Here is a 57,671-nt window from a genome sequence, read left to right as displayed (position 1 = left end):
GTAAAGAGTACACAAATAATGACAGATGATATATAAGCTGTATAACTCTTTTTTCCTTGATTCATATTCTTTTCCCCTCTCGTATAATCCTATCCTTATTATACGGAGATAAAGATGATAACCCAAATTAATTAGCTCTATATTTTTTTGATATTGAGAAATACAGAGCAATGAGCTCTTCTCTTTTATAGCATGCCTTGTAGTCCTATAAGTTAACTAATTTGAACCCATATATCAACAAACAAAGACTTTAGTTTTAACTATATCTCAGTAATAAGTGTTACAACCATTGGCTAAAGCTTTGCAGCATTAGCTATCGCTATGAACACTAGAAGGCAGTATTGAAAGTAAGTAAATATGTAGCAGTATAAACAGTGTGATTTCTGTTTTATTGTCTGCTTATTAAATGTTAACATGTGAAGCACATTTTTGGTTCGGTCATTGGGGTTCTCCTTTAGGAAAAACATGATAAACAAAAAACAGCAAAAATTTGACTATCTTAGTTTCTTAATAATCAGCTACTATTTAGTACAATATATATCTGAAATAAACACAGTCAAATTCTGAATGTGTTTATTTCGATTTTGTTTAACTATATCTTTTATTTTTCGATACTATTTATCCTCTTAAACTTCAACACCTTCTATCCTCCCATTCTTTTTGGATGTATCGTAACCCTAAAGCAAATCCATATAATGTGTCCGTTCCAGATGTGTGCCCAAATTGTTTCAACTTTTGAAGTTCATTACTTATTTTTTTTCGATCCTGTTCATAAAATAATTGAGCTAAATGTAAAAAATTCTCATTTATACTGCTATGAAGTAATGCATTAAAATAGGCTTCGCTAATGGCTGTCGTTTTTATTTCTTGTAAAGCACCTGATAACCTTAACTGCCAGCTATTTGCTTTTTGAAAAAGTAACCTAGCAAATGTATATCCGATTAAAATGTCATCCCCACTTGGAGTCAATCCAATCCCTCTACCAATCAGTAAACGAATGATTTTTTCATCTGTCAATTTTTTATCTTTCATATGAGGTTCAGACAATGATTGAAGACCTTCTTTTATAGTCTCATTTAACGGTAGACCTGTCTCTATAGATAAGGAAAAAAATGCTTCTTCTAGCAAGTGATACACTAAATTTCCTTTTAAGTCTTGGGCAGAGAGTCCTATTTTGGGTATAGTAAGGTCTATTACCTCAAATTGGTTCAACGCAATTTTAATAACCTCATCTTGTGTATATAAAAGTAGTTGCCCTTGTTTAAACCTTACTATATCTCCTGGTTGACTTAAAGCACGTATTCGTTGAAAATCTTTTGGTTCGATTAAACAACCAAACGGCGATAATACCATTCCTGTTTGTCCAATATGTACTAAACCAACAGGAAATTTTATGTTAAGGCTATTGCCAAAAATTGTATGCACTTTACCCAATTGTAGAGGCTCTTGTAATAAGAAAGACAAAAAGTTACTCTTTGTCTCTCTTTGATTGCGTATCATTATGCTTCCTCTATCTTAATTCCTAAAGATTCTGCGTAAGCTTCCAAAGCCTTCTCAAAACATGCCAGTGGAGCGCGTACGGTGCCAGCTCCGACTTGTCCAAGGCCAGCTTTTTTGTGTGCAATACCAGTATTGATAATTGGTGTAATTCCCGTTTCAACAACTTTTAGAATATCGATTCCTAGACATGCACCCTGAAAGTCCCATGTTGGAATGCTGTAATTAGGATTATGAGCTACACAAATTTCGCTCATTTCATTACTTACTTTTAAAGCATCTTCAAATCCTCCTGCTCCAACAAAACGCGTAACTCCTGGTGCCGCAATCATTGCCATACCACCAACTCCAATAGTTTCCGTAATAGCACTATCTCCAATATCTGGATTTCCATCTTCTTCACTAAATCCTGTGAAATAAAGACCTTTAGGTGTATTTACAGGAGCTGTAAACCATTGATCTCCTAATGAACTGATACGGATCCCAAAATCTTTACCATTACGTGTCATTGTTGTAACAATGGAACCTTCTTTTTCTTGTCGAGCACCATCAACAATTGCTTTCCCAGTTGCCATCATAATATTCAAGAAAAACTGATCCGTATTTGCTAAAAATTGAATAACTTCTAATTTTGTATCATTGTGAACATCATCCAATGACAAAATAGTTGGAGACATTTCTTTTAAAAATAATAAACTAGCGGCTATATTTCGTTGGTGGAACTCGTCTCCCATTGTAATTGCTTTAGCAATCAAGACATTCACGTTCAATCCACCATCTAATTTGCGTAACGCTTTTCCTAAGACAGGACCAAGTGTATGTTGTATCCATGTTAGGCGGTCAACCACCTCTTGCGAGTAAGCACCAAAACGTAATACTTTTCCAATGCCTTCATTTAAAATACAGTACGCTGTGTTCCCACCCAATCGATTTTCAACAACTAAGACTGGCATACTCATTGAAGTAATTCCACCCATTGGTCCTACTGCATTGACGTGATGGCATGGAATAAAGGTAAACTCGCCCTGTTTAAGCATTGTACTCGCTTCTTCTTCAGTTTCTGCCCATCCTTCGTATAGGATAGCTCCTATACAAGATCCTTGCATCGGTCCTGTCATTTCGTCATAAGAGATAGGCGGTCCAGCATGTAATAACACTTTTTCTTTCAGTTCTGGAATAACAGTATGAGCTGGTACCACATCTACTAGAAATGGCTGTGCATCTCTAAATCGACCGATAACACGTTCATTTTGTTCATTTAAATCATCAAGTTGGCTTAATTTTTTCAATATTTTAATCATTTTACGATTTCCGCCTGCCACTGGTTTCCAATTGTATTGAACAGCTTCTCCACCATGTTCCCGTACAACTTCGCTGAAGCTTTCTACACCGATGTTAATTACTGATGGTTTGCTATTTAGCAAAGTTGTGATTGCTTCGCTTGCTTTTGGTAATACCTGTTTTTCGTCAGTGTAAGGTTGAATTACCTTAGCTTCATCGGTTATATCTTTGCCCATCAAATGCAAAGCTAGACGAACAGCTTTTGCATTACTCTCTTCAACCAATACGCCCGCCTCTTCTAATGTACGTTTTGTTTGATCATAATCTTGTGGATCTTGTTTGGTTCCACAAACTGTTCCAATAAAATACAGTTCACGGTTTTCAGCTTTAGCTTTTTCAAGAGCTTCTTTGATCACTGGTTCTAAGGCTTTCGCCATATCAGGATGTGAGCCATAGCCAAGAACCACATCTAATAAGATGATGCCGGTACTTTTATCAGCCGCATATTCAAGAATCTTATTTTTGCGAACTTCTGGATCAATCATGGGATGAGGTTTTCCTTGTGTATAGATATCGTCTCCTAAATCCATAACTTCAAAACCTTTGGCTTTTAAAACATAGCCTTCTTCTTTGATTAGACCTCCTAATTCCAGTGCTTCAGATATCAACATTGCAGCTTCTGAAGCCAATGTTCCTCCAGAATAAAGCCCTTTAACTGTTTTAGAAGTATCAACCTTTTCGTTTCCTTCATATCTTGGTTTTTCTCTGTACTGGCCTTTAACTTCTTTTCCATTAGCCAAATCAACTGCCATATAAGCAGCTTCTTCCAATGTATGGGCTAAATAGACATCTCCTTCGTGGTGGTCAGGATTCTCACCTACAAAAATAGCAACTACCGGCTTAGGCAAATCGTGCAACAATTGAACCACTTCATCACGTACAGCTGGTGCAGGAGGTTTAGAAATCACCACAATGACATCTGTAGGTTCGTGTTCAGCTAGTCCAATCAAAGCGTCTTTCATTGTAATCGCCCCAACTTCTTCTGAAAGGTCACGCCCACCAGTACCGATTGCATGAATTACGCCCCCGCCTAGACGATCAATGATAGTTGTTACTTCTTGAATTCCAGTTCCAGAAGCACCTACAATACCAATATTTCCTGATTTCACAACATTCGTAAAGGCCATAGGTATATTAGAAATGATCCCTGTCCCACAGTCAGGACCCATTACCAATAATCCTTTTTCATGCGCTTTTTTCTTTAAACGAACTTCATCTGCTTTTGATACATTGTCACTAAATACAAACACATGCAGATTATTGTCCAGAGCCTTTTCAATTTCATCAGAGGCGTAAATACCAGGTACAGAAATAAGCGCAATATTCGCATCGGTTTGCACTTCCAGTGCTTCTTTCCAGTTACGCACATCCTTTACTTGACTGCTCTCTTTTTTTACTGATAAATCACTCAAAAAACTTTCTACTTCTTCCATAACTGTTGCAAGAACTTCTTCATTTTCAGAATCAACTGCTACAACCATGTCACTAGGCTGCGCTTTTTGAACTTCTTCATTATAAAGTCCTGCTTCTTTCAATATGTCTTTATTAGCATCTGTTCCCATCATAACTTGAGTTTTTTCAACTCCATCTATTGTACTAACGGCATTTGTTAATAACATTAAGTTGATAGAGTCTTGGTAACTGTTTTCTTTTATTTTTGTATAAATCATTTTTATTTTACCTCCATTCTTTATTTAGCTATTTATTATTACGTCAAATTCAAATAATAACGTATTCCTCTATGATGAAACATAAATCCCTCTAATTTTAACGATACACAACTGTTTCTTTATGATTTTCAACAGTAACTTTTCCATTTTTTATAACATAAAGTCTTTCAGGAATATCAATAATCGCATTCTCTTTGATGAGCGTATCTAATAAAACTACATCTGCGTTATTTCCTACCTTGATCCCATAATTTTTTAACCCTATTGCTTTTGCAGGATTATCCGTAATCATAGGCAACACCGTGTGTAAATCATCTGCTCCACCTAAATGAGCCACAGGGATAGCTAACATTGCTGTTTGCAAAATATCTCCATTTCCATATGGGGTGAAGGCATTCCGAATATTATTGGTTGCTATACACATATTAACTCCTGCATCCCTTAATTTACGTATAGGTGTTACAGCTCGTCTCACATTATAAGTGTCATTACGTGCTCCTAAGTGTAAATCAGTTGCTGGTAAAGCCATTACGCTGATTTGAGCTTCGACTATTAATTGAATAATGGGATCAAGTTTTTCTTTTGGTAATGCATGAAGTGCCGTCAAATGTCCTACAGCTACTCTTCCTTGATACCCTTCTTCAATCGTTTTACGACATAAATATTCAATCGAAATATTGTCTGCCTCATCACTAAAATCTTGATGCAAATCAATAGGCTTATTGTACTTTTTAGCAATTTCAAAAATTAAATCGATGTGTTCATTTGCCGGTGCATCATTGTAAGGAATACCGCCTACGACATCTGCTCCCATTTCCATGGCCTCATACATCATCTTATCCGTTCCAGGTGCTTTAAAAATTCCTTCTTGCGGAAAAGCAACCACTTGTATATCAACTAAATGCTTGTATTCTTCTTTTAATTTCAAAATAGTTTCAAATCCAGTAAATCCTTGTGCTGGATCAAATTCAGAATGTGTTCGTATAGCCGTTACGCCTCTTGGAATGATCATTTCTAAAGCTTGTTTTGCACGTTCATAAATATCTTCTTTTGAAAATGTTGGTTTCAAATCAGCTGTTACTTTAATGGCTTCTTGTAAGGTACCTGATTTGTTGGGTTTACGGTTTGCAATCAAAGCTTTATCTAAATGAATATGGCTTTCTACAAATCCGGGTACTAATACTCGTCCTTGCGCTTCAATAACTTGTTTGGCTTGTTCAGAAATCTCTTTCTCAATTGCTACAATCTTTCCACCTTTGATACCAACATCTTTTAATTCTTCTCCATCATTCAATCGAACTTGTTTTAATAAAATATCCATTCTTTTACACCCTCTCTTATAAAGTTTAAGCAAATACTAATGATATAATTAGCAATAAGATAGAAGCCATGCTAATCCATTTCACATTTCCTTTTACGACATCTAAAATAGGAACTTGGAATCCGGATGATAAAGCTTGCATAGTAATATTTACAAAACTCATTTGGCTTCCCATACCTACTCCCATCGTAACTAGACCTAAAGCTAAAGGCGAGAATCCCAATGAAATGCCTACTGGAAGCACTAACGCCAAAACTGAACCTACATAAGCTCCCGCTGGAATTCCAATCAAAATACCTGTTAAAACAGCTACAGGAACAACTAGAAAAGTTGGCGCTAAGTTAGCAACTCCCACAATCACTCCAAAAGTACCTGTTTCAGCAATAATGTTGATAAATCCTAGAAAAATCCCTACTTGGAATAGTCGTGTTAAGATGTAACTAGAGCCATCTACCATAGCCGCTACCGTTTCATTTAATTTGAACTTCGTACAAACAAAGATCAAACCTAACGTAACGAACATATAAACGATTGGTGTGAATATAGCTACACCAACTAAGTTATTGACTAAAGGTCCAAAAATAACAGCAAACAATAAGAAAATAGCTGGTAACGTATATTTAAACAGTTCTCCATTGCTCATATTTGTATATTCATTGGATGCATCTTCTTTAAAACCAATATGCCTTCTCTTTGTTCCAAAGAACGCTAATAACACTGCCAAGACAACAAATAAGATCCAGTATGGACGCATGGTGGCTACGTATTCAGCAACTTCAAAACCACCTAGTTCAGAGGTAATACTTGATTCAAGTGAAGCAGGTGATGTTGTAAAGGAAACAGCTGCTGCTAAAGACATCCCTGCAATTAATTCAGGAACAACCCCTACAGCTGCAAATGCTAAAGGAGCAATAACCATAGCACTTCCTCCACCAATACCAGACATATAGGTAGCAGCTGCTAATAGTATGACAATAAAACCAGAAACATATTCTACTTTTCCTTTAGTGACTCTGCTGGCTAATGTAAGTGCAGCTGTATAACCGCCTGACTTAAACACAGCCATTGCAATAGCTGAATTGATAATAGGAACGGTAATGCTTAACATTGTAGGAATAGCTTCTAACACTTTGGTATTGGCTTCGGCTAACCCAATACCACCAAGTATCATTGCAATAACTCCACCAACTAATCCTGCGATGATCATATCCACTTTTAAAAATAGCAATGTTAAAACAACTATTAAAGGAATCAAGGTCATGATCGCCATCCAACCAGATGGAACATTAGTGGTTTCGATGCCTGCAGCATAAACAATGGTAGGGATAGAGAAAGAAAAAATACCAAGCAATAAGAACCATAAATTTTTTATCATTTTGTTTTTCATGTGTGCTCCCCTTTTCTGTACTACTATTATTTTTTAATTCTTTACATTATTTGGCTAATTTTTTTATAAATCATCCATACCTAGCGATTAAAGATGTCATAATCCAATTCATTTTCACTTTTTGCAATAATTAATGCCGTTGTCGTATCTGAATCTACATTCAAAATTGTTCTTAGCATTCCGACAAACCAATCTACTCCCGCAAATAAGGCGATGCTTTCAATAGGCAGTCCCATACTTGGAATTACAATGGATAATGAAACAAGACCTGCACCAGGAACAACCGCATTTGCTAAGGAAGCCATTGTAGAAAGGATAACTATATAAACATAGTCATTCATTCCATATGTCACTCCATAAATTTGTGCTATTGTTACAATCGTAATCGCCATATGCATAGACGAACCATTACTATTAAGCGACATACCTAAAGGTAGAACCAATTTGGCTATACGATCACTAATACCTAATTTTTCTTTTGAGTCATGCAATGCTGTAGGCAATGTAATCGCTGATGAAGTTGTTGTTAATGCCATTAAGGACATTTGAAACATGTTTTTTGTTAACTGTATAATGGAAACTTTAAGGTAGAGTGAAGTAGCAATAAACCAGATTAATAAATAGAGTATAGTAGCAAAACCATACACAATAAGATATTTGCCCATAGGGAGAATAACACTGAGTCCCATTTTGCTAATAGTAGAAGCGATAATTGCGAATATACCAATTGGTGCTATTTTCATAATCAATCCAATCATTTTTAAGATAATAGCATTAATTTGTTTTATCCATTCTAGTATAGTGTTTTCTTTTTGTTCTACTCTTACAAAACTTAAAGCGATACCAAAAATTAATGAAAAGACAATCACTTGAACTATTGATCCTTCTGTCATTGAACTAAAAATATTTGTGGGGAAAAAACCTAAAATTAATTCTGGTATTGATCCTGTTGCTGTTGTTTCAATAGCTTCTCCTGAAACATTAAGTAAAGTTATATCTACTCTTGATCCGGGGCTAAATACAACTCCAGCTGTTACTCCAATAACTGCTGCCATTAAAGATGAGAAAATGAATAAACTAAATGTCTTTACCCCAATTTTCCCTAAACCTCTAGGATTTAAATTTCCAACAGCTTCAATAATTTGTCCCATAATCAATACCACGATTGACATTTGGATTAACCGTAAGAATATTTTACCCAACACATCTAAAAACCCTAGGTATTGTCCGAATAGAGCTCCACAGACAATTCCCAATATAGTCATAACCATAATTTGAATGGTTAAATTTGACGTTCGTAACTTATTCATTTTTCTCCCTTCTTTCTTAAGTTTCTTTCACACTATCTTTTATAAACTAAACAGTTTCTGTGATTATTTTCATTATAGTTTAATTCTTTACTCATCAGTTAATCATAAGTTACATCTATAACATTTTTTTCTTCAATCCTTTTCAAACATGGCTATCTCACTATTATTAACTACGGTTGGAAAGTTACAGTTTTAGCAACTTCTGTAATATAAAATAAGAGCATCCACCTAAATTCCTATTCAAGTGAATGGCTCTTTTTTTGGTGTATTAACTTATGAGAAAGCTTCCACCTCATTTTCCTTAGTAAAGCTAAAGATGATCATTCCTACGAGTAATAACCCTGCAGATAAATAGAAACCAATTTGCATAGATCCAACAGTGTCAGTTATCCATCCTGTGACATAAGGAGCCAAAATAGAACTCAACATACCTATACTGTGGGTTGGTATCGTTTAGGTATTATTTCTTTATTTGTTTGTTCCATCTGCTCTCCTCCTCCATTAATTTCCTATACTTACAGTATAACTACTTATGGTAGCGCATACATTCTCTTCTATGGATAAATTTATTGTTTTTTTTATCCTTTAGGGATAAGACTTACCTTTTTTATCTCTTAAGGATGTGTTATGTTAAATTTATTAACTAAAGTATACTGACTTCTTGGGAGGTTCAATCTATGGCATTTACTATAAACGATATGTTAACGCTTTCTTCTTTTGGAGAAGCAGTATTAATTAGTGGTAAAAAAGGGTTAAATAAAACTATTAGCAATATAATGGTTATGGAGGCGCCTGATGTAGATAAATGGTTGACTCCAGGACAAGTACTTCTTTCAAGTTTTTATAGTTTGCAACATGCAACGCCAGACAATTTAAATACCTTTATTGCACAATTAGCTCATCACCAAACTAGTGGTCTGATTATCAAAAAAGACCGCTTTATCGAAAATATTCCAGAAATCATAATTAATGCTTGCGAACAATATGACCTACCTCTTATTCAAATACCTGGACATACACCATATAGCACTATTATTATAGATGTAATGCAAGTACTTTTTAATGAGAAAGTACGCTTATTGGATTATTATCATGAAATACATCACAAATTTTCGCGTATTGCTTTAGATCAACCTTCATTATTGGATATTATGGTGGTCTTAGAAGAACTTATTCACTGTCCAATATCCTTATTGAACTATAATAAAAAGCCTGTTTTTTTCACTCAAAAAAAATATAGCAATCTTACCGTTCTTAATAGTATTCCAATAAAAAAAGAGCTTTATATGAACTACACTTATGATCGGCAGTTAGTCAGCATTGAAACAGAACCACAGCAACTATTTACTCAGCTAATTGTAAAAATTCCTAATATTGGCAACGATTTTTATTATTTGGCTATTAGTGAAATAGAAAAAAAGTTGAGCGATTTCGACTTCATGGCAATTGAAAATGCTGTAAGTTTTTTTCAAATGGAACTTATAAAGCAATTTGCTATATCAGAAGTACAACAAAATTTCCGTAATGATATTATAGACGATTTAATGACTAATAAATTTTCAACTAAAGAAGACATGTATGAAGCAGCTGAAATATTAAACCTTTATTCCAACAAAAAATACAGAATTGTCGTTATTCAGTTTGTCAAAAACTTAGAACATCCTTGGGTAAGTACAAAAGAACCTATGATTGATAAACAACAAAATAAAAGGTTTGTTAACATGTGTCAAACACATTGGCAACACCTTGTTTATCGCATACGTTCAAATCGCATCATTCTTATTATGAATACAAATCACGAGACAGATGAAGAATTTAAACAAAACTTTCAAAAAGATTTTCTTTTGATTTTAAATAAAATGGAAGCTCAGCCCTATATTTATCGTGTTGGTATTAGTCATGAAACAACTATTGATGATTTTCATACTTATTCTATTCAATCACTTAAGATTATTCAACAGGCTGGAATTTTTAAATCGTCTTCCTTTATTATGAATTATCAAGATTTAGGCTTTTATCGATTTCTTTCCGAAATAACTGATTCTTCTAAATTAGAAGAACTTATACCTTCTAAATTACTATTACTATACTATAAAGAACCAGAACTAGTCGAAACATTACATTCCTATCTTGATTACAATCAAAACTTAACAAAGAGTGCAGAAAGGCTTTTTATTCACCCAAAAACTATGCGTTATCGTATCAATAAAATTATAGATTTTTGTGGAATAGATATGAACGACTCTGAAGAATTACTTAGTTATAACATCGGATTAAGGGTTCTTCCTACATTGATCAACCGAAAAAAAATGATTCTTTAAAATAAATAAGTAAATGATATAAAAAAACATTCTGTTATACTGACCCCCAAATGTTAGACCAAAAATCTAACGTTTGGAGGTCAGTTTTTTTATGGCTAAGTATAGCTTTGAATTTAAATGGATGGTTGTGAAGGAGTACGTCAAAGGGCTTGGCGGATATACCTATATAGCTGAAAAACATGGCATTAAAAATAGAATCCAGGTCCGTGATTGGGTGAAGATCTATCACGATTTTGGTGAAGAAGGGCTACAGAGACGGATAACGAAGAGATATTAATTAAAAAATCAGCGGCATCTTTTTAACCTATTCCTACAAAAGTCCCAGCATTATTCAGCAGGTTGTTCTGTGTCTGCTTGCTGCTTAGGATAAATGATTGTTGAACCTTCAATGACAGCTTTTGCCCCGTACATTCCGATCTCATGCAAAATTATTTTTTTCTCCGTCATAATGTGGTGAACAGTTACTCCTTTTAATGCCAAGGTATTTGAAACAATCAACCGGTGGCACCTCCAAGGAACACTTTCAGAACACATATAACAAACCCGTTCTTTACCTTCGATTGCCATTAAGTCGTTGATTCCATTTTCATAGTCTTCTGTTAAACTATATGCAGCATAATTGCGAAAGGATGTGTTTCTCCATCCATCAATCAATGATTCATCTATTTCACAGTTTTTCTTTCTTCTGCCGCCTAGTTCAGGCATATGCAGGTAGCGAATACCATGATTGGGCACCCAATTTTCAATATTTCCTTTATTAAACTGCGGCATATGTTTGCTGCCTGGATAAGAACGAATATCAACCAATGTCTCTATCTTATAGGTTTTAAGTAAATCAATAAATTCCTCACTGCTATGCGTTGAATGTCCAATAGAATAAATGTCCATTTTAATCCCGCCTTTCCTTTTGTCTTAATCTTCTACTATCTATCGCTACAACTACACTAAATCAAAAAATTGAATAATTAAAAGAGTACGCTTTTTCAATAACACGCTATATTCATCTAAAATATTATTCTATTTTACTTCTAGCCATTCAGAAAGGTATAATAAGTGTATAGTGTGTAAATATTTATGCCTATTTTTATAAAGCAATATATTAGGAGAGATCATATTGGAAAACACAGTAGGAACAGTAGTACGCGGCCTTCGCGGTCCAATCATCAATAACGGCGACGATATTGAACAAATTGTAGTGGAGACTGTATTAAATGCAGCTAAGAATGAAGAATTTTCTTTTGAAAATCGGGATATAGTTACTATAACCGAGTCAATTGTGGCACGCGCACAAGGAAACTATGCATCAATTGATGATATTGCTGAAGATATCAAAGCAAAATTCGGCGATGAAACAATCGGCGTCATTTTTCCAATATTAAGTCGTAATCGCTTTGCAAATATCTTACGCGGTATTGCAAAAGGTGCAAAAGATATCGTCTTAATGTTGAGTTACCCTTCTGATGAAGTAGGGAATCAACTTGTTGAAATCGATGAACTGGATGTCAAAGGTGTGAATCCATGGACAGATGTTTTAACTGAAGCTGACTTTCGTGAGCATTTCGGTTATAAAAAACACCGCTTTACTGGGATCGATTATATCGATTACTATCGAGAGTTGATTGAAGCTGAAGGCGCAACTTGCGAAGTCATTTTCTCAAACAATCCCAAAACTATTTTAACGTATACTAAACATATCCTGGCGAGTGATATACATTCACGTTTTAGAACTAAACGTATTTTATCAACTAATGGTGCTGAAACAGTATACGGCCTTGACGATATTTTAACAACGTCAATCAACGGCAGCGGATTTAATGAAACTTATGGCCTGCTTGGATCAAATAAAGCAACAGAAGATACCTTGAAACTCTTTCCAAATAATTGCCAGCCAATTGTTGATGGTATTCAAGCCAAATTAAAAGAATTAACAGGTAAAACAATTGAAGTCATGGTATATGGCGACGGGGCATTCAAAGATCCAGTTGGTAAAATTTGGGAACTTGCAGATCCAGTTGTTTCGCCTGCATACACCATAGGACTTAAAGGCACTCCAAACGAAGTGAAATTAAAATATTTAGCCGACAATAACTTCTCTCATCTTCGTGGAGAAGATCTAAAACAATCTATTTCTGAATACATCCTGAATAAAAAGGAAGATCTAGTTGGCACGATGGAAGCTCAAGGTACTACTCCACGTAGATTAACAGACTTAATCGGTTCGTTATCTGATTTAACCTCTGGTAGCGGAGATAAAGGAACACCTATCGTTTTTATTCAAGGTTACTTCGACAACTATACAAAATAAGTTTAATATAAAAAAGACGTATTTCAAAATAGGTCATCCCCTAAAAATCTAATTTTCAGGGGTTTTTTTGCCTGGCAAAATATAGTTTTGAATTTTATTTGAAATTTTATCTAACATCATCCAGAAGAGCTGCTTAGCTATAATATAAGTTTAAGAGTTCTCTCTACATTAATTAGCCAAAAGAGCATGAATCTTTATAATATACAAAAAAGTTGTTTTAAATCTGCTTTTTGGTACTTGATATAATATGGTTTAAAAGTGGGATTACTACAATATCTTAATATGTCACTTTTTCAACTGATAGTATCTTAAAAAAGTTTTTTACTGTAGTGCTATTCGACAAACCTTAAACGACTAAGGAATAAGTGGATAATTCTAGTTACTGGGACAACTTCCTTAGGAGAAATATCTGAAAAAACTATTAAGATAAGTATGTGCTATGTATGATTTTTGTTGCTTAATTTGAATCAGAAGTTACTAAACAAAAAGAAATAATATAAAAAGAACTGAAATATACAAAAAGGCAAAGTGTAAATTACCTTTTTGGTATATTTCGATATCTTCATCTATTAATAAGTAAAAAGTACAGCAATTAAATTATAGCCTACACCTACTGTCCAAAATAGAATTGTATCACCACGTTTAATAGATCCGTTTTGAATCCCTTCATGGAAAGCAATCAATGGACTAGTTGTTCCTGTGTATCCAAATTTATCACCTGCATACATTAATTTTTCTTTATCCATTTGATACTTTTCTTGGAATGCATCAAGAAAAGAAAGAGAAAATTGTGATAAACAATAAACATCAATATCTTCAATCTTCATGTGGTTTCTCTCTAACATTTCATCAATAATGTTATATGCTTTTGGTAAAGCAGCTGCTCCGTCAAATGGCAACCATTGAAGGTAATTGCTATCGTCTTGTCCTTTTAATTTCTTAGACAACCCATTTCTAGGAAAGGTTACCTTATCAACAATCCATGTATCTGTATAATAGATAGAATCAATAAATCCATTATCTTCATCTGATTTCTCTAGTATAACAGCACATGCAGCGTCTCCAAAATTTGGATAAGTTAAACTATCTTTAGGATCTGCAATTAAAGATGTGTAATCCGAACCTACAAGTAGAATTCTATTCATATACGGATTAGACATTAAATATCTAGATGCTTGATCTAGTGCTATTGTCATACCCGTGCAGTTAGCATTCATATCAAATACTCCTGTTTTTGTGCCTGCATCTAGCCCTTTATGAACCAATACAGCATTGGACGGAAAAGTATATTCTGGGACTTGTGAAGAAAAAATGATCATATCTAATTCGTCAGCCCTTATACCTGACTTCTTTAATACTCTTTTAGAAGCTTCAATTGCCATGGTTACAGAATTTTCATTTTCATTATCAATAATATAACGTGACTGCCTTCCAAGTACATCTGTGATAAATTCTGTGTAATCTTCACCCTTTATTTCTTTAAAATGTTTAATGTAATACTCATTATCTACTTTGTTCTCAGGATGATACATTGCTATATCTCTAATCTTTATCGTTGTCATTATTTATTAACTCTCCTTTATTACATGTGTAATGATATAAAAAAACATCCTGTTAAGGATGCTTTTTTTATACTTCACTAATTTCAACGTTTGTAAGTCCAGCTTTACGGGCAAGACGATTCAGTTGCATTTTAACGATACTATTATTATGGATTTCAAAAACAACTTTTTTAAAACCAGATTCATGATATAATGCGTAGCATTTTTCTAATTCTGGAATTTGTTGTTGAGTAACAACATCTAAAGATCTGCAATCTAAACGTAAAGTAAAATCAGCTGCATTGATTGTATTTACTTTGTTTGTATACTCTTCAATAAATGCTCCTGCTTTTTCTGGAGTAAACGTTCCAGAAACTTCCATTTCTACCTCTTTTTTCAAACTATTAACATTAATTGTATAGAAAGCTGTATCTTTTATCATAATTCCTTTTCCCCTTTTAACTAAACTGAGAGATTCTCAATTTTTCCTATTTTCTTCAAAAGCACTATGAATTATAACATGTGTTTTAATATTAATAATGATTATTTGTATATTTCTATTCAATTTTTCATTTTTTTGCATAAAAATACGATTAATAGCTTCAGAATATTTAATTCAGACTTTTATTTGACTTGTATAGACCGCCTTCTGTATAATAAGAATCGCGCGAATTTTTGCGACTATTATATTTAGAGGAGATTTACAACATGGATAAAGATAAATTAGGTAAAACAGTTACCTTTAAGGAAATAACTTCAAACCCTGCTCCACTTGGGCTACTGGGTTTCGGAATGACTACTGTGTTATTAAATCTTCATAACGCTGGATTTTTCCCAATGGATTCAATGATTTTTGCAATGGGTATTTTTTATGGCGGATTTGCACAAGTTATTGCAGGAATTATGGAATGGAAAAAGGATAATACTTTTGGCGCTACAGCATTTACATCATATGGATTCTTTTGGCTATCATTGATTGCAATAAATATTTTACCTATTATGGGTCTAGGCGAAGCTCCTTCTAGTCAGTCTATGGCAGCTTACTTATTCATGTGGGCTATCTTTACATTTGCTATGTTTATTGGAACACTTAGAATCAGCAAAGCTTTACAAGTTGTTTTTGGATCATTAGCACTTCTATTTCTTTTATTATCTTTAGGTCATTTTACAGGCTCTGCACTTATTTTAACAATTGCCGGTTATGAAGGAATTATTTGTGGATTCTCAGCAATTTATGCTGCAATGGCACAAGTTTTAAACGAACTTTATGGAAAAACAATTATGCCACTTGGCGAAGTAAAAAAATAAACTGATCATTATTAAAAAAACAGCTTATCCTTTATAAAGGATAAGCTGTTTTTTTGTGTACCTCGATTAAGATATTATTTATTTGTAGTTACTCTAAATCGGATGACAACATCGTTATTCCATAATAAATTCACCAATCAGTTTATTTACACGTTCAGGTTCTTCATGGTGTACCCAGTGAGTAGCTTCCCCAAGTAGTACTCCGCGACCATTTTCGCAGAATTCAAGACTTTTACTGGCTAATTCAGAACCTAAAAATTGATCTTTAGCTCCCCAAATCAAGAACGTTGGCACAATAACTCGAGATGGAATATCCGAACTAGTATAGTTGGATACCAAAGCACGGTACCAATTGATCATCGAACGCATAGCACCTGGTTGAGACCACGCGGTCCGATATTTTTGTAAGTCTTCTTCATTGAATGTTCCTTTTCGGCTGCTAGACACTAATGCCTTCTCCACAACTTTCCAATTAGACATGCCAAATAATTTTTCCGGTAATCCTCTTAATTGAAAGAAAGCAATATACGAACTTTTCAGGATTTGTAACGGGTGTGTCAAGAGTTGGTTACTCATAGCCAGTTCGTGTGGAGCGTTAAGAATAATCAACTTATTTAGTAACTCAGGATATTCTCTTGCTACTCTCCAAGCCACTATTCCACCCCAGTCATGACCTACTAAAATCACTTTTTCTTTGCCGGAAGCTTTGATCAGACCAGCAATGTCTGCAGCTAAATGATCCATTCGATACTCACTTACTTTTTTAGGTTTATCGCTAAGATTGTAGCCTCTTTGATCTGGCGCCCATACTCTAAATCCTTTATTTGCCAATTCAGACATCTGATTACTCCAACCATACCAAAATTCGGGAAACCCATGCAGTAAAATTACTAACTGCCCATCTTCAGGACCTTGTTGAACAACATGTAGCTTAATTCCATTCGTTTCAATATACTTATGCTCTTGCATTCCCATACCTTAAACCCCTCCTATGCGAAGCTGATCTTAACACCTTACATATTTACGTTTAAAGCCAATCTTGCCTTTTTCTACTTGTTTTTGAATACTCTCATAAGCATTTAAGGTACTGTTTTTTTTGTTTTCACGCTTGACTTCTACTGTACCTACTTCGATTGCTGTCTCAATTGCTTTTTCATATAAAGGTGAAAATGAAATCCCTACAGTAGATAGAAAATTATTCATGGATGCTTTCGTTCGTTCCGGAGAATCATGAATCTTATTTTTCACATGTTCAAGCATGTCAGAAATCTTATTTTCAGAAAATTCATTGTCTGAACGATTTCCTAAAAGCCAACAATAACAACTCCAGCCCGCAGACATTCTCAATTCTTGACCACTTGCGATCCATTTATCGGCAACTTCTTGTGCAATATCTGATTCAGATAATGTTACAGCTACGACAAAATCAGACAACATATAGAAATAAGCTGCATCCATCCAGCGATCAAAATCAGACTCCGTCATAACTTTGGGGTTCGAAATGACACCTGCAAAATACATAGCATCATAATTATCTGTAGCATAAAGCTCTTCCGCTAAAGGTTGATTTTTTTTTATTTTCTTTGACATAGGTTTCATTTCACCTGTGGTTACACCAAAAAGCGGCTCTTTTGCACCATTGGATAGATATATTTTCTTCATTCTTGGCTTACTTAAGTCTTCAAGCTCCTGCATAACTGTCTCAAAATCCATAATTGTTTGTATCTCCTTATTTAATTTAGTAAAACTTAGTGTCAGGATTTGAATGAATTTCTAAAACTCATCACGAGCATTACGCAACTCTTTAAAGTCCTCCATCTTCTCTGCTTGCAGAAATAGATTGATTTTTTTCTCCCTACCAATCGTTGTGGGTAAAGTTGGTTTTCCTTTTGAACGCATTTCATTGACTTGATTTAAGGCTTCAGAAATAGCTGCATTCGATGGCTGCATAGAATGTGCAAAACGCAAATTGGTTTGCGTATATTCATGAGCAGCATATACTTGTACCTCATCTTCTAATTGTTTGAATTTCTGTAAGGCATCATATTGGGCTTGATAATCTTTTGTAAAAACTCGACCGCAGCCTGCTGAGAATAAGGCATCCCCGCAAAAGAGAGCATTCCCCATTAAGAAACTAATATGTCCTTGGGTGTGTCCGCCCGTTTTTAATACTTGAAAATTTTGACCTAACAAATTAAAGGAGTCTCCGTCCACTACGATATGGTCAGCTATATCCCCCGTTTCTTTTGGGCCATAAATTGAGGCATCTGGGTATTTTGCTGAAATTTGCTGAACTCCTCCGATATGATCATCGTGATTATGAGTTAAAAGGATAGAGTTTAACAGTAGCTGCTTTTCCTCTAAGTAGTCCAATACTTTTTCAGCTTCTCCTGGATCGACGACTATTGCCTCTGTACCTTCTTCAATAATCCAAATATAATTATCAGAAAATGCTTTTACAAGATTAATGTTCATAAATCTGTCTCCTCACTTTGAATCTTAGTATCCGTATTTTAAATGTGATGTTTAATATACTATTAATTATACCAGAAACTCACATTTATCTAGTAGTTACCATAATCAATACCTTACTACCAAATCTTTTTTATTTTGTAACACTATACAAGCATTCCATTCTACCTAATTGATTGGTGAGTATAGATACGTAACTTTGATATGAAATTTTCATAAGTAATTTCTCATAAGAAGCTTTTTCTGATATTATATTCTTATAACGATTTAATGGGGGAAAATTAATTATGATGGAATTCAAACAAAATATACGTGGAAATGTAGCCTTAGGTATAAATCCACTTGGGTGCAAACAGGAAGTATTGAATCAAATCGAATATGTGAAAAACAAAGAAAGTTATAAAGGTCCAAAAAAGGTATTGATCATTGGTGCGTCATCAAGCTATGGTTTAGCTACCCGAATCAGCCTAGCTTTCGGTGCTGGAGCAGATACAATTGGCGTTTCTTATGAAAAGGGACCAAAGAACGAAAAGAATCTAGGTACAGCTGGCTGGTATAATAATATTGCTTTTCGAGAAGCAGCTGAAAAAGAAGATCTAATTGCTAAAAACTTTGTTCAAGATGCCTTCAGCCATGAAAGCAAGCAAGAAGTCATCGATTATATAAAAAGTGAATTTGGGGGCAAAGTAGACTTAGTCGTTTACAGTCTGGCAAGCGGTAGAAGAACAGATCCTGATACTGGAGAGACTTACACTTCTTCCATTAAAGCCATTGGGGAGCCCGTGGTTGGACCTAATATTAATATGCAACAACAGACTTACTATAATGAAACTCTGGAACCCGCAACTGAACAGGAAATCGCTAATACTGTAAAGGTAATGGGTGGAGAAGACTGGGAACTATGGATGAAAGCACTAAAAGAAGCAGATGTATTAGCTGATGGCGTTTTAACGACTAATTATTCTTATTTAGGAACAGAGCTTAACCATTCTTATTATGGTGGGGGTACTCTTGGCCTGGCTAAAGCAGATTGTGATGAAAAGACAAACAATATTAATGAGTTACTAGCTGACATAAACGGTAAAGCTCAGATTGTAGTCGCTACTGCAGTTACGACTAAAGCAAGTTCAGTTATTCCTTTTTTCCCTGTTTATTGCATCGGGCTTTACAAAGTAATGGCAGATAAAGGCACACATGAAACACCAATTATGCATCAAGACCGCATTTATAGAGAAATGATTTATGGCAACAAGCCTGAATACGATGAAGTGGGCCGTCTTAGACCTGATAACTGGGAACTTGACAGCGATACTCAGGCTAAAACGAAGGAACTTATCCTAAAATTAAATGAAGATAATTTCAATTCTGATCTGACAGCTTACGATATCTTTTATAAAGAATTTTCAAATTTAAGTGGCTTTATGGTTGATGGCTATGTTGATCAAGACGTTACAATAGAAGAATTAAAAGCACTACACTATTAAACAGTTGTGACTCTATAATAAACAAAGAACCCCTCACAGTAAAATGCGAGGGGTTCTTTGTTTGGATGGGCTACAAGAGTCCATTTAACTTCAGATCGTAGGCCATATAAATTTTGTACAGTTTAGTGTAGACAATCCAATCCAATCTAAGTCTATTTTAAATAATCAAATAAGTGTTTTCCGTTTATTTCAAATTCATCATGGGTTGATTTTATATAATTAACGTGATGATACAATGAGAAATATAAGAGACCAAGAAAGAGGTATAAGCTACTTGCTACAAGCCAAATATTAACGCTAGTATATAGCAATAAGCCGGCACCAACTATGCTACCTAATAGAAAGAAGCTGAGATTCAGTAGTTGGAAACGGGCCTTCCATAACTCGGATTTTCGTCCTGCTAAACTTCTACCTAAAGCCAAACCAGCATCAGTTAGGTTTCCAGACATATGTGTCGTACGAACAATCATCCCTTTATAATAGACAAACATACCATTTTGCAGACCTAAAATCAGGGTTGTCTCTAGCAAATACCACCAAGGATTCTTAAGCATAATGCTTCCCGCTAAAATCGCTAAACCGGATAAGAGTTGAATATAACCATACCGACGTTTCAATTTAAAAATCTGTTCTGGAAATAGGAACCCACTCAACATCGTTCCTAAGAAAAAAGCTAGTATAACGATTATCAAACGAATAAAATCCTCAAAATCCCCTTTTACTAAATGAATCATACTGTTTGATAAACTCCCCGTATGATGGGAGCTAGTAGCTGAAAATAAAATAATTGTTACAACGTTCATAAATCCTGCAGTTGCAGTTAATAGGAAAATCCAACTCGTTAACTGAATCTTTAGTGCTTTTTTTCTCAATACAAGCCCTTCTATCATAAACATTTTTATCTATTAAATATCTCAAGTGTAACTTAAATCTACCTATAATAAGTTATTTTTGCAAGGTGTTTATAGAGAATCCTAGTATTGGTGATAATTTATTATTGTCTTATTTATTATAATACAGTGCTGATTGTTTATTTCTTTTTAATCAAAATAGATTGTTAAAACCCTAAAGTAATAAAATATGATACAAATTTCCTTTATCTATTGAAATGTTTTATTATTTTATGCCCTCTTCTTTAATGTCATTTTGTCCCTATTTTTCTTACTTGTAGTTCAATTGATGTGAAGTGGAAAATTTCTCTACCATACTTTTACAAACTATTCTTTAATTGATTGAGACTCTGCTGCCAGACCTTTTTGAACGCCTGGACGTTCTGCAATACGGTGAGACCATTCCAAAAGATGAGAGTATTCATCTAGATTCAAAAATTCATATGATCCTTCATATAATTTTCCTAAAGCTAAACGGCCGTACCAAGACCATATAGCAATATCTGCGATAGTATAGGTATCACCAGCTATATAAGGTCGGTTTGCTAAGGTTTTATCAAGTAAATCTAACTGACGTTTCGTTTCCATCGTGAAGCGATCAATCGGGTATTCCATAGGCTCTGGAGCATAAGCGAAAAAGTGGCCAAATCCTCCACCAACATAAGGACCTGCTCCCATTTGCCAGAATAACCAATTAAGGGTTTCAGTCCGACCGTGAATATCTTTCGGAATCAGTTGGTTAAATTTCTCCGCTAAGTAAAGAAGAATGGAACCTGATTCAAAAATATTCAATCGAGGACTTTGACTTTGGTCAACAAGGGCTGGAATTTTAGAATTAGGATTGATTTCAACAAAATCTGAACCAAATTGGTCGCCTTCGCCAATATTGATAGTATACAAATCATAATCTGCGCCTTCTACACCCAATTCTTTTAGCTCTTCGAACATGATCGTGACTTTAATGCCATTCGGTGTACCTAATGAATAAAGTTGGAACGGAGCCTCTCCAACTGGTAATTTTTGTTCAAAACGACTCCCTGCTGTTGGACGATTGCCACCTTTTTTTGAATTCTCTTCTTCCCATTGCCACACTTTTGGTAATTTATATTCCGTCATCCTAACACTCCTCATAATATTTATTCGTAACTTCATCATACTACGCAAGCACCATTTTGCCCAAATTTCAGCTTATTCACCTATTTATGATACGGTTCTTCTTGATGCATCAAAATAGTTACAAGGATTGTAATTAAACATACTCTATCTATAAGTCTATTTTTTCTCCATTAACACTAAACTCAATTATTTCCGCAATTTTATAATCATCTCTGTGTTCAATTACGTAAGCAACTTCGTAAGGTTCTCCATCTACATCTAGCTTATGATGTACAGAAGTAGTTAAATTTTCCTGGTATAACTCATATCCACCACTAGTTTGTTCTATCTTTTCCCCTACGATGTTTTTTTCAAGAATTTCAGTCATCAGTTTATCATTAGCTTCTGACAAAATAGCATAGTTCCCATTGTCACCGTGCCATTTTGCATCCCAAATCTCTAACCAATCAAGCCACAGCTCTTCAGGATCTTCTCCATATTCTTCAGCTATCTCGTATACAGTCTCCCGATCACCTGAGAAATCATCTATAGCATTTAATCTTGTTATAATAATATCGTACCACTCAAGGTCTTCTTCGGTAAGATGTCTTAATCTAGTTACTTCCGGATAGAAGGTTGTTGTCATTTCATCGGCTACAATACTTCTTTCTTCAGTTTCTTCAGCTGCTTCTATAGTCTCTACTACGGCCTCTTCTGTTGTATTCTCTAAGCTTTCTTTCGTGTCGGTTGCTGCAGAACAAGCACCTAGCACCAGCCCTAACGATCCGATTAATAATAATTTATTAACACTAAATCCCATTTTCTTTCTCCCCCTAAAATAGTAAATCAAAAATATCATACTTAATGATTACACCTGACTGTTATTTTATCACTAAACTCAATTATGTTTCTATGATATTTGCAAAACTCTGTTCACAAGCATAATTCACTTTAATTATTCCCAATATTTATATCGTATATATGCATTATTGTACTAAAATACTAAATGATTTATATCTATAACAGCAGAAAAAGACGAAGATAAGTCATCATTTAACAATGGCTTCTCTCTGTCTTTATTAGTTTTCATTAAAGTGTATAAAATTGATAACAAACTGTGAATGCTAACATAACCCGTCCCTTGCACTGCTATGATAATTAGTTTTAGTTAATAATTTCCCCATTATTCTTAGCTAGTTTTTCATCCCATTCCTGCCGTTCTGAATGAGTCAGTTTTTCCCAGTCCGTTACTTCTCCCAAAATTTTCAGAGGTTCTTGTGAACGATAAGAACGTGTTAAGTTACCAGGAAATTTCTTGTTAGTTACATTAGGGTCGTTTTCAAATTCACCGGTAGGTTCTATGATATAAACACGTTCGTTTCCTTCACCTTTTGATAAGGCTGCAGCAAGTCCCGCACCATTGATATTTGCTGTGAAATAGATGTGGTTCATTTTAAGTTCTTTTTCGTAATTTGATTTCTTGCCCGCTGTCAGCAAATCGCCAACTTGTAAATCTGCCTTTGATCCGTGATAAAAGGGGCCTGTGTCAGTCGGTCTACCTTGATATGAATGTGATAATTCCATATTTTTTCTAGCCTTTTCAGTATCATTCGTTGCTTCATAATATTTAGCGATAGTTAAATATAAAGTTGGATAAGCACTCTTAACATCATCATCATTAATTTTTAGAGCAAAGTCCAATGATTTTTCCATCCATTTTAACTTATCGTCGACATTATTTTGTCTTAATCCTAAATGATAAGCTACAATAAATCTTTCATAATCGTCACTTGTTTGGTTCCACGCTTTAAGAAAAGTTTCGATGGCATCATCCAAATTCCCGCTTTCTTCTAGGGCCATCCCTTTCATACAGAGCTGGATAATAGGATTACTTGGATCAAAATTCATCCTCATCTTATTTTTCCTCCTATTTAACTAACTGAATTTTTATTATTACTTATGATACGGTTCTCAGTAATACATCTAAATGAGGTTTTATTTCTTATTATATATCGATATATAAATGGGCTATCTCCATTTCTGTACCTGCAATTAAACAAATTTTGTGACGTAAATATCCCAAACCTTTTCCATTAATAGAAAAAATCTTTTTTTAGTTCACGGACTGTCCACTTATCCATAAGTTTTCTCGAGCTATAATAGATGTTTCTCACTGAAGATAACATGGGCGTGCCTATATGACCTATTCATGCTAGAATAAAAATAAGAAACTATTGGAGGATGATATGATTATGAACCAAGAACTCGTTGAGATTTGCCTGCGTGTCAGAGATATTGAGGCTACTTTAGACTTTTATACTAATCTATTCGATTTTGAAGTTGCCAGCCGTAGAGAATTTCCTAAAGATAAATTTGATTTAGTTTATCTGAATTCTCCCGGTTCTTCTGTACAAATTGAACTCACTTACAATTACGATGCCGAGCCATATAATGTAGGAAATGGCTTCAGTCATTTAGGTGTGACTGTTAGTGACTTAGAAAAAATGCATGAAGTTTGTAAAGCTTCTCCTTACGAAACAGGTGATTTAAGAGGACTTTCAGGCGGCACACCCTCTTATTTCTTTGTGACGGACCCTGATGGCTATCGAATTGAAGTAAAGCGCGCAAAATAAATTTTCAGATATTTTAAATGTAAGCATGTTGGTTGTTGCCAATATGCTTACATTTTTTTATTATCATCATTCGCATTCTTCTCTAATTTTAGGTAGTTTTCCAATGTTTTTATTTAAAATACTATTACATTCTCGAAAACAAAAATAAACAAGATTCTGTATAAAATTTCAATAAACTCATTCTTTTCTAAAACCTCATTTACTTATGATAGGGCTCGTTCCTAACAATCTTAAAGCCTCGATAGATCTGCTCAATTAAGACTAATCGCATCAATTGATGAGGAAGCGTCATTTTTCCAAATGAGATAGGCGTATTGCTCCTTTTCATTACTGCATCACTTAAACCTAATGATCCGCCTATAACAAAAACAATCGTACTTTTCCCTTGAACTCCTAATTGTTCAATTTCTTTAGCAAATTCTTCTGATGTTCGTTGCTTGCCTTCAATAGCTAGTGCAAAAACAAATGCTTGATCTGGAATCTTTGCTAAAATACGCTCGCCTTCTTTTTCTTTGACTTGCACCATTTCAGCTTCACTTAATTTTTCAGGTGCTTTTTCATCTGAAACTTCGATTAATTCTAATTTACAATAGGCTCCTAATCGTTTCGCATATTCTGCGATACCCATTTTCAAATATTTTTCTTTTAACTTACCCACAGTTATTATTTTGATGTTCAAAAAAGTTATCCTCCTATAATCACAGGTTATCCACAAAAGTTATGCACATGTCCACAACTTCAAATCATTATATAGTGGTAGAATGCTTGTTCGACACTACATATATTGCATCCTTCTCGCAATAACCACATTTTTGTTTCGAGTTATCAACAGGCAATAATTGGTCTAGTACCGGCAGTTCAAAACCTCCATAAACTGCGTCATCTAAAGCTTCTTCTACATGCTCCTTACAAGCTAAAATTTTATCCATCCACAACACCTTCCTCATTTTGTGGATAACTAATTTCGTCTCCACATACCTACCTATATTATTTTACAGCACTTATCCACAATGTTCAAAACTTTTCACACTTACTTGTCCACAAAAATTTGAAAAATCAATTAAAAATTGGTTTATTTCATCTTTTTTCAGGTTAAAGAATTCGTTTCCAATTTTTTTTACGAAGACCTAGACTTTTTATATTCTACACCTTATTCTATTTATATAGAATCTTCTTTTCTTATTACTAAACTATTAGGAGGAATTTTTTATGAAAGAGTATCAGAGCAAAACAGAATTAATAAACACTATTCAAGAACACTACCAAAAATACATCACCGAATTTGATTCTATCTCTGAAGATCTTAAAGACAGAAGAATCATAGAAGTAGAGCAAACGCCTTCTGAAAATTTATCTTATCAGCTTGGTTGGATTCACCTCTTACTTCAATGGGAAAAAAATGAACAACAAGGAAAAACTGTTCAAACACCTACTGAAGAATACAAATGGAACAATCTAGGTGGATTATATCAGTCTTTCTATCAAGAATATGGGAAATACTCATTAGTAAAACAAAAAGAAATGTTAACTCAGTTAGTTGAAGAGTTATGCCATTGGGTGGAAAGTCTCTCTGATACTGAATTATTTGAACCCGAACAACGAAATTGGGCTACTACAAAAGCCAAATGGCCTATTTGGAAATGGATTCACATAAATACAGTTGCACCATTTACGAATTTTAGAACCAAAATTCGTAAATGGAATAAATTAACTAGTTAATTTAGTAACAACACATTAGCTAATTACTAGAAAATTACAAAAAAATGGAGTCTGAGTAATAAAAACTCAGACTCCATTTTCATTTTGAAATTTTTATTTTATTATAGAGTTGGTTCTGAAGCAGTCATTGTGACCGTCGTTTTTTGAAGTTCGCCATTACGATAAAACTCAACTTCAATTTCTTTTCCGAGTTCAGAAGCATAAATTTCTTTACGCAATGATATTGAATCTGTAACTTCTTTACCATTGAATTTCACAATAACATCGTATTGCTCTAATCCAGCGATTTCAGCTGCTGAATCTGGTTGAACTTCAGCTACTACAACACCAGATGTAACATTTTCAGGTAATTTCAAGACTGATTCTTGTTGTTGTTCAGATATTTCGCTTAAATCCAATAAGCTGATTCCCAATACCGGACGAACAACTTCACCGTTTGCTTCCAATTGATTAATGATGCTAACAACGTCATTACTTGGAATAGCAAATCCCATTCCTTCGACAGTATCACTAGAAATTTTCATTGAATTGATTCCAATTACTTGACCAGCTATATTAATCAAAGCACCACCAGAATTCCCTGGATTGATAGCTGCGTCAGTTTGAAGAGCTGTAACTTCCCAATCTACTACGCCATCACCTGTAATATCCGTTTCAACACTACGATTTTTAGCAGATATAATTCCTTGAGTAACGGAAGAAGCAAAGTTTGTGCCTAGTGGTGAACCGATTGCAATTGCAGGTTCCCCAACAGTCACTGCATCTGAATCACCGAAAGTAGCAACTGTTGTTACTTTTTCAGAAGGAATAGACAATACGGCTAGATCTGTCCAGATATCTGTTCCAATTAATTCAGCTTCAACTTTTGTGCCATCTTTTAGAATAACTTCAATTGCATCTGAACCATCGATAACATGATTATTGGTTACGACATAAGCTGTATCACCGTCTTTTTTATAAATCACTCCACTACCTTCACCCGCTGTTTGTAAGTTGTCTTCTTCCTCCTGCGCGTTATCTGTCTCAAGTGCACCTTCTAATCCTCCATCAGCTTGTGATTGCATATTAACAACTGATACAACTGAATCTTCTACTTTAGCAACAGCTTCTGTTACATCAGAAGTCACATCTACGCTGACATTGGTTGTAATCACTTCTCCTGTGTCTTTATCGACCATGCCTGTACCAGTTTCAGTATTGACTCCATTATCCGTTGCTGCTAAGTATCCTCCGCCTAGTGCCGCTACTACAAGTCCACCTATTAGCCCTCCGACAAGTCCATTTTTCCAAGAACCTCTTTTTTTGTTTTTTGTTTCCTCACTCATTAATCTTCACCCCTCGTAGTCTTTTTATGATGCTAGTATAATCTTTACATTTGAATTTTATATGAAACTTTCGGGACATTTTTATTAATTCATTATTATATTAACATTAAATCTTCTTTACACGATAGTGAATGGTCTTATAGAACTCAAAAACCTCTCTTGACCTTTAGTCGAGAGAGGTTTTGTCTTCTTACTTTAAACAACAAATAAAGAAGTAGGTATGACTGGATCTGTATCAAATACTAAAAATTTGTCTTCTACTCCTGTTTCTTTTTCTTTTAAAATATTTACAGCTGTTAAATGAGCCAACTCTTTTAAATTATTGTCTTTACTTAGATGACCTAAGTACACTCTTTTCGTAGCGTCACCTATGATTTCAGCTAAAGCTAATGCTCCATCTTCATTTGAAAGATGCCCTTTGTCTCCCAAAATACGTTGCTTTAAATGCCATGGGTAATTTCCCATTCTCAGCATTTCAAGATCATGATTGCTCTCAAATAAATACGCATCCGCGTTCGAAACAATACCTCTCATACGATCACTGACATAACCCGTATCAGTCAGCATTACAAAACATTTATTGTCTTTGTGAAAACTATAAAACTGAGGTGCAATTGCATCATGCGAAACTCCAAAACTTTCCACATCTATATCGCCAATGGTCATTGTTTTTCCCATTTCAAATAAGTATTTCTGTTCCGTTTTAATGGTACCAATTATAGGGGTCATAGCTTCCCACGTTTGCTCATTAGCATAAACGTCTAAATGATATTTTCTAGCTAAAACACCTACTCCATGGACATGATCACGGTGTTCGTGTGTGACTAATATCCCATCCAAATCTGCTACATCTCGGTCTATTTTTTTTAATAATTCAGTTATTTTTTTTCCACTTAATCCACTATCAACTAAAATCTTCTTTTTTTCAGATTCTATATATGTCACATTTCCAGAACTTCCACTGGCAAGAATACTAACCTTTAAACCATTACTTTCTTTGGATACCATCTAAAAAATCCTCCTCTATTACCTTTATCATTTTACATCAAACTTATATAAATTCAAGTTTTCACAACGTAAAAAAGACCCAAAGAAAAGGGGTAATGACAAGACAATTCTTGTACACCACTTACTTTGGGTCAAAATTTAATCTAAGAAATCTTTTTAAAAAAATCTCTCATTCCAGCTACTAAAGCTATTCTGCTACAGATTCTTTAGTTGCTGGCGTCTCACTCGTTGGCGTTCGTATAATACTGCCGCTCAGTGCATCTACTCGTTCGATCTCGGTACTTCCGCTGTTAACAATTTCAATGTACCACACTGGCGCATACATGCTTAATTTCTGTAGCGAAAGTGTTTTTGAATACGTTAATTTTGGTTTTCTTACGGTAGTATTTGCTTGTATTTCGTCATTTTGATATAAAATTTCAACGGCATTTTTATCTGTTATCAGCTTACGACTCTCCCCTTGAACCGTAACTGGACCTACATACGTTTGATCATAGGAGATTACTTGTTTCTTATTATTCAAATGAAATACAATTTCTGATGTTCCATCTGCAATGGGAATATTGTTCGCTATTTGAGCATATACTATTTTTTGTTCTGTTGGGCTATAGCTAAAATAGCGATACTCTTTACCAAAAAGAACTTGGTCGCTTATCACAAATTCATCGAGTAACTCAATATCTTCCTTAGTCAATTCTTTCTCTTCTGACAAAGCAAGTGGATTAGAAAGTAGACTCATGTAAAGCGAGCCGTCTTTTTCAACTGTTCCAGAACGATTTTTTACTTTATCTATATTATCTTCTAACAAATTATTGGTTTCTGCTTGAACATAAGGTACTTTATTCTCAGTTTCTGAAAAATTCGGCAATTTAATATTTTCATTTTCCATTTCTTCTATAAAATCAATTAATTGATCAGAACTGCTAGTATAATAGTTTTTATTTTTGTCTAAATACGTGAATATCAAAAAAGTATTTAGAAACAGAAATGTAATAATAAAAATAATTTGAATTCGTTTAAAATCCATTTTACTGACCTCCTTCATTGAGAAGAAGACTCTCAACAAGTTGCCATTTACCATTGATTTTAACATACCAATTAGGCTCTAAATTAATCACGCGATCAGATTCCGTACTATTTATCCAAGTATAACCGATTTTTATATCATCGATTTCTTCACTAGTATAGCCACTTGCTGATAGAGATTCCAAAGTACTGACACCACTTTGTAGTGTTTTTTGTTCTTCAACATCAGAAATAGGCGTTTGAGCAATAACTAAAGGAACTTGCAACCGTGACAATCCATCTTCAAAAACGGTTATATGAGTCGTTCCATAGTCAGCAAATTCACTAAATACTGGAAATCCTGCAATATAACGACGATAAGTAACTTCTCTCGTAGAATCATTATAGTCAAAATAATGAACATCCGAAGCCCAGTTTTCATATTGAATCAATTCGTTGTAACTTACTCTAAGTGTTTCTGTAATGGATAACTTATTTTCAGCATTTCGATTGCGATAATACGTTAAAATATCGGTGTTTTCGTTTATTTGCAACTCACTAACATAGTCATTGTAGCTAACAATATTTTCATCATTCGCACTATTTTCTCTTACTTCTGAAGTATCATCAAATAACCGTTCAATAAATAATTGATTTGTTTGCCTTTCAACTAAATAACTTAAATAAGGCAATTCTATTTCTTCTGTTGAAGTATAAACTTGTTTGCCTTCATCTAGAACAGCATTTGCTAAGTAAGATTTAGCATTTTCTTCTTCTATTAGTTTATTTATTTTACTTTGGTCTATTCCTTCTATTGCTTCACTATAAAACAACTTCGAATGTGTATTATAAAAATAGATTTGATTTAAATCATCTTTTGAAAAATACATTCGATTAAAAGACCGATCTTGATATTCACCAGCAAGATCATTAAATAGATCTGGAAAAATACCAAAAGAAATATTTTCAACAAAAACCATCTCTAATGCATCGGTTTGACTTAATTTTTCTTCATATTCTTCATTCGTTAATTCAACCGGTTCTTCAATAGTATCTACTTTCCATTTAGTAATTTCTCTAGTTATAGCAGTTACGATTTCTGTTTGAGTAAATACATTTATTTCGCCATTTTTATGAAGGACAACTTGAGTTGGACCAAATACTTGGGACATATCGCGTGCGATAGTCACAGCAGAGGTTGTCCCTTGACTCTCATTTGTTTCTTCATTAAATTGGCTAGGCATAGTCCAAATCATAAAGGTTAGAAAGAGACTCAGTACGATAAGAGCTACCAGAACAACTTTTATTATTAAATCTTTCTTCATTCCCAATCATCCTCCTCATACGGAAGATAAGGCAATGAAATATAAAAAGTCGTTCCTTTTCCCTCCGTACTTTCTGCCCATATTTTACCTTTATGCTGATGAACTACTTCTTTAGATATAGCTAAACCTAATCCAGTTCCACCCATAGAACGCGCTCTAGCTTTATCAACTCTAAAGAAACGGTCAAATACATTTGCCAAATCACGTTTAGGAATACCCAGACCTTCATCACTGATACTTAAAACGACACTATCATTGGTTTCGACAAGTCCACAAGTAATCGTTCCTCCATCTGGAGAATATTTAATAGCATTATTCATGATATTATCTAAAACTTGAATCATTTTATCAGCGTCAACTTCAACCCATAGTTGTCTATCAGTAAAGTTTCGTTTAATAGAAAAATCTTTTGATGATTCATCAGAAGACTGTATCATCATTTCAAAACGTTTGATGACATGATCAAACAACTCATTTACATTAAGGTATTCTAAGTCTAACGTACCTTTACCAGAATCCATACGGGATAAATCTAACAGATCTTTGATCATACGAATCATCCGATCTGTTTCTTCTTGCGTTACTTTTAAAAATTGCGGAGCGATTTCCGGATCTTTCCATGCACCATCTAGTAATGCCTCTAAATAACTTCTCATACTTGTTAAAGGCGTTCTGAGTTCATGAGAAACATTTGAAACAAACTCTTTTCGCTCATTATCTATTTTTTCTTGCTTTGTTACATCATGCAATACACAAACAATTCCACTGATAAAACCAGTTTCTCTTTGAATAAGAGTAAACTCACCCCTCAAAGTTACTGGTATCTCATCATTTGAAAAATCAAAGTACATATCATCTTCGTTTTCCAGTAATTTACGCAAAGTATATTCCTTATCTATTTTCAATACTTTTAAGATTGAAACACCTAGCGCCATTTCCTGGGAAATATTCAACATCTCCATAGCTTTGTCATTGATAATAACAATGACTCCTCTTCGGTCTGTCGCGATAACTCCATCTGTCATGTGGGTCAACACACTATTTAAACGTCTCCGTTCAGATTCTGTCGTTTCTTGGGCTTCCTCAACCTTAGTTGACAAGTCATTGATTGCCATAGATAGTATACCCAATTCATCTTTACTATAAACTTTAACTTGTCCGGAATAATCTCCATCTGCCATTTGAATCGTCTGTTGTGTCATTTCAGTAATTGGTTTTGTTATTGCCCGGGAAATAAATAGTGCCAAAATAACGGTTAATGCTATTGCTATTAAAGAAGAATTAAGAAAAATAAGCGTTATTTCGCTGATTTGTTCATAAACACTTTCAATATTTGTCGTTAACGCTATTACACCCAATATTTCATTTGATCCATCACTTGCAATAATAGGAGAAACCAACTTCCAGATTCGGTCGTTGGTCGTTTGATCTCTGTATTGACTGGTGACTGTATTTCCCAGCAGTAAAGCTTGTTGAACATCTTTATCATTTGTTTTGCTGCTAACACTATTTTGCTGAGTGCTGTCACTCGTCCCTAATAAATAATGTTGATCATCAATGATCTGAACTTCTAAAATTCCATTTCCTGAAAAGTCTTCAATCAACCGTCCAATTTCGGTACTATCTTCTGCTGTTTCATCATCAAATAAAATAGGCTGAATAGTGTTATCTAAAAAGCCTACTTGAAGTCTTTTTTCTTCTTGGAAATTAGTGACTAGCTGCGTTTCTAATTGTCTAACAAAATACGTTCCAATTAATTCTAATGCCACCAGTAATAGAATAATGAACACGAAAATTATTTTGAAATCAATAGATTGAAAAAAAGTGATCTTTTTCTTCATGAAACATTACTCCTGTTCGGGATTTCTTAAATAATAGCCAACTCCACGTCTTGTTACAAGCCAAGTTGGGTGACTAGGGTTGTCTTCTATTTTTTCTCTTAATCTTCTAACCGTTACATCGACCGTTCTTACGTCTCCAAAATAATCGTAGCCCCAAACCGTTTGTAACAAATGTTCTCTGGTCATTACTTGACCTAAATGTTTAGCCAAATAATGCAGCAATTCAAATTCGCGGTGCGTTAATTCAATTGTGGCTCCTCTTTTAGACACAATGTACGCATCTGGATGAATCGTTAAAGCACCTACTTCAATATCATTTGTTTCAATTTCTTCAACAACTGGCGTCTTAGCATTATCATGTCTTCTTAAATTTGCTTTTACACGTGCTGTCAATTCTCTATTAGAAAATGGTTTTGTGACATAGTCATCCGCACCAAGTTCTAATCCAAGTACTTTATCAATTTCCGAGTCTTTTGCTGTAACCATGATAATAGGCATATCATGATTTTTTCGGACTTCACGACAAACTTCTAACCCATCTTTTTTAGGAAGCATCAAGTCTAAAATGATAAGATCTGGCAATACTTCTTCTACTTTTTCTAAAGCTTCTTCTCCATCATATGCCGTAAACACTTCATATCCTTCTTTTGTTAAATTAAATTTAACGATATCTGAAATTGGTTTCTCATCATCAACTACTAATATTTTTTTCAAAATGAAACCTCCTTGGAATTTCTACTTTTTTATGACTGTTTTTTATATTAATGGTTTATTACTTTTCAATTAATTTGCTGTAAGAATGACAAACTATTCTACCTTTCATTATACCGAACATACGGTAAGAGTGCAAAAACAAAATCAAGAGCTATATATAGGCTCTTGATTTTGTTTAATTGATTAGCTATTTTTTTAATAGCCTTCAATAGTTAATGCAATTGTTTTTCCAGCTTGAGCTTCGACTTCATTATTTGGTTTGAATACGTAACGGTAATTTTCATTTTCTCCATTTATCACAATGACTGGTATAAACAAGCGACAACCGCGACTAAGAAGGTATTCCTGATCAAACTTTACCAACGGGTCTCCTTGTTTAACGGTCATACCTTTTTTTAAATGCGTTTCAAAACCTACTCCGTTTAAGGTTACCGTATCTAAACCAACATGTATGAGAACTTCTAATCCGTCATGTGTGCGAATTTCGAATGCATGAGATGCATCTGCGACTTGAAATAACTTTCCGCCAATAGGGGCACAAACTATACTAGAAGTCGGGATCATAGCAAAGCCTTCTCCTATCATTTTTTCAGAAAACACAAGATCTGGCACTTCTTCTATTGGTATTATACTGCCATCTGTTACAGCTACTAATGATGCCTTTTTCTTCTTTAGCAATTCGTTTTGTGCATCTTCTTTTAAAGATAAGTTCATTCCAATAAATCCTCCAATATCTAACTCTTTTTTATTCATCTATTGATTTTTCCCCATTATTTATTTTATCTTTAATTGTAACTGATTATAAATGCTTTGACCATCTTTTAAAAAAATCTATCTAAATTCAAATGTTATTTAATCTAAGAAGTAGTAAGGATTTTAGGTATGTATTATCTTTCAATACGTTAGCCCAATTTTACAATAATGCGATTTCATTTTATTTGGCTATTCCCCTTTTTAATGGTATTCTTATAGAAAATAAAAGTAAACTGATTACTTGTTGCTAAAATGAGTGGCTGTTTCCACCTATTTCTTATTAAGTTAAGCCAATTTTCAACTCTATCTTTAATGAAAGGAGCGTATAAGCTAAATGTCAATCGAATTTATCATAGCTATTGGTATCGTGGTTTTAGCCTTGGTTGCTTTAGTTATTTTTGGAATACTCATTGGTAAAAAGGTAGGGAGTTTAATGAAAGAAATTAGTTCAACTCAGACTACTGTTCAAGATCAAATAAATCATTTTACAAAAGAAAAAGATGCTATAACAACTAAAATAGACCATATGACCACTCGAGTAGATAGTATGACAAAAGATGTAGCTGTTAAACAATCTTATATTTCTGATTTTACTCAAACAACAGCTGATTTTGGAGAATCTATCAACGATTTAAAACAAAATAGCAATAAAGTCGCTTCCTATTTTCTTTCTAGTTCAAGGAGAAAAGTAACAGTTACTCCTCCTCGAATAACAAAAGTAGGAAAGACAGCCTTAAAGATGTACCAGACCAGAAAAAACAGAACAAAAAAACGTTTTTCATTTAACTAAACTAAATCATTTTAGAAAAGGGGAACTTTGTTATGGCTAATAATTTTACTAGAACTTTATTTGTAGGGGCTGCTGCTGCAGTTACTGCCTTATTACTCGCTCCTAAATCAGGAAAAGAATTACGACAAGATATCAAAACGCAAGCAAACGATTTGAAAGAACAAGCAATGGATCAAGTAAATAGTTTTGCTGATGAAGTAAAACAAAGTTACAAAGAAGTTGAAGAGGAAATCAGCTATACTGATCCTGAATTAGCTGCTACCATTGAAGATATTGAAACAGATTTAAATTTACACTCTGAACCACTTGATAATTCAGAATTTACAGGTTCTGTGGAAGTTCCTCCAACATCTGTAGTTGAAGACTTATCTAGTACTCCAGACTTATCTGTTGAAGATAGACGTGGACAATTATAGACGTAAAAAGAACTTAAAGTAAAAATTCTTAAAAACAACATTCCCGCTAATGAGCAATCATTAGCGGGAATGTTGTTTTTTTATTACTATTTAAATAATAGAGAAGCGGTAACTAGTATCCCATAAAACAATTAATTTATTTTTTTCGTTAGAAGGAGATTCTTAACCGTTTGCCCAATATCTTTACTATGACAGATAACTGAAATTACAGACACACCATCTGCTCCTGAGGAACGAACCTCACTAGCATTTTCTTCTGTAATTCCTCCTATACCAACGATTGGGAAGTTGCTACATTGTTTTCGCATAGCCTTTAAAAAATGCAATCCAGCAGGAGGTTTCGCATCTTTTTTAGATTGCGTTTTATAGATTGGTCCAATTCCCACATAATCTGCTCCACTAAGTATCGCCTGTTCCATTTCTCTAGAATTGTGTACAGAAACGCCTATTATTTTTCCTTTCGCTTGTTTACGAAATGTAGAAAGAGCTAGATCTTCTTGTCCAATATGGATACCATCAGCATCTAGTTTGAGTGCGAGTTCAACATCATCGTTGATGATAAAAGGCACTTGGTATGCTAGACACATTTTTTGGCAAGCACGGGCAAACTCTTCATAAACGCTACCTGTTAGTGCCCCTTCACCTTTTTCACGTAATTGGAAACATGTAATACCTGCTTCCAATGCTTCTTCAAGTATTTTCAAAGGATCTTTTGTGCAGTTCATTGTCCCCATAATAAAATAGACGCTCAATATATTATAATTCACTTACTTCTACCTCACAGATTCCTTGCTGACAATTATAAGCAAAGTGATTTGTTGGTCCATGTCCATGTCCATGTCCAATATGAAGAGGAGTAGCAATGGCTAAATGAATAAATTTTTTCGCCTCAATGATCGATTCCTTTATCGATAGTCCTTTTGCTATATTTGCTGTAAGTGCTGCTGAGAATGTACAGCCTGTCCCATGAGTATCTTTTGTTTGGATACGAGGGGTAGTTATCGAAAAAGAGTTCAGACGGGAATACACTCTGTCTGTTGCGTATTCTCCATCTAAATGTCCTCCTTTGATAACCACACATTCAACTCCCATTTGAAGAATCTCCTGTGCAGCTTTTTCGATATCTTCAACATTTTTAATTTGTCTACCTGTTAACAGTTCTGCCTCAGGGATATTTGGTGTGCAGATTGTTGTATAAGGAAAAAGTTTTTCTATTAACGTTTTTACTGCTACATCCTGTAAAAGACTTGCTCCACCTTTTGCGATCATTACAGGATCAACGATCAACGGAATATTTTGTTGTTGTATAATTTTAGCTACAACTTCAATAATTTCAGTTGAAAACAACATACCGGTTTTAATGGCTTTTATAGAGAAATCATCCAGCACAGTTTGTAATTGTTGCTGTACAAAACTTGATGGTACTTCAAAAATACCGTGGACTCCTAGTGTATTTTGGTCAGTTAATGCTGTAATAACTGTTGTCCCAAATACACCAAGTTCTTGAAATGTTTTTAAATCTGCTTGAATTCCAGCACCACCACCTGAATCTGATCCAGCAACTGTTAATGCAATCATCTCTCAACCTCCGCTAACTCTTGTAATCTGTTCATAAATTGCAAGGCAAAATCCCCTACTTTATTTGTACTTTGTTCAGCAGCTTGTTTGTAGTCTTTTAGCGTTGTTACTAAATTCTGCAGTTGATTTGTTGCACCTCCACTAGCAAGAGACGCTGCACAGATAGCACTTAATAAACACCCTGTACCTGTAATATGTGTTGCTATTTCTTTGCCTCCTGAAACGTATAATCCCTCATGTCCATTTGTTATAAAATCTGATTTACCTGTTACAATAACCAAACACCTATATTGCAAAGCAATTCGTTTTGCTACTAGAGCAATATCTATTTCACCTGTGCCACTATCTACACCTTTTGATTGCCAAACCTCTCCCGCAATTGCTGCTAATTCTCCTGCATTACACCGAATCAAATTAAATTGAATATTCTTTAAAAGTAGCTGAACCAATTGTTTTCGATAACTTGTAGAACCAACGCCTACAGGATCCAACACAATAGGAATGGATAATTCATTGGCTTTTCCCCCAGCTAGCAACATAGCTTCTGCTGTACGGTCATTCACAGTACCAATATTAATAAGTAAAGCTTGAGCAATCGACACTATTTCAGTTACCTCGTTCACTTCATCAGCCATAATAGGTGAAGCACCGACTGCAAGTAAACCATTCGCCGTAAAATTAGCGACCACATAGTTTGTCATGCAATGCACTAAAGGAGCTGTCTTTTTTATTTGTGATAACATTTTTCATTCCTCTTTCTCTTGTTCTTTGTCTACCATCTGAATAATTGAATTCTTAATTTTATTTAGTCCTAACATTCTGTTTGTCATTTCATTTCAACAAAATATGACTCTCAGACCTCCTTTATTTTGGATGTACGCAAAAAGGCCTCTACAAAAATTGTAGAGACTAAAAAAGTGTATAAGAAAACCACTAATCGCTCCCTACGTCAGTATTAACTAACAGGTTCTAAGGGTCAGGTTTTAACCTTCTCAACACACGTGTGTCCCCCCGCAATTAAAAGTTTTACAAAAGAAAAGCTCCCCATAAAAATGGAGAGCTAGTACGTATAATTTAATACATATGTACATAGTGCTCCCTACGTCAGTGTTAACTAACAGGTTCTAAGGGTCAGGTTTTAACCTTCTCAACACACATGTGTCCCCCTGCAAAACATTTAATTACTTATAAGCTTACTATAGACAAACTACTTAATCAATCCTCTTAAGTAATCAGAAAATAAGAATACAAAAAGCTTAACTAATGAATAGACTGAAACGCTCTATTCATTAGTTAAGCAACAGCTAGATCTTTTTCTTTTGGTTCAATTATTCTTTTCTATTAACCCATACAGATATGGATCCAGCTTCTACAAGAAAATGACCATTTCCTTCTTCATCAATAGTTACTGTCTCCGCACAATTGCCTAAATAATCTTCATAAACAAATCCCACTTTTTCTTTTCCTACAAACATATCTTTATAACCAGCATCACTATTTGAAATGACTATAGAACATCCTATGGGGTACTCTTCATTTCCTGAACGCGTCCAACCAATGCAATTATGATGGTCAAAATAATCCGTTTGCTCTCCATATGCATAGTGTTTTTTTACATAAAGTAATTTATCAATCACTTCACGATGCGGCTCAATAGGATTTTCTCCCTTTATACCATAGTAATCACCATAAAAGAGTACAGGATATCCTTCTTTCCTTAATAAGATGACTCCATAAGCTATAGGTTTAAACCAAGGTTCAACAAATGATTCAAGTGATTGATTTGGCTGTGAATCATGATTGTCTACAAATGTTACAGCTTGCATTGGATTGTTTTTAATTAATGTTTGATCAAATAAATGTGTTAAATCAAAGTTTTGACCCATTTTCGAAGCTTTTTCTAATTGATGGTGTAATCCTACATCAAATAAATCCAACTTGTAATCTTGACTATCTAAATAACTATTCAAATTTGTATAATTTTGGTCCCAATATTCTCCTACTATAAAAAACTGTCTGCCAAAGTTAGCTTCTATACTTTCACGAAGTTCATAAATAAATTTCTCATTTATATGTTTAACAGCATCTAACCTAAATCCATCCACTCCAGTTTCTTCAATAAACCAGTTAGCCCATTTTTTTGTTTCTTCAACGACTTCAGGATGACTATAATCAATATCAGCAAACATCAAGTAATCGTAGTTTCCGTATTCATTATCTACCGTCTCATCATCTGCCCAACCTTTATGTTGACCTTCAATACGGTAAATAGCTTTTTTTTCATTTTCTTGATTGTAATCTGTTCCAGAAAAATGATACCAGTGCCAGTGAAAATCAGAATACTTTCCTTTTCTGCCTGGGAACGTAAACTCTGTCCATCCTTCAATTTCATAAGCTTCACTAATCTTTTGATTACGATCATCCGGGTTCACTTCAACTGCTTTAAATCGTTCAGTTCCATCTGCACCTGCTTTATGATTTAAAACGATATCTGCATAGACTTGTATCTCGTATTTATGTAATTCTTCAATAGCTGCAATTAGTTCTTCCTTGGTGCCATATTTAGTACGTACAGTGCCTTTTTGATCAAATTCCCCTAAATCATACAAATCATAAATACCATATCCGTTATCATTTTTATCCATACCTTTAAAGCAAGGTGGGATCCATACACTTGTTACACCTATTTCATGTAGGTGTTTTGCATCTTCTTTTAACCGTTTCCAATGTTTCCCATCATTTTCTACGTACCATTCGAAATACTGCATCATCAGTCCATTTTTATACATGGTCTTCATCCTTTCGATCACTAATCCGTTATTTACCCACTTATTTAATCTCTTGCCTTTTCAAAATTATACTTTAGTAATTTTACCATTTTTCCATCAAAAAGAATAATAACAAGAATTTCTTTTTCAAGTCACATTAATCGACAATTAATTCTAAACCAAGTATAGTTACTTTATCAAATAAAGGAGGTTATCTAGATGAAAGCATTGGATAGTATTGCGTTAGCACTACTAATTGTTGGCGGTTTAAACTGGCTATTGGTTGGACTATTTGAATTTGATCTCGTTGCTACAATTTTTGGCGGACAAACATCATTGTTATCTAAAATTGTTTATATCATCGTTGGTTTATGTGCATTGTATTCCTTAAAATTCTTCCCTTTATTAACTTCAAACCACAAAGATAGACACTAAAATTATTTATAAAAACTAAATATCGTATAAAAAAAAGGGACTCAACATTAACTTGTTGAGTCCCTTTTCTATTTTAATTGGTCAACTAAGTAAACAGATTTTACATTTTCTACCCAAGAGCTACATCTAAAATCATCATGATTGTAAAACCAATCATCAACCACATTGATGCTAAATCTTTATTGCCATTTTCTTGGGAACCAGGTATAACTTCCTCTGCAACAACAAAAATCATAGCTCCAGCAGCAAAGCTTAGTGCATATGGAAGTAACGGTTCCATGACTGTAACAGCTAATACACCTAGAATAGCTGCCAGTGGTTCTACAGCTCCGGAAAGTTGTCCATAGTAAAAACTTTTGGCTCTGGACATACCATCACGTCTTAATGGCATAGAAACAGCTGTTCCTTCTGGAAAATTTTGAATACCCATACCAATAGCTAAAGCAACTGCACCTGCGATAGAAGCTTCGGGATTACCTGCTGCAACTGAACCAAATGCGACCCCTACTGCTAATCCTTCTGGTATATTGTGCATTGTAATGGCTAAAACTAATAAAGTACTTCGTTTTCTCTTTTGAGGATTAACCCCTTCAGCTTCTGATGGAGGCATATTTGGGTTTAAATGGGGCAATAAATTATCCGCACTCCATAAAAAGAGGCCTCCTAACATAAAACCAATAGCTGCAGGCACCCATGCCGGAAGTGGACCACTTTCAGCCATGGAAATAGCAGGTGATAAAAGTGACCAAAAACTTGCTGCAATCATTACTCCTCCAGCAAAACCTAGCATGCCATCCATTAACTTTTGATTCACATTTTTAGTAGAAAATACTAAAGCAGCTCCTAACGCTGTCATTCCCCATGTAAAAAGCGATGCAATTATCGTTTGTACTATAGGACTTAAAGAACTAAAAAACTCAACCACTTACTTCACTCCTTATATATAATCCTAACTATTTATTCTTATTCAGTATAAATCTCTTTTCATTTTTCTACAAATAGTTCAACGCAGATATATTTAGAAAATAAAAAAGAGACGCAATAAACGTTTTCGAAATGCTTTCGCACCAACGTTTATTCGTCTCGTGGGTTTGGCACCCAATGGGATGTGGGGGATTCGAACCCTCGACCCGCTGATTAAGAGTCAGCTGCTCTACCAACTGAGCTAACAACCCATTTTTTACCTTTTTTCTTACAAAATATAGTTTAACACATTTTATTGTTTTTATGTAAAAAAAATAGCCGAAAAAGATCCTTTTTCTAACTTTTATTAAATAAAAAAGATTAACCAAACAAAAAAGCTTTTGCTTGGTTAATCTATAATTTATTATACTTGTGCCCAAACACTTTCTAAGATGTTTGTTTGGTCGCGGTCAGGTCCAACTGAGAACGTTGAAATACGAACACCTACTAATTCAGAAATACGATGTACATAATTTCTTGCATTTTCAGGAAGCTCTGCTAAAGTACGACATTTGGTAATATCTTCACTCCAACCTGGTAATTCTTCGTAGATTGGCGTACATTCAGCTAACTCTTTTAAACTTGCTGGATAATGTAAAATTTCTTCTCCATTGCGTTCATAAGCTGTACAGATCTTAACCGTCTCTAAACCACTTAAAACATCAATTGAGTTTAAAGAAAGATTAGTGATTCCAGATACTCGTTTTGAATGACGCATCACTACAGTATCAAACCAACCAATACGACGTGGACGTCCAGTAGTTGTACCATATTCACGACCAACATCACGGATACGTTGTCCTACTTCGTCAAATAATTCTGTTGGGAACGGACCGTCTCCAACACGTGAAGTGTAGGCTTTACATACGCCAACTACTTTATCAATTTTTGAAGGACCAACACCACTACCGATAGTTACTCCACCAGCTACTGGATTAGAAGAAGTAACGAATGGATACGTCCCTTGATCAATATCCAACATAACCCCTTGAGCTCCCTCAAATAAGACACGTTTACCATCATCTAAAGCATCATTTAATACTACTGATGTATCACAAACATACTGTTTAAGTTCTTGGCCATATTGATAATACTCTTCGAAAACATCTTCAAAGTCAATTGCAGTAGAATCATACATTTTTACAAAACTACGATTTTTTTCTTCCAAATTAATGCGTAAGCGTTCTTCAAAAATTTCTTTATCTAGTAAATCAGCAATTCGGATACCAATACGAGCCGCTTTATCCATATATGCTGGTCCAATTCCTTTGATCGTTGTTCCAAGTTTTTGATCGCCTTTAGAATCTTCTTGTAATTGATCTAATTGAATATGGTAAGGCAGGATAACATGAGCACGATCAGAAATACGTAGATTCTCTGTTGTTATTCCTTTGTCATGTAAATAAGCTAACTCTTTAATAAGTGCTTTAGGGTTTACAACAACACCATTTCCAATAACACTGATTTTATCTTTAGAGAAAATTCCTGATGGGATTAAATGCAATTTGTAAGTTTCACCATCAAATTGAATAGTGTGTCCGGCATTGTCACCACCTTGATAACGTGCAATGACTTCCGCGTTTTCACTTAGAAAGTCCGTAATTTTACCTTTTCCTTCATCGCCCCATTGTGTACCAACGACTACTACTGAAGACATATGAACACCTCATTAATTTTTTTTTACCCAAATACTTATTAATTTTAGCAGTAAATGATGATTGTTTCAACAAAAAACGAATATTTAATTTTATTTTAACTAAAAAAACCGAAATAAACGAACATTAATTTTTTATTTCTTAAAAAAAAAGACAAAATGCGAACATTATTTCGCATGAGTCTTTTTTAGCGTTGTGCCATATCATCTGGATAATAACTTAATGAAGAAAACTTATTGTACTCTTTTATAAATAAAAGTTTAACTGTACCCCTGGCACCACTTCTGTTTTTTTCGATAATGACTTCTATCACATTGTCTTCACCGGCTGATCCATGATCGTCGTCATCTTCTCCCTCTTCGCGATCATAATAGTCATCACGGTATAAGAAGGCTACGATATCAGCATCTTGTTCGATTGATCCAGATTCACGAATATCACTTAAAACTGGACGTTTATCTTGCCGTTGTTCCACACCACGCGATAATTGGGACAACGCTATAACCGGAACTTTTAATTCTTTTGCTAATTTTTTTAACTGACGAGAAATTTCAGAGACTTCTTGTTGTCTACTTTCACGTCCAGTACCTTCAATTAATTGCAGATAATCAATTAATACCAAGCCAAGGTTACCTTTTTCTTGTTTTAATCGACGACATTTAGCACGAATTTCAGCTATTCTAATCCCTGGTGTATCATCGATGTAAATGTTGGCTTTTGATAAACTACCCATAGCTACAATCAGGCTTTGCCATTCTTCTTCTGATAATGTCCCCGTTCTCAAATGGCCAGCATCTATACTTCCTTCTGCACAAAGCATCCGATTGACCAATGATTCTGCTCCCATTTCTAAACTAAAAATGGCAACTGTTTCATCCGTCTTTGTTCCAATATTTTGAGCAATATTTAAAGCAAATGCCGTTTTCCCTACAGCGGGACGCGCAGCTAAAATAATCAATTCTTCTTTTTGAAGTCCAGCTGTCATTTTATCTAAAGCTTGATAACCAGTCGGCAAACCTGTAATTTCTTCATTATTTTGATAAAGTTGATCTATCTGAGCAATAGAACTGTTCAACACGTCTGAGATGGCTAAAAAACCGCTTCTGTTACGTCTTTCAGATACTTCTAGAATACTGCGCTCTGCCTCATCTAGAATTGAAGCTAGCTCATCTCCTTCTTCATATCCTTTAGTAACAATATCTGTTGCTGTATGGATCAAATTTCTTAAAATAGCTTTTTGTTCTACTATCTTTGCGTAATATTCCATATTAGCAGCTGTTGGAACTGACACAGCTAACTCGGCTAGATAAGCCATTCCACCAATGTCTTCTAACTGATTTTTAGATTCTAATGCATTGGTTACCGTAACGATATCAATAGCTTCATTATGGTTATTTAATTCTAACATTGCTTGAAAAATCAATTGATGTCCCCGACGATAAAAATCTTTAGACTCAATAAATTCTAAAGCACCGACAACCGTTTCAGGATCTAAAAATATTGAACCTAAAACTGCTTGTTCTGCCTCTATACTCTGTGGTGGTAAGCGATCTTGAAAAGCTTCTTGTACCAATAAATTCTCTCCCTTTCACTATCAACAGTACGATTATTTTCCGTAAAATAGTTGTATTCAATTCTATTATTTTACCTTAAAAGGACTTGAAACACAATCTAGAAAACAGAACATTCGTTCCATAATTGTTAGTTTAAAAAAAAGCATTTGACTCTTATAATGCTACTGAGCCAAATGCTTTTTTTGCTAATTTAATTTTCTGGTAAGACTCTTACCGTTATAGTGGCAACTACTTCTGGGTGAATTTTTACATCAATTTTCATTGACGTTAAACTTCTAATAGGAACAGGCAACTCAATTTTACGTTTATCAAGTTTTATGTTTAACTGTTTTTGAGCTGCAGCAGCGATTTGTTTTGTTGTAACGGAACCAAACAAACGACCATCTTCAGCTGCTTTAGTTTTGATCTCGATTGCATTTTCATCTTTTTCGAGAAATTCTTTTACCTTTTTAGCTTCTTGTAGAATCTCTTCTTCTTTTTTCTCGTCAGCTTTTATTTTACCATTTAATTCACTTATGCTAGCTGAAGTAGCTTCTTTCGCTAAGTTGTTTTTCAATAAAAAGTTATGTGCATATCCATCAGCAACGTTTTTTACCTCGCCTTTTTTACCTTTACCTTTTACATCTGCTAAAAATATAACTTTCATAATGTTATTCCTCCTTAGTTTTGTTTAAAATAACCTCACGCAATTGTTCTTTTGCTTCTTTTATCGTAATATTTTCTAATTGCGTAGCTGCATTAGATAAGTGTCCGCCGCCACCTAGCTGTTCCATAATAACTTGAACGTTTATTTCGCCTAAACTGCGGGCACTTATGCCAATTTTATTATCTGTACGCTTAGTGATTACAAAAGCTGCATCTACGTTAGACATTGAAAGCATGGTATCAGCTGTTTGTGCTGCTACCACTGTATCATAAACAGCATTCTCTTCACCAACAGCAACGGCTATATTTTTAGTAACAAATTCAATGGTTTCAATTAAATGACTACGAAGAAGGTAGGTTTCTTTATCTTCTTTCAATAGTCGTTGGATCATAACTGCATCTGCACCGCAAGACCTTAGATAACTTGCAGCATCAAAAGTACGAGATCCTGTTCTGAGAGAAAAACTATTGGTATCTACAATAATTCCGCCTAATAGCGCAGTAGCCTCAATCTTATTTATGGGATCTGCTTCTTCCGATTGGTATTCGAACAGCTCTGTAATCAGTTCAGCTGACGAGGAAGCATAAGGTTCGATGTAAACTAAAGCTGGATTTTCTGGAAAAGCTTCTCCACGACGATGATGATCAATAACAACTACCTTATTTGTTCGAGAAATTAAATCTGGAGCTATCCCCATAGACGGACGATGAAAATCAACTAACACAACTAAACTATTATTTGTAATCATTTGTTCAGCAACAGCAGGTGTTATAATATATCGGCTAATTTCATTGTCCTTTTCTACTTCTTTCATTAACTTAGAGATATCTTTGCTAAATTCATCTGGATTTACAATAACCCAAGCTTCTTTGTTATTCATTTCAGCAATCCTTCTAATACCTAATGAAGCACCAATGGCATCCAAATCAGGATATCTATGTCCCATAATAAAAATTTGATCAGATTGTTTCATTAATTCTTGAAGTGCTTGACTAATCATCCGGGAGCGAACGCGTGTTCTTTTCTCCATAGGATTTGTTTTTCCGCCATAATAACGCGGTTCAGCATCATAACCTTTTACAACAACCTGGTCTCCACCTCTACCTAAAGCCAAATCTAAATTACTTTGGGCTAATTTAGATAATTCACTTAAATCTTCAGATCCATACGCAATACCAATACTCAACGTTAGAGGGAAATTTTGTTTTGAAGTTCTCTCTCTAATTTGATCGATAATACTAAATTTTTCTTCTTCCATTTTAGCTAAAGACCTCTTGTGCATCATAACGATAAAGCGATCTTCTGTTATGCGTTTTAAGTACACATGATGTGACTTAGCCCAATTAGATAATTGAGTTGTAATAAAGTTATCCAAATTAGATATATTTCTATCGGTCATTCCTTGAGTAATTTCATCATGATTATCGACAAATATATTTCCAATAACAATTTGTTCTTCCTCGTACTTTGATTGAATGTTAGCGTATTCTGTAATGTCCATAAGATAAACAACTCTAATATCTTTTTGAACAATTATTTGAAAAACTTTGTCGCCCCATTTTGCTTTTTTCAATCCAGAGTCTCGGCTTTCTTTGACAAGTATTGCTAATTCGCTATCAACATCTTCTAACTGCTTACCTAGCACTTCTTGGTAACCTAAATGCGATTGAAGATAAGGATTAATCCATTGCAATTGTAAGTTTTCATTAAATAAAAGAATACCAATGGGCATTTTTATCAAAGCTTCTTGCTCTCCGCGCTTAATTCGAAAAGCTAAATCTGAAATGTATTTTTTGTTTTCAATGGCTAATTTCTTTGCCAAATCATACAATAAAAATAATACCACTATAAAAATAACTAGTAACGCTAAACCGATTCCAATGTTAGCGATAAATCCTAAAACAATTATAACTAACTGAAACACCATTATAATGGCTATAATAGTTTGAATTTTTTTATCATTTAAGAATTCCGGAAATTTTTCTTGAGATAGTTTCTTATTCATAACAGGCCCCTTTTTCCATCTCTCTCCTAATTAAAGTTCAACCTCTATTTTACCACTTGTTCTCTAAGTAGACAACTTGTTTCACATGAAACAATCCTTTCGGAAATGTTTCACGTGAAACATTTCTTCTGTTAAGTATCTTTCAGAATCAGAATGATAGTTGAATGAAAAAATAAAAAGAGTCGAGACATTTGCCTCAACTCTTCATCTTTTTATTGTTCGTCAGTTACGAAAGGTAATAATCCCATAATACGAGCACGTTTGATTGCTTTAGTTAATTTACGTTGGTTTTTCGCGTATGTTCCAGTAACACGGCGCGGTAAAATTCTACCTCTTTCAGAGATAAAACGTTTCAATAGGTCAATATCTTTGTAGTCCACGTGTTCGATGTGGTTTGCTGCAAAGAAATCAACTTTACGGCGTTTTTTCCCGCCTCTACGTTGTTGAGCCATTTCATATTCCTCCTTTACGTCCCATTCTTTTTAGAATGGTAAATCGTCATCTGAAATATCAATCGGTTGTCCGCTCTTTTCAAAAGGATCAGAGTTTCCAAAATTTTGATATTGTTGGTTACGGGGAGCTTCTTGTGAATTACTTTGTGTGTTATTGTTATAAGGTTTTTGTTGAGAACCGTATGATCCCGATTGAGCTTGAGAGTCATTTTGATCTTTACGTTGGTCATTTTTAGATTTTGATTCTAATAATGAGAACGTTTCAACAACTACTTCTGTAACATATACACGTTGCCCTTGTTGATTATCATAAGAACGTGTTTGGATACGGCCTTCTACACCTACTAATGCACCTTTTCTGGTGAAGTTTGCAAATGATTCAGCACTCTTTCTCCAAATTACACAGTTGATAAAATCGGCATCTCTTTCACCTTTTTGGTTTGTAAACTGTCTGTTTACAGCCAGTGAAAAAGTTGCTACCGCTGTGCCATTTGAAGTGTATCTTAAATCAGCATCTTTTGTTAATCTTCCAACTAAAACAACATTGTTAATCACATTATCCACTCCTTCCGATAAAAATGTTTCATGTGAAACATTTTTTGCTTAGTCTTCTTCTCTAATTGTCATATGACGCAGAATATCAGAACTGATTTTAGACAAACGATCGAATTCGTTAATTGCAGCTGCATCATTAGCAGTAAGTTTTACGATATGGTAGATTCCTTCGTGGAAATCTTTGATTTCGTAAGCAAAACGACGTTTCGACCAGTCTTTAGATTCAGTGATTTCAGCACCATTATCTTTTAAAATAGTGTCAAAGCGTTCAACTAAAGCTGCTTTTTCAGCTTCTTCGATGTTTGGACGGATAATGTATAAAATTTCGTATTTTGCTGTTTTACTCATCTTGACTGTCACCTCCTTATGGACTTTGGCTCTTTTTACAGAGCAAGGAGAGTATTCTAATAATGTTTCTTTAGATTACTCACGTCCGTTTAGTATAGCACATTTCATTCTAGACATCAATACTTGAATTACACTTATATATAATACTTTTTAATAACTATGGCTACAAGCAAACCCGTTTATTCCAAAATAAATTTCTTTTGAAACACACCTACACCATTTGTCAAACAACAAAAAAATAGAGAGAATGATCTATTGATCTCATTCTCTCTACTCTTTTAATCTTCAGTTAGGTCATTGTTGCCTTCTGTATCGTTATCAGAATTGTTTGAAGTATCATTTTCTTGAATCGATTCGTTTAGTTCACTATCTTCTATAGACGGCGATTCAGAAATGATTCCTGCTTCATCCATTTCTTCTTTGATAACTTCTGCATCTACTTTTGCCATAGTTGACACTTTAACATCTTCAGCTACTCGAATAACACGTACACCTAATGTTGCACGGCCAGTTTGAGATACTGCAGAGACATTGAAACGAATGATAACACCTGTATTTGTTATCAACATAATATCTTCGTCGCCTTTGACAGTCGTTAAACCAGCTAGATTACCATTTTTACTTGTGATATTAGCTGTTTTAATTCCTTTTCCGCCACGGCCTTTAATAGCATATTCACTTGCTTTGGTACGTTTTCCATACCCTTTTTCTGTAATAATTAAAACTTCCGAGTCCTCAGTTAATAGATCTACTCCAATGACGTAATCATTTTCTCTTAAGCGAATACCACGAACACCGCCAGCAGTTCTACCCATATTTCGGACATCTTTTTCATGGAAACTTACAGCATAACCCATATGTGTTCCAATGATAATGTTTTGATCTCCATTTGTTACAGAAACAGACATCAATTCATCATTTTCTTTTAGTACAATAGCTTTTAGACCATTGCTTCGGATATTAGAAAAGGCTTTTACATCCGTACGTTTAACTGTTCCAAGACGAGTCGTAAAGAACAAGTACAGTCCTTCTTCAGCTTCTCCTCTGACGTTTATAACCGCTTGAACAGTTTCACCTGAGTCGACTCCTAGTAAGTTGATAACAGGGATTCCTTTAGCTGTACGGCCATATTCAGGGATTTCGTATCCTTTTGAACGGTAGACTTTCCCGTTATTCGTAAAGAATAATAAGGTATCATGAGTAGAGCAAGAAACTAAGGTTTCAATGAAATCATCATCATGAACACCCATCCCCTGTACTCCGCGTCCGCCACGTCTTTGTGATTTGAATTCAGAACTTGGAAGACGTTTGATATAACCTTTGCTAGTCAACGTAATCACAATATCTTCTTCTTCAATCAGATCTTCATCTTCCAGACTTAATACTTCTCCTACTAACAATTCAGTACGACGAGCATCTCCAAATCTTTCTTGAACTTCAAGAAGTTCCGTTTCAATAATAGTGTGTACACGTTCTGGATTAGCCAAGATATCAGCCATATCAGCGATTAAAGCCATCAATTCAGTATACTCTGCTTCGATTTTGTCTCTTTCTAAACCAGTTAATCGAACCATTCGCATATCTAAAATAGCTTGTGATTGTTTCTCTGATAAACCGTACGTCTCAATTAAAGTCGTTTTAGCGATATCACCAGTTTTTGAACCACGTATAATTCGAATGATTTCATCAATATGGTCTAACGCTATTCTTAAACCTTCTAAGATGTGTGCTCGTGCCTCAGCTTTACGTTTATCGTAAGCTGTTCTTCTACGAATAACTATTTCTTGGTGCTTCAAGTATTCTTCAAGAATTGATTTCAAACTCAATACTTTTGGAACACCATTCACAATTGCTAACATGTTAAAGCCAAAAGATGTTTGTAATGAAGTTAATTTATATAGATTATTTAAGACTACACTCGCACTAACATCACGTCTAACATCAATCACAACACGCATACCATCACGGTCGGATTCATCTGCTAAATCAGTAATACCTTCGATTCGTTTGTCTCTAGCTAAATCAGCTATACGCTCTACTAATCGTGCTTTATTTACCATATATGGTAATTCATGCACAATAATGCGTTCTTTGCCATTTTTTAGTATTTCAATTTCAACTTTAGCTCGAACCATAATAGAACCTTTACCTGTTTCATAGGCTTTTCTGATTCCAGATTTACCCATTACTAATCCACCGGTTGGGAAATCAGGACCTGGTATAGCTTCCATCAAATCAGCCGTGGTTGCATCGGGGTTTTTCATCAAAATGTGTAATGCAGAAATAACTTCAGTTAAATTGTGCGGAGGAATATTAGTAGCCATACCAACAGCAATACCGGTGACACCATTTACAAGTAGATTAGGAAAGCGAGCCGGTAATACATCTGGTTCACGTTCTGATCCATCATAGTTATCATGGTAATCAATTGTATCTTTATTGATATCGCGCAACATTTCTAATGCCATTTTTGTCATACGAGCCTCTGTATACCGCATTGCTGCAGCTCCATCGCCATCCACTGATCCAAAGTTTCCATGACCATCCACTAACGGATAGCGGTAACTCCAGTTTTGTGCCATACGAACCATAGATTCATAAATCGCACTATCTCCATGAGGATGGTATTTACCCATAACATCCCCAACAATACGTGCTGACTTTTTATGCGCTTTATCTGGGGTCACGCCCAATTCACTCATCCCATATAAAATACGACGATGGACTGGTTTCAATCCATCTCGTACATCCGGCAATGCACGAGCTACAATAACACTCATTGCATAATCAAGGAAAGATGTGCGCATTTCATGGCTTAGTTCAATACCTTTTATATTCTCTTTAAATTCTTCAGCCATTCTTTATTGTCCTCCTATTTGGATTAAATATCTAAATTTTGTACGTAACGTGCATTTTCTTCAATGAATAGACGTCTTGGTTCAACACGGTCACCCATTAACATATCACAACTTTTATCTGCTTCAATAGCATCATCAACTGTGACTTGCAACATCCGTCTGTTTTCTGGATTCATGGTTGTTTCCCATAATTGTTCAGCATCCATTTCTCCAAGACCTTTGTATCGTTGAATGACAGGTTTTGGTGAAAGAGGTATTTCTTTCAAATAATTATCCAGCTCTTCTTCTGAATCCAAATAGACCATTTTTTTACCTTGGCGTACTTGGTATAAAGGCGGCTGAGCGATGTAAACATATCCCGCTTCAACTACTGGACGCATGTAACGATAGAATAAAGTCAATAATAATGTACGAATATGTGCTCCATCGACATCGGCATCTGTCATAATAACTAATTTATGGTAACGCGCTTTAGAAACATCAAAGTCATTTCCAAATCCTGTTCCCATTGCTGTAAACAACGAACGGATTTCTTCATTCGCTAAAATTCTATCCAGTGTTGCTTTTTCTACGTTTAAGATTTTTCCACGAATTGGTAAGATCGCTTGAAAGAGTCTCGAACGTCCTTGCTTAGCAGAACCGCCGGCAGAATCTCCCTCAACAATGAATAATTCGCTGATAGTCGGATCTTTACTCGAACAATCTGCTAACTTACCAGGAAGATTACTGATTTCTAATCCACTCTTTTTACGCGTTACTTCACGAGCTCTTTTGGCAGCTAAACGAGCTCTAGCTGCTAACAATCCTTTTTCAACGATTTGACGAGCTACTTGTGGGTTTTCCATCAAGAATTTATCAAAATGCGCAGAGAATAGTCGGTCTGTAATGGTACGGGCTTCAGAGTTTCCTAATTTTGTTTTCGTTTGTCCCTCAAACTGAGGATCAGGGTGTTTAATGGATAAGACGATCGTTAAGCCTTCACGTACATCTTCACCTGTTAGATTCTCTTCATTTTCTTTAATTATTTTGTTCTTTTTTGCGTAATCATTTATCACACGTGTTAAGGCTGTCTTGAACCCAAATTCATGCGTTCCACCTTCATAAGTATGAATGTTGTTAGCAAAACTTAATAAATTGTTGTGATAACCGTCTGTATGTTGCATAGCTACCTCAAGAGTGATGCCTTGTTGTTCGCCTTCTAGAAAAATAGGCTCATCATATAAAACAGTCTTATTTTCATTCAAGAACTCTACATAGCTCTTAATACCGCCTTCGTAGTGGTATTCTAGAAATTTTTCTTTACCTTCACGCTTGTCTTCAACCGTAATTTTTAATCCTTTGTTTAAGAACGCTAATTCTCGGACACGTGTAGCTAATTTATCAAAGTGAAATTCTACAGTTTCTTTAAAAATCTCAGGATCTGGAACGAAGTGGACAGTTGTTCCATGTTTATCTGTTTCACCAATGACTTCTACATCATGAACAACTTTTCCTTGAGCATATTGTTGATGATAGATTTTTCCGTCTTTGTGTACGTAAACATCTAAAGTGATCGAAAGTGCGTTAACCACTGAGGAACCAACTCCATGTAAGCCACCTGAAACTTTATAACCTCCACCGCCAAATTTACCTCCAGCATGAAGAACTGTGAACACAGTTTCTAACGCTGGACGACCTGTTTTAGCTTGAATATCAACAGGAATCCCACGACCATTATCAATAACGGTAATACTTTCATCTTTTTCAATGATTAGATTAATTTCATCAGCAAAACCTGCTAAGGCTTCATCAATTGAATTATCGACAATTTCCCATACAAGGTGATGCAATCCTTCACTACTCGTTGAACCAATGTACATACCTGGACGTTTACGAACAGCTTCCAGACCTTCTAAAACTTGTATTTGACTCGCATCATATTCTTTTGCTCGATCTTGTTTGCTTTTTATTTCTTCAGACACACTCATTCACTCTCCGTTTCTACTTGTCCATTATCAATCAGAAAAATTTTGGGAGTTTCCAGCATATTTTCCTTTATTCCATCTAAACTAGTTGTCGTTAAGAACGTTTGAACTTTATTTTGAATTGCTTTCAATAAATGCGTTTGGCGCTCATCATCCAGCTCTGATAGGACATCATCTAGTAATAAGACGGGGTATTCACCTGTCATTTCTTTCATCAAATCAATTTCAGCTAACTTCACACTTAAGGCTGTCGTTCGTTGTTGGCCTTGAGAGCCATAAGTTTGAACATTTCTCCCATTCACACTAAACTTCAGATCATCTCTGTGTGGACCGAAAATGGTTGTTCGCTGCTCTAATTCTCTTTGTCTACCTTGCGTATAAGCGTTCATTAAATCTGAATAAATCTGTTTTTTATCTGTTTCATTTGTAATTTTCAAACTACAAGAATACCCAATTTCAAGAATTTCTTTCTGCCTAGAAATTTCAGCATGAACAGGCTTGGCCCAATTCTCTAATTTTTTTATGAATGAAAAACGCTCTACTAAAATAGCCGCCCCAAACTCAGCTAACTGTTCCGTTAAAATATCCAAAAAAGTTAAATCTTTTACTTTTTTTAGACTTAATTGTTTTAGATAGCTGTTTCTTTGTTTTAAAAGATGCTGATATTGCACGAGATGATGTAAATAAATAGGGCTCATCTGCCCCATTTCCATATCTAAAAATTTTCTTCTGACAGAAGGCGAACCTTTTACCAAAGACAAATCCTCCGGAGCAAATAAGATAACATTTAGATTTCCAATGTATTCACTTAATTTTTTTTGCTCCAAATGATTAAATTTTGCCTTTTTTCCTTTTTTAGAAATAGAGATTTCAAGTGGGAAACTTGTGTTTTTCTTTTGAATTCTTCCACTCACTCGTGCAAATTCTTGTTCCCATCGAATGGTTTCTTTATCATTTGCAGTTCTATGGCTTCTTGCCATTGCTAATACGTAAATTGCCTCCATCAAACTTGTTTTTCCTTGGGCGTTTTCTCCTAAGAAAACATTTATTCCTTTAGAAAAGATAACTTCAGCATGTTCGTAATTTCGATAATTGGAAAGATGGATCTCTTTCAATAACATTATTTTTCTTCCTCATTTGTTTTAGCAGTTTCATTTTCTGACTGGATAAAGAATGTTCCTTCATCAGGTATTTCCACTACAGAACCAGGGTAAAGTTTTTTACCTCTGCGATTTTCAACTTCGTTATCAAGAAGGACTGTATGTTCAGACAAATACCACTTTGCCATTCCGCCACTGCTAATAATGTTTTCATGTTTTAAAAATTGCCCCAATGTTATAAATTCACGATCGATTTTAATGGTTTTTTTCATTTTTTTCACCTACTTTTCAATAAAATAAGCGTGGAAATAATCCACGCATTACGCTGTCGCTTATTAATACTATTATACTCTTTTTTTGCCAATAGTACAAATGAATCTAAAAATAACCCTACTATTATCGATTTTAAGCAAAAGATAAAAAAAGACCCTAAATCCTCCATAAGTGCTTAAATCGAAAAAAACATGGTTATTCGGCATATATTAAAAAAAACTACTTTTTCAGTTGCCTGAAAAGTAGTTTTTTCGGAATGTCCTTAAAAAGTTCGAACTGGAGTAATCAATTGAATAAAATCTTGATCGTTTTCGCTAGGAACTAAAATAAATGGACGAACTGGTGAGGTGAACTTTATTTTAATGTCTGTTTGGCCAAAAGTTCTCAATGCATCCTTCATATAATCTGGGTTAAAGGAAAGTTCGATTGGTTCTCCTTCAACAGATTGATAGTCTAATTCCTCATTAACATTTCCAACATCAGGTGAGTTTCCAGAAATCTCAACTAAATTCGGGTTGATCGTAATTTTTACAACATTATTTTTACCTTCATGTGAAAGCAATGAAGCACGTTCGATCGAACCTAATAAAGAACTAGCATTAAAGCTGATTTCCGTTGAAGAATTATCAGGAATCAAACGTTTTGTATCAGGATAGTACCCTTCTAGTAAGCGAGAATAAAAATACATATTTTCGGATTTAAACAGTACTTGGTTTTCAGTGATCATCATTTCAATAGTATCAGAATTTTCATCTAGTGTACGAGACAACTCAATTAAACTCTTACCAGGAATAATGATATTGTATTTTTTTGAAGCTTGCTCATCATTCATTTCTAAAGGAATCACACGTTGGCTTAAGCGGTGGCTATCGGTAGCAACTGCTAAAAACTTACCATTTTCAATAACTATATTTACTCCTGTAAGTATTGGACGACTTTCATGAGTTGAAATAGCAATAACGGTTTGTCCGATTACTTGCTTAAATAAGTTTACAGGTAAAGTAAATGATTCTTTCGTATCAATAATCGGTAAGTGAGGGTAATTATTAGGATCTAGACCATTAATAGTAAATGAAGCTGTTGCAGAAGTAATCAATGCTTGAAAATGATCAAGTATTTCAATAGTCATTGTTTCTTCAGGAAGTTTTTTTACAATTTCACTAAAAAAGCGTGCTTGTAAAACAATTCCTCCAGTTTTTTCAATAACTAATAAATTATCATCTTCAGATACAGGAATGAATGCTTCAATAGAAATATCTGAATCACTACCTGTTAATGTCAATCCTTCATCATTTGCGATGATTTTTAAACCAGTCAATATAGGAATAGTTGTTCTCGAAGAAATTGCACGTTGTACATCGGATAAGCTTTTTAAAAAGGCACTTCTTTTAATTGTAAATTTCATTTAATTTACCTCCAAATATAGTTTAATTTATTTTAGTAAGTTCTTTAGTAATAGTAGTAGGGCTTGTTGATACTGTGGATAACTAATGCAACCTTTTTAGTTACAAGGTTTTACACATGTGGATAACGTGTTAGTAAAAAAAGGATAAGTCTATTAGTTATGCACATGTGTAAAAGAAAAAGATTACGTTAATTTTTTCTTTATATCGGTAATTTCTTGTTTTAATTGGTCATCGGTCGACAAAACATGAACGATTTTTTCGTAAGCATGAATAACAGTTGTATGATCTTTTCCACCAAATTCAGCCCCTATTTTAGGTAGTGAATTTGAGGTAAGTTCTCTAGATAAATACATAGCAATTTGTCTTGGTAAAACAATCGATTTAATGCGTTTTTTACCTTTAAGATCAGCAATGGATAACTGATAATATTTACTAACCGCATTTTGAATGTCCAAGATGGTCAATGTGGTCGGTTTTGCTGAAGGCAGCATACTTTTTAAGGCATCGGCAGCGAGACTAGTTGTAATGTCACGACTTTCGATAGCTGCATAAGCTTGTACACGAACTAAAGCACCTTCTAATTCTCTAATATTTGAATCAATTTGACCAGCGATATAACTTAACGTGTCACCTGGAATTTCTAACCGTTCAGCATTGGCTTTTTTTCTTAGGATCGCAATACGTGTTTCCAAATCTGGAGGCGTAATATCTACTGATAATCCCCATGCGAATCTTGATACTAAGCGTTCTTGCAACTTAGGAATTTCATTAGGCAAACGATCACTAGTCAATACGATTTGTTTTCGATCATCATATAAAGCATTAAAGGTATGGAAAAACTCTTCTTGAGTTCCTTCTTTATCTGCAAAAAATTGAATATCATCTACTAGAAGCAAATCAACACTACGGTATTCATTTCTAAATTTTTCTTGTGTTTTATTTTGAATGGAATTTATAAAGTCATTTGCAAATGTTTCACTACTAACATACTTCACTCGTGCATCTGGGTTTAGCAGTAACATTTGGTGACCTATAGCATGCATCAAATGGGTTTTTCCAAGTCCAACTCCACCATAGAAAAATAAAGGATTATAAATTGTTCCAGGTTCTTCTGCAACGACTAAAGCTGCAGCGTGAGCCATTTGATTTCCTTTACCTATAACAAATGTATCAAAAGTATATTTAGTATTTAATTGAATATCTTTTTTAAAGAGGGTTTTTTTAGGGACCTCATTACGCAAATTTTTATTTACTAGATTGCTTGCTTCCTGTTCATTTTTGATAATAAACAATGGAGAAATTTCACGACTGGAGTATTCATAAATATTTTCAACAATTCGAGTAGCTAAGTTATTTTCCCAATATTCTTTATGTAAAGAAGAAGGGACTTCGATAATAATGTTGTTATCCGTGATACGTATGGGGCTTGCACTTTCAATCCATGTATCATAGCTAACTTTGGAGAGCGATTCTTTGAATTTTTCTTTTAGAAAAATCCAGAGTGTTTGTAAATCGTCCAAAATAGAACCTCCTTATAAAATGTGTCTAAGTCATTTTAGCACTTTTATAAATAGTTTTCCACAAGTAGTTTTTTTAGTAGAAAATTTGTCCACTGCCTGT

Annotated in this window: 53 protein-coding genes, 1 tRNA gene, 1 pseudogene and 2 riboswitches (1 of these 57 running past the window's edge); of the genes and pseudogenes, 10 read left to right on the top strand and 45 right to left on the bottom strand. The window is 34.5% G+C overall.

What is annotated here, in order from left to right; translation table 11 throughout:
• The 7 genes and pseudogenes from CAR_RS00270 to CAR_RS13445 form a co-directional block, all read right to left on the bottom strand.
• Nucleotides 1-65 carry the 5' end (the start) of a BCCT family transporter gene (locus CAR_RS00270; protein ID WP_013709746.1) on the bottom strand. Its footprint begins 1,450 nt before the window's first position, so 65 of the gene's 1,515 nt are visible here — the first part of the coding sequence; the start codon lies at nucleotides 63-65; its stop codon lies off the left edge, out of view.
• A gap of 568 nt (nucleotides 66-633) precedes the next feature.
• On the bottom strand, nucleotides 634-1,500 hold the full coding sequence (locus CAR_RS00265) for a DUF2877 domain-containing protein (RefSeq protein ID WP_013709745.1): 867 nt from the start codon (nucleotides 1,498-1,500) through the stop codon (nucleotides 634-636).
• Entirely contained in the window at nucleotides 1,500-4,508 is a 3,009-nt protein-coding gene (gene fdrA, locus CAR_RS12870) for a DUF1116 domain-containing protein (protein WP_013709744.1), read from the bottom strand. Before fdrA ends, CAR_RS00265 begins: the two co-directional genes overlap by 1 nt.
• Before the next feature lie 97 nt (nucleotides 4,509-4,605).
• Entirely contained in the window at nucleotides 4,606-5,829 is a 1,224-nt protein-coding gene (locus CAR_RS00255; protein WP_013709743.1) for an amidohydrolase family protein, read from the bottom strand.
• Between the two features lie 25 nt (nucleotides 5,830-5,854).
• Entirely contained in the window at nucleotides 5,855-7,216 is a 1,362-nt protein-coding gene (locus CAR_RS00250; protein ID WP_013709742.1) for a hypothetical protein, read from the bottom strand.
• Between the two features lie 80 nt (nucleotides 7,217-7,296).
• Nucleotides 7,297-8,526, bottom strand: a complete 1,230-nt coding sequence (locus tag CAR_RS00245) for a dicarboxylate/amino acid:cation symporter (protein WP_041556020.1) — start codon at nucleotides 8,524-8,526, stop codon at nucleotides 7,297-7,299.
• Nucleotides 8,527-8,799: 273 nt separating this feature from the next.
• Nucleotides 8,800-8,961, bottom strand: a pseudogene (locus CAR_RS13445) (MFS transporter); the annotation flags it as partial.
• Between the two features lie 242 nt (nucleotides 8,962-9,203).
• Between CAR_RS13445 and CAR_RS00240 the strand changes: the two are divergent.
• Nucleotides 9,204-10,847, top strand: coding sequence for a PucR family transcriptional regulator (locus tag CAR_RS00240; protein WP_041556019.1), 1,644 nt, complete (start codon nucleotides 9,204-9,206; stop codon nucleotides 10,845-10,847).
• Between the two features lie 91 nt (nucleotides 10,848-10,938).
• Complete coding sequence (locus CAR_RS00235) at nucleotides 10,939-11,124, top strand: helix-turn-helix domain-containing protein (protein WP_041556018.1); 186 nt, start codon at nucleotides 10,939-10,941, stop codon at nucleotides 11,122-11,124.
• A 50-nt stretch (nucleotides 11,125-11,174) separates the two neighbouring features.
• On the opposite strand, the gene CAR_RS00230 is transcribed toward CAR_RS00235, so the two are convergent.
• A complete protein-coding gene (locus CAR_RS00230) occupies nucleotides 11,175-11,735 on the bottom strand; it encodes a DUF488 domain-containing protein (protein WP_013709739.1) in 561 nt (186 codons plus the stop codon).
• A gap of 226 nt (nucleotides 11,736-11,961) precedes the next feature.
• Here CAR_RS00230 and CAR_RS00225 point away from each other — a divergent pair, with 226 nt between their 5' ends.
• Nucleotides 11,962-13,152: a coenzyme F420-0:L-glutamate ligase gene (locus CAR_RS00225; protein WP_013709738.1), complete on the top strand. Its 1,191-nt coding sequence runs from the start codon at nucleotides 11,962-11,964 to the stop codon at nucleotides 13,150-13,152.
• Between the two features lie 569 nt (nucleotides 13,153-13,721).
• Here CAR_RS00225 and CAR_RS00220 read toward each other — a convergent pair.
• Both CAR_RS00220 and CAR_RS00215 read right to left on the bottom strand, forming a co-directional pair.
• Nucleotides 13,722-14,714 (bottom strand): ketoacyl-ACP synthase III, encoded by a 993-nt coding sequence (locus CAR_RS00220; protein ID WP_041556017.1) that lies wholly within the window; start codon nucleotides 14,712-14,714, stop codon nucleotides 13,722-13,724.
• 67 nt (nucleotides 14,715-14,781) lie between these two features.
• Complete coding sequence (locus CAR_RS00215) at nucleotides 14,782-15,135, bottom strand: hypothetical protein (protein ID WP_013709736.1); 354 nt, start codon at nucleotides 15,133-15,135, stop codon at nucleotides 14,782-14,784.
• Nucleotides 15,136-15,401: 266 nt separating this feature from the next.
• On the opposite strand from CAR_RS00215, the gene CAR_RS00210 reads away from it, so the two are divergent.
• The gene (locus CAR_RS00210; RefSeq protein WP_013709735.1) at nucleotides 15,402-16,001 is read left to right on the top strand and encodes an acetate uptake transporter; all 600 of its coding nucleotides are present in this window, start codon (nucleotides 15,402-15,404) and stop codon (nucleotides 15,999-16,001) included.
• A 114-nt stretch (nucleotides 16,002-16,115) separates the two neighbouring features.
• Here CAR_RS00210 and CAR_RS00205 read toward each other — a convergent pair whose 3' ends face one another.
• From CAR_RS00205 to gloB, 3 genes are read right to left on the bottom strand one after another with little or no spacing between them, the layout of a single operon-like run.
• Nucleotides 16,116-16,976, bottom strand: a complete 861-nt coding sequence (locus CAR_RS00205) for an alpha/beta fold hydrolase (protein WP_013709734.1) — start codon at nucleotides 16,974-16,976, stop codon at nucleotides 16,116-16,118.
• 30 nt (nucleotides 16,977-17,006) lie between these two features.
• The gene (locus CAR_RS00200; RefSeq protein ID WP_013709733.1) at nucleotides 17,007-17,714 is read right to left on the bottom strand and encodes a DNA alkylation repair protein; all 708 of its coding nucleotides are present in this window, start codon (nucleotides 17,712-17,714) and stop codon (nucleotides 17,007-17,009) included.
• A gap of 60 nt (nucleotides 17,715-17,774) precedes the next feature.
• Complete coding sequence (gene gloB / locus CAR_RS00195; RefSeq protein ID WP_013709732.1) at nucleotides 17,775-18,476, bottom strand: hydroxyacylglutathione hydrolase; 702 nt, start codon at nucleotides 18,474-18,476, stop codon at nucleotides 17,775-17,777.
• A 287-nt stretch (nucleotides 18,477-18,763) separates the two neighbouring features.
• Here gloB and fabV point away from each other — a divergent pair, with 287 nt between their 5' ends.
• Nucleotides 18,764-19,957, top strand: coding sequence for an enoyl-ACP reductase FabV (gene fabV / locus CAR_RS00190; protein WP_013709731.1), 1,194 nt, complete (start codon nucleotides 18,764-18,766; stop codon nucleotides 19,955-19,957).
• 152 nt (nucleotides 19,958-20,109) lie between these two features.
• On the opposite strand, the gene CAR_RS00185 is transcribed toward fabV, so the two are convergent.
• The 4 genes from CAR_RS00185 to arr all read right to left on the bottom strand — a co-directional run bounded on the left by CAR_RS00185 (nucleotide 20,110) and on the right by arr (nucleotide 23,526).
• Nucleotides 20,110-20,829, bottom strand: coding sequence for a YoaK family protein (locus CAR_RS00185; RefSeq protein WP_148229372.1), 720 nt, complete (start codon nucleotides 20,827-20,829; stop codon nucleotides 20,110-20,112).
• Nucleotides 20,830-21,174: 345 nt separating this feature from the next.
• A complete protein-coding gene (gene yghU / locus CAR_RS00180; protein WP_013709729.1) occupies nucleotides 21,175-21,963 on the bottom strand; it encodes a glutathione-dependent disulfide-bond oxidoreductase in 789 nt (262 codons plus the stop codon).
• A gap of 148 nt (nucleotides 21,964-22,111) precedes the next feature.
• A complete protein-coding gene (locus tag CAR_RS00175; protein WP_013709728.1) occupies nucleotides 22,112-22,762 on the bottom strand; it encodes a hypothetical protein in 651 nt (216 codons plus the stop codon).
• A 344-nt stretch (nucleotides 22,763-23,106) separates the two neighbouring features.
• Entirely contained in the window at nucleotides 23,107-23,526 is a 420-nt protein-coding gene (arr, locus tag CAR_RS13440; RefSeq protein WP_443101008.1) for an NAD(+)--rifampin ADP-ribosyltransferase, read from the bottom strand.
• Between the two features lie 668 nt (nucleotides 23,527-24,194).
• Between arr and gloA the strand changes: the two genes are divergently transcribed.
• A complete protein-coding gene (gene gloA / locus CAR_RS00165) occupies nucleotides 24,195-24,575 on the top strand; it encodes a lactoylglutathione lyase (RefSeq protein ID WP_041556740.1) in 381 nt (126 codons plus the stop codon).
• A gap of 199 nt (nucleotides 24,576-24,774) precedes the next feature.
• Here gloA and rlmH read toward each other — a convergent pair whose 3' ends face one another.
• Together rlmH and CAR_RS00155 are read right to left on the bottom strand one after the other, a co-directional pair.
• Complete coding sequence (gene rlmH, locus CAR_RS00160) at nucleotides 24,775-25,254, bottom strand: 23S rRNA (pseudouridine(1915)-N(3))-methyltransferase RlmH (RefSeq protein WP_041556016.1); 480 nt, start codon at nucleotides 25,252-25,254, stop codon at nucleotides 24,775-24,777.
• Nucleotides 25,255-25,321: 67 nt separating this feature from the next.
• Nucleotides 25,322-25,504, bottom strand: coding sequence for a CxxH/CxxC protein (locus CAR_RS00155; protein ID WP_041556015.1), 183 nt, complete (start codon nucleotides 25,502-25,504; stop codon nucleotides 25,322-25,324).
• Nucleotides 25,505-25,784: 280 nt separating this feature from the next.
• Between CAR_RS00155 and CAR_RS00150 the strand changes: the two genes are divergently transcribed.
• Complete coding sequence (locus tag CAR_RS00150) at nucleotides 25,785-26,294, top strand: ClbS/DfsB family four-helix bundle protein (protein WP_013709724.1); 510 nt, start codon at nucleotides 25,785-25,787, stop codon at nucleotides 26,292-26,294.
• A gap of 101 nt (nucleotides 26,295-26,395) precedes the next feature.
• Here CAR_RS00150 and CAR_RS00145 read toward each other — a convergent pair whose 3' ends face one another.
• From CAR_RS00145 to CAR_RS00115, 7 genes are all read right to left on the bottom strand, one after another.
• Nucleotides 26,396-27,619, bottom strand: coding sequence for a S1C family serine protease (locus CAR_RS00145; protein WP_013709723.1), 1,224 nt, complete (start codon nucleotides 27,617-27,619; stop codon nucleotides 26,396-26,398).
• 195 nt (nucleotides 27,620-27,814) lie between these two features.
• Entirely contained in the window at nucleotides 27,815-28,627 is an 813-nt protein-coding gene (locus tag CAR_RS00140; protein WP_013709722.1) for an MBL fold metallo-hydrolase, read from the bottom strand.
• 187 nt (nucleotides 28,628-28,814) lie between these two features.
• Entirely contained in the window at nucleotides 28,815-29,654 is an 840-nt protein-coding gene (locus tag CAR_RS00135; protein ID WP_013709721.1) for a two-component system regulatory protein YycI, read from the bottom strand.
• Between the two features lies 1 nt (nucleotide 29,655).
• Nucleotides 29,656-30,957, bottom strand: coding sequence for a YycH family regulatory protein (locus CAR_RS00130; RefSeq protein ID WP_013709720.1), 1,302 nt, complete (start codon nucleotides 30,955-30,957; stop codon nucleotides 29,656-29,658).
• Entirely contained in the window at nucleotides 30,954-32,798 is a 1,845-nt protein-coding gene (walK, locus tag CAR_RS00125) for a cell wall metabolism sensor histidine kinase WalK (RefSeq protein ID WP_013709719.1), read from the bottom strand. The genes CAR_RS00130 and walK overlap by 4 nt, the downstream gene beginning before the upstream one ends.
• 6 nt (nucleotides 32,799-32,804) lie before the next feature.
• A complete protein-coding gene (gene yycF / locus CAR_RS00120; protein ID WP_013709718.1) occupies nucleotides 32,805-33,512 on the bottom strand; it encodes a response regulator YycF in 708 nt (235 codons plus the stop codon).
• Nucleotides 33,513-33,707: 195 nt separating this feature from the next.
• The gene (locus tag CAR_RS00115; protein ID WP_013709717.1) at nucleotides 33,708-34,265 is read right to left on the bottom strand and encodes a PTS sugar transporter subunit IIA; all 558 of its coding nucleotides are present in this window, start codon (nucleotides 34,263-34,265) and stop codon (nucleotides 33,708-33,710) included.
• Between the two features lie 334 nt (nucleotides 34,266-34,599).
• Between CAR_RS00115 and CAR_RS00110 the strand changes: the two genes are divergently transcribed.
• Nucleotides 34,600-35,055: a DUF948 domain-containing protein gene (locus CAR_RS00110; RefSeq protein ID WP_013709716.1), complete on the top strand. Its 456-nt coding sequence runs from the start codon at nucleotides 34,600-34,602 to the stop codon at nucleotides 35,053-35,055.
• A gap of 32 nt (nucleotides 35,056-35,087) precedes the next feature.
• Nucleotides 35,088-35,471 carry a YtxH domain-containing protein gene (locus CAR_RS00105; protein ID WP_013709715.1) on the top strand — a complete coding sequence of 128 codons (384 nt, stop codon included), beginning with the start codon at nucleotides 35,088-35,090 and terminating at the stop codon, nucleotides 35,469-35,471.
• A 131-nt stretch (nucleotides 35,472-35,602) separates the two neighbouring features.
• Here CAR_RS00105 and thiE read toward each other — a convergent pair whose 3' ends face one another.
• The 4 genes from thiE to CAR_RS00085 all read right to left on the bottom strand — a co-directional run bounded on the left by thiE (nucleotide 35,603) and on the right by CAR_RS00085 (nucleotide 39,838).
• Nucleotides 35,603-36,238 (bottom strand): thiamine phosphate synthase, encoded by a 636-nt coding sequence (thiE, locus tag CAR_RS00100; protein ID WP_041556013.1) that lies wholly within the window; start codon nucleotides 36,236-36,238, stop codon nucleotides 35,603-35,605.
• The gene (gene thiD, locus CAR_RS00095) at nucleotides 36,228-37,049 is read right to left on the bottom strand and encodes a bifunctional hydroxymethylpyrimidine kinase/phosphomethylpyrimidine kinase (protein ID WP_013709713.1); all 822 of its coding nucleotides are present in this window, start codon (nucleotides 37,047-37,049) and stop codon (nucleotides 36,228-36,230) included. The genes thiE and thiD overlap by 11 nt, the downstream gene beginning before the upstream one ends.
• On the bottom strand, nucleotides 37,046-37,792 hold the full coding sequence (gene thiM / locus CAR_RS00090; protein WP_013709712.1) for a hydroxyethylthiazole kinase: 747 nt from the start codon (nucleotides 37,790-37,792) through the stop codon (nucleotides 37,046-37,048). Before thiM ends, thiD begins: the two co-directional genes overlap by 4 nt.
• Nucleotides 37,793-37,973: 181 nt before the next feature.
• Nucleotides 37,974-38,072, bottom strand: a riboswitch (TPP riboswitch).
• Between the two features lie 56 nt (nucleotides 38,073-38,128).
• A riboswitch (TPP riboswitch) is annotated at nucleotides 38,129-38,227 on the bottom strand.
• A 150-nt stretch (nucleotides 38,228-38,377) separates the two neighbouring features.
• Nucleotides 38,378-39,838 (bottom strand): alpha-amylase, encoded by a 1,461-nt coding sequence (locus CAR_RS00085; protein ID WP_013709711.1) that lies wholly within the window; start codon nucleotides 39,836-39,838, stop codon nucleotides 38,378-38,380.
• Nucleotides 39,839-40,036: 198 nt separating this feature from the next.
• On the opposite strand from CAR_RS00085, the gene CAR_RS00080 reads away from it, so the two are divergent.
• The gene (locus tag CAR_RS00080) at nucleotides 40,037-40,252 is read left to right on the top strand and encodes a DUF378 domain-containing protein (RefSeq protein ID WP_013709710.1); all 216 of its coding nucleotides are present in this window, start codon (nucleotides 40,037-40,039) and stop codon (nucleotides 40,250-40,252) included.
• Nucleotides 40,253-40,361: 109 nt separating this feature from the next.
• Here the strand turns inward: CAR_RS00080 and CAR_RS00075 are convergent, their stop codons facing one another.
• The 15 genes from CAR_RS00075 to dnaA all read right to left on the bottom strand — a co-directional run bounded on the left by CAR_RS00075 (nucleotide 40,362) and on the right by dnaA (nucleotide 57,571).
• A complete protein-coding gene (locus CAR_RS00075; protein ID WP_041556012.1) occupies nucleotides 40,362-41,177 on the bottom strand; it encodes a ZIP family metal transporter in 816 nt (271 codons plus the stop codon).
• Nucleotides 41,178-41,354: 177 nt separating this feature from the next.
• Nucleotides 41,355-41,427, bottom strand: a tRNA-Lys gene (locus CAR_RS00070).
• Nucleotides 41,428-41,579: 152 nt separating this feature from the next.
• On the bottom strand, nucleotides 41,580-42,872 hold the full coding sequence (locus CAR_RS00065; RefSeq protein ID WP_013709708.1) for an adenylosuccinate synthase: 1,293 nt from the start codon (nucleotides 42,870-42,872) through the stop codon (nucleotides 41,580-41,582).
• Between the two features lie 185 nt (nucleotides 42,873-43,057).
• The gene (gene dnaB, locus CAR_RS00060; protein ID WP_013709707.1) at nucleotides 43,058-44,443 is read right to left on the bottom strand and encodes a replicative DNA helicase; all 1,386 of its coding nucleotides are present in this window, start codon (nucleotides 44,441-44,443) and stop codon (nucleotides 43,058-43,060) included.
• 191 nt (nucleotides 44,444-44,634) lie between these two features.
• Nucleotides 44,635-45,090: a 50S ribosomal protein L9 gene (rplI, locus tag CAR_RS00055; protein ID WP_013709706.1), complete on the bottom strand. Its 456-nt coding sequence runs from the start codon at nucleotides 45,088-45,090 to the stop codon at nucleotides 44,635-44,637.
• A 4-nt stretch (nucleotides 45,091-45,094) separates the two neighbouring features.
• Nucleotides 45,095-47,095: a DHH family phosphoesterase gene (locus CAR_RS00050; RefSeq protein WP_013709705.1), complete on the bottom strand. Its 2,001-nt coding sequence runs from the start codon at nucleotides 47,093-47,095 to the stop codon at nucleotides 45,095-45,097.
• Nucleotides 47,096-47,307: 212 nt separating this feature from the next.
• On the bottom strand, nucleotides 47,308-47,547 hold the full coding sequence (rpsR, locus tag CAR_RS00045) for a 30S ribosomal protein S18 (protein WP_013709704.1): 240 nt from the start codon (nucleotides 47,545-47,547) through the stop codon (nucleotides 47,308-47,310).
• 30 nt (nucleotides 47,548-47,577) lie between these two features.
• Nucleotides 47,578-48,102, bottom strand: coding sequence for a single-stranded DNA-binding protein (ssb, locus tag CAR_RS00040; protein ID WP_041556011.1), 525 nt, complete (start codon nucleotides 48,100-48,102; stop codon nucleotides 47,578-47,580).
• Nucleotides 48,103-48,150: 48 nt separating this feature from the next.
• Nucleotides 48,151-48,450: a 30S ribosomal protein S6 gene (gene rpsF, locus CAR_RS00035; RefSeq protein ID WP_013709702.1), complete on the bottom strand. Its 300-nt coding sequence runs from the start codon at nucleotides 48,448-48,450 to the stop codon at nucleotides 48,151-48,153.
• A 278-nt stretch (nucleotides 48,451-48,728) separates the two neighbouring features.
• Nucleotides 48,729-51,308: a DNA gyrase subunit A gene (gyrA, locus tag CAR_RS00030; RefSeq protein WP_013709701.1), complete on the bottom strand. Its 2,580-nt coding sequence runs from the start codon at nucleotides 51,306-51,308 to the stop codon at nucleotides 48,729-48,731.
• 23 nt (nucleotides 51,309-51,331) lie between these two features.
• Nucleotides 51,332-53,269: a DNA topoisomerase (ATP-hydrolyzing) subunit B gene (gyrB, locus tag CAR_RS00025; protein ID WP_041556738.1), complete on the bottom strand. Its 1,938-nt coding sequence runs from the start codon at nucleotides 53,267-53,269 to the stop codon at nucleotides 51,332-51,334.
• 2 nt (nucleotides 53,270-53,271) lie between these two features.
• Entirely contained in the window at nucleotides 53,272-54,393 is a 1,122-nt protein-coding gene (gene recF, locus CAR_RS00020; RefSeq protein WP_013709699.1) for a DNA replication/repair protein RecF, read from the bottom strand.
• The gene (gene yaaA / locus CAR_RS00015) at nucleotides 54,393-54,644 is read right to left on the bottom strand and encodes a S4 domain-containing protein YaaA (RefSeq protein WP_035020984.1); all 252 of its coding nucleotides are present in this window, start codon (nucleotides 54,642-54,644) and stop codon (nucleotides 54,393-54,395) included. The genes recF and yaaA overlap by 1 nt, the downstream gene beginning before the upstream one ends.
• 263 nt (nucleotides 54,645-54,907) lie before the next feature.
• Nucleotides 54,908-56,050, bottom strand: coding sequence for a DNA polymerase III subunit beta (gene dnaN / locus CAR_RS00010; protein ID WP_013709697.1), 1,143 nt, complete (start codon nucleotides 56,048-56,050; stop codon nucleotides 54,908-54,910).
• A gap of 183 nt (nucleotides 56,051-56,233) precedes the next feature.
• Entirely contained in the window at nucleotides 56,234-57,571 is a 1,338-nt protein-coding gene (gene dnaA / locus CAR_RS00005) for a chromosomal replication initiator protein DnaA (protein WP_013709696.1), read from the bottom strand.
• Between the last annotated feature and the right edge of the window lie 100 nt (nucleotides 57,572-57,671).

Origin of the sequence: Carnobacterium sp. 17-4 (assembly GCF_000195575.1) — a bacterium.
GTDB lineage: Bacteria > Bacillota > Bacilli > Lactobacillales > Carnobacteriaceae > Carnobacterium_B.
Note: the sequence above shows the minus strand (reverse complement) of the source record. Positions and strands in the feature narration are given on the sequence as shown.

What these genes read in the sequence shown, in the direction of transcription:
- CAR_RS00265 (WP_013709745.1), bottom strand. Translation starts at nt 1,500, where the DNA reads ATGATACGCAATCAAAGAGAGACAAAGAGTAACTTTTTGTCTTTCTTA.
- fdrA (WP_013709744.1), bottom strand. Translation starts at nt 4,508, where the DNA reads ATGATTTATACAAAAATAAAAGAAAACAGTTACCAAGACTCTATCAAC.
- CAR_RS00255 (WP_013709743.1), bottom strand. Translation starts at nt 5,829, where the DNA reads ATGGATATTTTATTAAAACAAGTTCGATTGAATGATGGAGAAGAATTA.
- CAR_RS00250 (WP_013709742.1), bottom strand. Translation starts at nt 7,216, where the DNA reads ATGAAAAACAAAATGATAAAAAATTTATGGTTCTTATTGCTTGGTATT.
- CAR_RS00245 (WP_041556020.1), bottom strand. Translation starts at nt 8,526, where the DNA reads ATGAATAAGTTACGAACGTCAAATTTAACCATTCAAATTATGGTTATG.
- CAR_RS00240 (WP_041556019.1), top strand. Translation starts at nt 9,204, where the DNA reads ATGGCATTTACTATAAACGATATGTTAACGCTTTCTTCTTTTGGAGAA.
- CAR_RS00235 (WP_041556018.1), top strand. Translation starts at nt 10,939, where the DNA reads ATGGCTAAGTATAGCTTTGAATTTAAATGGATGGTTGTGAAGGAGTAC.
- CAR_RS00230 (WP_013709739.1), bottom strand. Translation starts at nt 11,735, where the DNA reads ATGGACATTTATTCTATTGGACATTCAACGCATAGCAGTGAGGAATTT.
- CAR_RS00220 (WP_041556017.1), bottom strand. Translation starts at nt 14,714, where the DNA reads ATGACAACGATAAAGATTAGAGATATAGCAATGTATCATCCTGAGAAC.
- CAR_RS00215 (WP_013709736.1), bottom strand. Translation starts at nt 15,135, where the DNA reads ATGATAAAAGATACAGCTTTCTATACAATTAATGTTAATAGTTTGAAA.
- CAR_RS00210 (WP_013709735.1), top strand. Translation starts at nt 15,402, where the DNA reads ATGGATAAAGATAAATTAGGTAAAACAGTTACCTTTAAGGAAATAACT.
- CAR_RS00205 (WP_013709734.1), bottom strand. Translation starts at nt 16,976, where the DNA reads ATGGGAATGCAAGAGCATAAGTATATTGAAACGAATGGAATTAAGCTA.
- CAR_RS00200 (WP_013709733.1), bottom strand. Translation starts at nt 17,714, where the DNA reads ATGGATTTTGAGACAGTTATGCAGGAGCTTGAAGACTTAAGTAAGCCA.
- gloB (WP_013709732.1), bottom strand. Translation starts at nt 18,476, where the DNA reads ATGAACATTAATCTTGTAAAAGCATTTTCTGATAATTATATTTGGATT.
- fabV (WP_013709731.1), top strand. Translation starts at nt 18,764, where the DNA reads ATGGAATTCAAACAAAATATACGTGGAAATGTAGCCTTAGGTATAAAT.
- yghU (WP_013709729.1), bottom strand. Translation starts at nt 21,963, where the DNA reads ATGACGGAATATAAATTACCAAAAGTGTGGCAATGGGAAGAAGAGAAT.
- CAR_RS00175 (WP_013709728.1), bottom strand. Translation starts at nt 22,762, where the DNA reads ATGGGATTTAGTGTTAATAAATTATTATTAATCGGATCGTTAGGGCTG.
- arr (WP_443101008.1), bottom strand. Translation starts at nt 23,526, where the DNA reads ATGGAATTATCACATTCATATCAAGGTAGACCGACTGACACAGGCCCC.
- gloA (WP_041556740.1), top strand. Translation starts at nt 24,195, where the DNA reads ATGAACCAAGAACTCGTTGAGATTTGCCTGCGTGTCAGAGATATTGAG.
- CAR_RS00155 (WP_041556015.1), bottom strand. Translation starts at nt 25,504, where the DNA reads ATGGATAAAATTTTAGCTTGTAAGGAGCATGTAGAAGAAGCTTTAGAT.
- CAR_RS00150 (WP_013709724.1), top strand. Translation starts at nt 25,785, where the DNA reads ATGAAAGAGTATCAGAGCAAAACAGAATTAATAAACACTATTCAAGAA.
- CAR_RS00145 (WP_013709723.1), bottom strand. Translation starts at nt 27,619, where the DNA reads ATGAGTGAGGAAACAAAAAACAAAAAAAGAGGTTCTTGGAAAAATGGA.
- CAR_RS00140 (WP_013709722.1), bottom strand. Translation starts at nt 28,627, where the DNA reads ATGGTATCCAAAGAAAGTAATGGTTTAAAGGTTAGTATTCTTGCCAGT.
- CAR_RS00135 (WP_013709721.1), bottom strand. Translation starts at nt 29,654, where the DNA reads ATGGATTTTAAACGAATTCAAATTATTTTTATTATTACATTTCTGTTT.
- CAR_RS00130 (WP_013709720.1), bottom strand. Translation starts at nt 30,957, where the DNA reads ATGAAGAAAGATTTAATAATAAAAGTTGTTCTGGTAGCTCTTATCGTA.
- walK (WP_013709719.1), bottom strand. Translation starts at nt 32,798, where the DNA reads ATGAAGAAAAAGATCACTTTTTTTCAATCTATTGATTTCAAAATAATT.
- CAR_RS00115 (WP_013709717.1), bottom strand. Translation starts at nt 34,265, where the DNA reads ATGAATAAAAAAGAGTTAGATATTGGAGGATTTATTGGAATGAACTTA.
- CAR_RS00110 (WP_013709716.1), top strand. Translation starts at nt 34,600, where the DNA reads ATGTCAATCGAATTTATCATAGCTATTGGTATCGTGGTTTTAGCCTTG.
- CAR_RS00105 (WP_013709715.1), top strand. Translation starts at nt 35,088, where the DNA reads ATGGCTAATAATTTTACTAGAACTTTATTTGTAGGGGCTGCTGCTGCA.
- thiD (WP_013709713.1), bottom strand. Translation starts at nt 37,049, where the DNA reads ATGATTGCATTAACAGTTGCTGGATCAGATTCAGGTGGTGGTGCTGGA.
- thiM (WP_013709712.1), bottom strand. Translation starts at nt 37,792, where the DNA reads ATGTTATCACAAATAAAAAAGACAGCTCCTTTAGTGCATTGCATGACA.
- CAR_RS00085 (WP_013709711.1), bottom strand. Translation starts at nt 39,838, where the DNA reads ATGTATAAAAATGGACTGATGATGCAGTATTTCGAATGGTACGTAGAA.
- CAR_RS00080 (WP_013709710.1), top strand. Translation starts at nt 40,037, where the DNA reads ATGAAAGCATTGGATAGTATTGCGTTAGCACTACTAATTGTTGGCGGT.
- CAR_RS00065 (WP_013709708.1), bottom strand. Translation starts at nt 42,872, where the DNA reads ATGTCTTCAGTAGTAGTCGTTGGTACACAATGGGGCGATGAAGGAAAA.
- rplI (WP_013709706.1), bottom strand. Translation starts at nt 45,090, where the DNA reads ATGAAAGTTATATTTTTAGCAGATGTAAAAGGTAAAGGTAAAAAAGGC.
- CAR_RS00050 (WP_013709705.1), bottom strand. Translation starts at nt 47,095, where the DNA reads ATGAATAAGAAACTATCTCAAGAAAAATTTCCGGAATTCTTAAATGAT.
- rpsR (WP_013709704.1), bottom strand. Translation starts at nt 47,547, where the DNA reads ATGGCTCAACAACGTAGAGGCGGGAAAAAACGCCGTAAAGTTGATTTC.
- rpsF (WP_013709702.1), bottom strand. Translation starts at nt 48,450, where the DNA reads ATGAGTAAAACAGCAAAATACGAAATTTTATACATTATCCGTCCAAAC.
- gyrA (WP_013709701.1), bottom strand. Translation starts at nt 51,308, where the DNA reads ATGGCTGAAGAATTTAAAGAGAATATAAAAGGTATTGAACTAAGCCAT.
- recF (WP_013709699.1), bottom strand. Translation starts at nt 54,393, where the DNA reads ATGTTATTGAAAGAGATCCATCTTTCCAATTATCGAAATTACGAACAT.
- yaaA (WP_035020984.1), bottom strand. Translation starts at nt 54,644, where the DNA reads ATGAAAAAAACCATTAAAATCGATCGTGAATTTATAACATTGGGGCAA.
- dnaN (WP_013709697.1), bottom strand. Translation starts at nt 56,050, where the DNA reads ATGAAATTTACAATTAAAAGAAGTGCCTTTTTAAAAAGCTTATCCGAT.